The organism is Kluyvera huaxiensis (genome assembly GCF_040149365.1).
Classification (GTDB): domain Bacteria; phylum Pseudomonadota; class Gammaproteobacteria; order Enterobacterales; family Enterobacteriaceae; genus Kluyvera; species Kluyvera intermedia_A.
On the sequence record NZ_JBEFLV010000027.1, the window covers coordinates 1 to 51,444 of the forward strand.

The 51,444-nt window shown below is 50.6% G+C and carries 69 protein-coding genes; 54 read left to right on the forward strand and 15 right to left on the reverse strand.

From position 1 onward, the window contains the following. Positions 1-88 precede the first annotated feature (88 nt). Positions 89-283 carry a hypothetical protein gene (locus ABOC97_RS21050; RefSeq protein ID WP_349601495.1) on the reverse strand — a complete coding sequence of 65 codons (195 nt, stop codon included), beginning with the start codon at positions 281-283 and terminating at the stop codon, positions 89-91. A 365-nt stretch (positions 284-648) separates the two neighbouring features. Here ABOC97_RS21050 and ABOC97_RS21055 point away from each other — a divergent pair, with 365 nt between their 5' ends. Next, the gene (locus ABOC97_RS21055; RefSeq protein ID WP_035896104.1) at positions 649-873 is read left to right on the forward strand and encodes a hypothetical protein; all 225 of its coding nucleotides are present in this window, start codon (positions 649-651) and stop codon (positions 871-873) included. 83 nt (positions 874-956) lie between these two features. Here the strand turns inward: ABOC97_RS21055 and ABOC97_RS21060 are convergent, their stop codons facing one another. The 6 genes from ABOC97_RS21060 to ABOC97_RS21085 form a co-directional block, all read right to left on the reverse strand. Beyond that, entirely contained in the window at positions 957-2,084 is a 1,128-nt protein-coding gene (locus ABOC97_RS21060) for a phage integrase Arm DNA-binding domain-containing protein (RefSeq protein ID WP_349601497.1), read from the reverse strand. Beyond that, entirely contained in the window at positions 2,062-2,310 is a 249-nt protein-coding gene (locus ABOC97_RS21065; protein ID WP_349601499.1) for an excisionase, read from the reverse strand. Before ABOC97_RS21065 ends, ABOC97_RS21060 begins: the two co-directional genes overlap by 23 nt. Positions 2,311-2,361: 51 nt before the next feature. Beyond that, on the reverse strand, positions 2,362-4,821 hold the full coding sequence (locus ABOC97_RS21070) for a 3'-5' exonuclease (RefSeq protein WP_349601501.1): 2,460 nt from the start codon (positions 4,819-4,821) through the stop codon (positions 2,362-2,364). 141 nt (positions 4,822-4,962) lie between these two features. Further along, entirely contained in the window at positions 4,963-5,307 is a 345-nt protein-coding gene (locus tag ABOC97_RS21075) for an Rrf2 family transcriptional regulator (RefSeq protein WP_349601503.1), read from the reverse strand. Between the two features lie 41 nt (positions 5,308-5,348). Next, complete coding sequence (locus tag ABOC97_RS21080) at positions 5,349-5,534, reverse strand: hypothetical protein (RefSeq protein WP_052284084.1); 186 nt, start codon at positions 5,532-5,534, stop codon at positions 5,349-5,351. Between the two features lie 217 nt (positions 5,535-5,751). Further along, positions 5,752-6,141 carry a helix-turn-helix domain-containing protein gene (locus tag ABOC97_RS21085; RefSeq protein ID WP_349601505.1) on the reverse strand — a complete coding sequence of 130 codons (390 nt, stop codon included), beginning with the start codon at positions 6,139-6,141 and terminating at the stop codon, positions 5,752-5,754. A 102-nt stretch (positions 6,142-6,243) separates the two neighbouring features. On the opposite strand from ABOC97_RS21085, the gene ABOC97_RS21090 reads away from it, so the two are divergent. The 23 genes from ABOC97_RS21090 (at position 6,244) to ABOC97_RS21200 (ending at position 19,455) form a co-directional block, all read left to right on the forward strand. After that, entirely contained in the window at positions 6,244-6,459 is a 216-nt protein-coding gene (locus tag ABOC97_RS21090; RefSeq protein ID WP_349601507.1) for a helix-turn-helix transcriptional regulator, read from the forward strand. Between the two features lie 3 nt (positions 6,460-6,462). Next, complete coding sequence (locus ABOC97_RS21095; protein WP_349601509.1) at positions 6,463-7,017, forward strand: toxin YdaT family protein; 555 nt, start codon at positions 6,463-6,465, stop codon at positions 7,015-7,017. A 46-nt stretch (positions 7,018-7,063) separates the two neighbouring features. Then, on the forward strand, positions 7,064-8,080 hold the full coding sequence (locus ABOC97_RS21100; protein WP_349601511.1) for a DnaT-like ssDNA-binding domain-containing protein: 1,017 nt from the start codon (positions 7,064-7,066) through the stop codon (positions 8,078-8,080). Further along, on the forward strand, positions 7,992-8,537 hold the full coding sequence (locus ABOC97_RS21105; RefSeq protein ID WP_349601513.1) for a replication protein P: 546 nt from the start codon (positions 7,992-7,994) through the stop codon (positions 8,535-8,537). Before ABOC97_RS21100 ends, ABOC97_RS21105 begins: the two co-directional genes overlap by 89 nt. Before the next feature lie 14 nt (positions 8,538-8,551). Continuing rightward, positions 8,552-8,992 carry a PerC family transcriptional regulator gene (locus tag ABOC97_RS21110; protein WP_349601515.1) on the forward strand — a complete coding sequence of 147 codons (441 nt, stop codon included), beginning with the start codon at positions 8,552-8,554 and terminating at the stop codon, positions 8,990-8,992. A gap of 2 nt (positions 8,993-8,994) precedes the next feature. Then, positions 8,995-9,327 carry a DNA-binding protein gene (locus tag ABOC97_RS21115; protein ID WP_349601517.1) on the forward strand — a complete coding sequence of 111 codons (333 nt, stop codon included), beginning with the start codon at positions 8,995-8,997 and terminating at the stop codon, positions 9,325-9,327. Beyond that, the gene (locus ABOC97_RS21120; RefSeq protein ID WP_349601519.1) at positions 9,324-9,791 is read left to right on the forward strand and encodes a phage tail sheath protein; all 468 of its coding nucleotides are present in this window, start codon (positions 9,324-9,326) and stop codon (positions 9,789-9,791) included. The genes ABOC97_RS21115 and ABOC97_RS21120 overlap by 4 nt, the downstream gene beginning before the upstream one ends. After that, positions 9,788-10,102, forward strand: a complete 315-nt coding sequence (locus tag ABOC97_RS21125) for a hypothetical protein (protein ID WP_349601521.1) — start codon at positions 9,788-9,790, stop codon at positions 10,100-10,102. Before ABOC97_RS21120 ends, ABOC97_RS21125 begins: the two co-directional genes overlap by 4 nt. A gap of 2 nt (positions 10,103-10,104) precedes the next feature. Then, positions 10,105-10,641 (forward strand): hypothetical protein, encoded by a 537-nt coding sequence (locus ABOC97_RS21130; protein ID WP_459253835.1) that lies wholly within the window; start codon positions 10,105-10,107, stop codon positions 10,639-10,641. After that, positions 10,638-11,102 carry a hypothetical protein gene (locus ABOC97_RS21135; protein ID WP_349601525.1) on the forward strand — a complete coding sequence of 155 codons (465 nt, stop codon included), beginning with the start codon at positions 10,638-10,640 and terminating at the stop codon, positions 11,100-11,102. The genes ABOC97_RS21130 and ABOC97_RS21135 overlap by 4 nt, the downstream gene beginning before the upstream one ends. Then, positions 11,102-11,260: a hypothetical protein gene (locus tag ABOC97_RS21140; RefSeq protein ID WP_349601601.1), complete on the forward strand. Its 159-nt coding sequence runs from the start codon at positions 11,102-11,104 to the stop codon at positions 11,258-11,260. The genes ABOC97_RS21135 and ABOC97_RS21140 overlap by 1 nt, the downstream gene beginning before the upstream one ends. A 165-nt stretch (positions 11,261-11,425) precedes the next feature. Continuing rightward, on the forward strand, positions 11,426-13,222 hold the full coding sequence (locus ABOC97_RS21145) for an HsdM family class I SAM-dependent methyltransferase (protein WP_349601527.1): 1,797 nt from the start codon (positions 11,426-11,428) through the stop codon (positions 13,220-13,222). After that, positions 13,219-14,301, forward strand: a complete 1,083-nt coding sequence (locus ABOC97_RS21150; RefSeq protein WP_349601529.1) for a BsuBI/PstI family type II restriction endonuclease — start codon at positions 13,219-13,221, stop codon at positions 14,299-14,301. Before ABOC97_RS21145 ends, ABOC97_RS21150 begins: the two co-directional genes overlap by 4 nt. Before the next feature lie 271 nt (positions 14,302-14,572). Next, positions 14,573-14,806 (forward strand): DinI family protein, encoded by a 234-nt coding sequence (locus ABOC97_RS21155; RefSeq protein ID WP_112203896.1) that lies wholly within the window; start codon positions 14,573-14,575, stop codon positions 14,804-14,806. 37 nt (positions 14,807-14,843) lie between these two features. Continuing rightward, positions 14,844-15,101 carry a hypothetical protein gene (locus ABOC97_RS21160; protein WP_309300376.1) on the forward strand — a complete coding sequence of 86 codons (258 nt, stop codon included), beginning with the start codon at positions 14,844-14,846 and terminating at the stop codon, positions 15,099-15,101. Positions 15,102-15,228: 127 nt separating this feature from the next. Next, on the forward strand, positions 15,229-15,429 hold the full coding sequence (locus ABOC97_RS21165; protein WP_052284090.1) for a hypothetical protein: 201 nt from the start codon (positions 15,229-15,231) through the stop codon (positions 15,427-15,429). Beyond that, entirely contained in the window at positions 15,426-15,803 is a 378-nt protein-coding gene (locus ABOC97_RS21170) for a RusA family crossover junction endodeoxyribonuclease (RefSeq protein ID WP_172728739.1), read from the forward strand. Before ABOC97_RS21165 ends, ABOC97_RS21170 begins: the two co-directional genes overlap by 4 nt. Next, positions 15,788-16,837 (forward strand): DUF968 domain-containing protein, encoded by a 1,050-nt coding sequence (locus ABOC97_RS21175; RefSeq protein ID WP_349601532.1) that lies wholly within the window; start codon positions 15,788-15,790, stop codon positions 16,835-16,837. Before ABOC97_RS21170 ends, ABOC97_RS21175 begins: the two co-directional genes overlap by 16 nt. Positions 16,838-16,849: 12 nt before the next feature. Next, positions 16,850-17,449 carry a hypothetical protein gene (locus ABOC97_RS21180; protein ID WP_349601534.1) on the forward strand — a complete coding sequence of 200 codons (600 nt, stop codon included), beginning with the start codon at positions 16,850-16,852 and terminating at the stop codon, positions 17,447-17,449. Between the two features lie 95 nt (positions 17,450-17,544). After that, positions 17,545-17,970, forward strand: a complete 426-nt coding sequence (locus ABOC97_RS21185) for a hypothetical protein (RefSeq protein WP_349601535.1) — start codon at positions 17,545-17,547, stop codon at positions 17,968-17,970. 83 nt (positions 17,971-18,053) lie between these two features. Beyond that, entirely contained in the window at positions 18,054-18,356 is a 303-nt protein-coding gene (locus tag ABOC97_RS21190; RefSeq protein ID WP_349601537.1) for a hypothetical protein, read from the forward strand. Further along, positions 18,356-18,892, forward strand: a complete 537-nt coding sequence (locus tag ABOC97_RS21195) for a lysozyme (RefSeq protein ID WP_349601595.1) — start codon at positions 18,356-18,358, stop codon at positions 18,890-18,892. Before ABOC97_RS21190 ends, ABOC97_RS21195 begins: the two co-directional genes overlap by 1 nt. Further along, positions 18,889-19,455: a hypothetical protein gene (locus tag ABOC97_RS21200; protein WP_349601539.1), complete on the forward strand. Its 567-nt coding sequence runs from the start codon at positions 18,889-18,891 to the stop codon at positions 19,453-19,455. Before ABOC97_RS21195 ends, ABOC97_RS21200 begins: the two co-directional genes overlap by 4 nt. 9 nt (positions 19,456-19,464) lie before the next feature. On the opposite strand, the gene ABOC97_RS21205 is transcribed toward ABOC97_RS21200, so the two are convergent. Next, the gene (locus ABOC97_RS21205; RefSeq protein ID WP_218017079.1) at positions 19,465-19,638 is read right to left on the reverse strand and encodes a YnfU family zinc-binding protein; all 174 of its coding nucleotides are present in this window, start codon (positions 19,636-19,638) and stop codon (positions 19,465-19,467) included. A 112-nt stretch (positions 19,639-19,750) separates the two neighbouring features. Here ABOC97_RS21205 and ABOC97_RS21210 point away from each other — a divergent pair, with 112 nt between their 5' ends. The 27 genes from ABOC97_RS21210 to ABOC97_RS21340 all read left to right on the forward strand — a co-directional run bounded on the left by ABOC97_RS21210 (position 19,751) and on the right by ABOC97_RS21340 (position 43,411). After that, positions 19,751-19,912: a hypothetical protein gene (locus ABOC97_RS21210; RefSeq protein ID WP_349601603.1), complete on the forward strand. Its 162-nt coding sequence runs from the start codon at positions 19,751-19,753 to the stop codon at positions 19,910-19,912. Between the two features lie 387 nt (positions 19,913-20,299). Next, positions 20,300-20,497, forward strand: coding sequence for a hypothetical protein (locus ABOC97_RS21215; protein WP_349601541.1), 198 nt, complete (start codon positions 20,300-20,302; stop codon positions 20,495-20,497). A 103-nt stretch (positions 20,498-20,600) separates the two neighbouring features. Continuing rightward, entirely contained in the window at positions 20,601-20,945 is a 345-nt protein-coding gene (locus ABOC97_RS21220) for a DUF6694 family lipoprotein (protein WP_349601543.1), read from the forward strand. A 222-nt stretch (positions 20,946-21,167) separates the two neighbouring features. Continuing rightward, positions 21,168-21,671 carry a DUF1441 family protein gene (locus tag ABOC97_RS21225; protein ID WP_349601545.1) on the forward strand — a complete coding sequence of 168 codons (504 nt, stop codon included), beginning with the start codon at positions 21,168-21,170 and terminating at the stop codon, positions 21,669-21,671. Between the two features lie 3 nt (positions 21,672-21,674). Further along, complete coding sequence (locus ABOC97_RS21230; RefSeq protein ID WP_349601546.1) at positions 21,675-23,792, forward strand: phage terminase large subunit family protein; 2,118 nt, start codon at positions 21,675-21,677, stop codon at positions 23,790-23,792. Then, a complete protein-coding gene (locus tag ABOC97_RS21235) occupies positions 23,789-24,004 on the forward strand; it encodes a hypothetical protein (protein WP_349601548.1) in 216 nt (71 codons plus the stop codon). The genes ABOC97_RS21230 and ABOC97_RS21235 overlap by 4 nt, the downstream gene beginning before the upstream one ends. Before the next feature lie 8 nt (positions 24,005-24,012). Next, complete coding sequence (locus ABOC97_RS21240; protein WP_349601550.1) at positions 24,013-25,533, forward strand: phage portal protein; 1,521 nt, start codon at positions 24,013-24,015, stop codon at positions 25,531-25,533. After that, the gene (locus ABOC97_RS21245; RefSeq protein WP_459253833.1) at positions 25,481-27,577 is read left to right on the forward strand and encodes a ClpP-like prohead protease/major capsid protein fusion protein; all 2,097 of its coding nucleotides are present in this window, start codon (positions 25,481-25,483) and stop codon (positions 27,575-27,577) included. The genes ABOC97_RS21240 and ABOC97_RS21245 overlap by 53 nt, the downstream gene beginning before the upstream one ends. A gap of 70 nt (positions 27,578-27,647) precedes the next feature. After that, complete coding sequence (locus ABOC97_RS21250; protein ID WP_349601552.1) at positions 27,648-27,983, forward strand: DUF2190 family protein; 336 nt, start codon at positions 27,648-27,650, stop codon at positions 27,981-27,983. Then, entirely contained in the window at positions 27,983-28,339 is a 357-nt protein-coding gene (locus tag ABOC97_RS21255; RefSeq protein ID WP_349601554.1) for a head-tail joining protein, read from the forward strand. The genes ABOC97_RS21250 and ABOC97_RS21255 overlap by 1 nt, the downstream gene beginning before the upstream one ends. 1 nt (position 28,340) lies before the next feature. Next, positions 28,341-28,997: a hypothetical protein gene (locus ABOC97_RS21260; RefSeq protein WP_349601556.1), complete on the forward strand. Its 657-nt coding sequence runs from the start codon at positions 28,341-28,343 to the stop codon at positions 28,995-28,997. 8 nt (positions 28,998-29,005) lie between these two features. Next, entirely contained in the window at positions 29,006-29,560 is a 555-nt protein-coding gene (locus tag ABOC97_RS21265; protein WP_349601558.1) for a hypothetical protein, read from the forward strand. Beyond that, positions 29,553-30,170, forward strand: a complete 618-nt coding sequence (locus ABOC97_RS21270) for a phage baseplate assembly protein V (protein WP_349601560.1) — start codon at positions 29,553-29,555, stop codon at positions 30,168-30,170. Before ABOC97_RS21265 ends, ABOC97_RS21270 begins: the two co-directional genes overlap by 8 nt. Before the next feature lie 38 nt (positions 30,171-30,208). Then, positions 30,209-31,678: a phage tail sheath C-terminal domain-containing protein gene (locus ABOC97_RS21275; RefSeq protein ID WP_349601561.1), complete on the forward strand. Its 1,470-nt coding sequence runs from the start codon at positions 30,209-30,211 to the stop codon at positions 31,676-31,678. Beyond that, positions 31,675-32,181, forward strand: a complete 507-nt coding sequence (locus tag ABOC97_RS21280; protein WP_349601563.1) for a phage major tail tube protein — start codon at positions 31,675-31,677, stop codon at positions 32,179-32,181. The genes ABOC97_RS21275 and ABOC97_RS21280 overlap by 4 nt, the downstream gene beginning before the upstream one ends. 55 nt (positions 32,182-32,236) lie before the next feature. Next, positions 32,237-32,536: a phage tail assembly protein gene (locus ABOC97_RS21285; protein ID WP_349601565.1), complete on the forward strand. Its 300-nt coding sequence runs from the start codon at positions 32,237-32,239 to the stop codon at positions 32,534-32,536. A gap of 102 nt (positions 32,537-32,638) precedes the next feature. After that, complete coding sequence (locus ABOC97_RS21290; RefSeq protein ID WP_349601567.1) at positions 32,639-34,321, forward strand: AAA family ATPase; 1,683 nt, start codon at positions 32,639-32,641, stop codon at positions 34,319-34,321. Positions 34,322-34,326: 5 nt separating this feature from the next. Continuing rightward, on the forward strand, positions 34,327-34,788 hold the full coding sequence (locus ABOC97_RS21295; RefSeq protein ID WP_458285214.1) for a phage tail protein: 462 nt from the start codon (positions 34,327-34,329) through the stop codon (positions 34,786-34,788). Then, on the forward strand, positions 34,769-34,978 hold the full coding sequence (locus tag ABOC97_RS21300; protein WP_459253834.1) for a tail protein X: 210 nt from the start codon (positions 34,769-34,771) through the stop codon (positions 34,976-34,978). The genes ABOC97_RS21295 and ABOC97_RS21300 overlap by 20 nt, the downstream gene beginning before the upstream one ends. A gap of 1 nt (position 34,979) precedes the next feature. Then, positions 34,980-36,098 (forward strand): late control protein D, encoded by a 1,119-nt coding sequence (locus tag ABOC97_RS21305; RefSeq protein ID WP_349601572.1) that lies wholly within the window; start codon positions 34,980-34,982, stop codon positions 36,096-36,098. A 37-nt stretch (positions 36,099-36,135) separates the two neighbouring features. Next, positions 36,136-36,489: a GPW/gp25 family protein gene (locus ABOC97_RS21310; protein ID WP_349601574.1), complete on the forward strand. Its 354-nt coding sequence runs from the start codon at positions 36,136-36,138 to the stop codon at positions 36,487-36,489. Then, positions 36,473-37,393, forward strand: coding sequence for a baseplate assembly protein (locus ABOC97_RS21315; RefSeq protein WP_349601575.1), 921 nt, complete (start codon positions 36,473-36,475; stop codon positions 37,391-37,393). Before ABOC97_RS21310 ends, ABOC97_RS21315 begins: the two co-directional genes overlap by 17 nt. Next, positions 37,383-37,937 carry a phage tail protein I gene (locus tag ABOC97_RS21320; RefSeq protein ID WP_349601577.1) on the forward strand — a complete coding sequence of 185 codons (555 nt, stop codon included), beginning with the start codon at positions 37,383-37,385 and terminating at the stop codon, positions 37,935-37,937. The genes ABOC97_RS21315 and ABOC97_RS21320 overlap by 11 nt, the downstream gene beginning before the upstream one ends. A gap of 2 nt (positions 37,938-37,939) precedes the next feature. Beyond that, entirely contained in the window at positions 37,940-39,040 is a 1,101-nt protein-coding gene (locus ABOC97_RS21325; protein WP_349601579.1) for a phage tail-collar fiber domain-containing protein, read from the forward strand. A gap of 87 nt (positions 39,041-39,127) precedes the next feature. After that, positions 39,128-39,721 carry a tail fiber assembly protein gene (locus ABOC97_RS21330; RefSeq protein WP_349601581.1) on the forward strand — a complete coding sequence of 198 codons (594 nt, stop codon included), beginning with the start codon at positions 39,128-39,130 and terminating at the stop codon, positions 39,719-39,721. Between the two features lie 497 nt (positions 39,722-40,218). Continuing rightward, a complete protein-coding gene (locus ABOC97_RS21335) occupies positions 40,219-42,783 on the forward strand; it encodes an AAA family ATPase (protein WP_349601583.1) in 2,565 nt (854 codons plus the stop codon). Between the two features lie 397 nt (positions 42,784-43,180). Next, positions 43,181-43,411 (forward strand): hypothetical protein, encoded by a 231-nt coding sequence (locus tag ABOC97_RS21340; protein ID WP_349601599.1) that lies wholly within the window; start codon positions 43,181-43,183, stop codon positions 43,409-43,411. Positions 43,412-43,531: 120 nt separating this feature from the next. Here the strand turns inward: ABOC97_RS21340 and ABOC97_RS21345 are convergent, their stop codons facing one another. Beyond that, a complete protein-coding gene (locus tag ABOC97_RS21345; RefSeq protein ID WP_349601584.1) occupies positions 43,532-44,437 on the reverse strand; it encodes a diguanylate cyclase in 906 nt (301 codons plus the stop codon). 639 nt (positions 44,438-45,076) lie between these two features. On the opposite strand from ABOC97_RS21345, the gene ABOC97_RS21350 reads away from it, so the two are divergent. Then, positions 45,077-45,712, forward strand: a complete 636-nt coding sequence (locus tag ABOC97_RS21350; RefSeq protein WP_234503416.1) for a carbonic anhydrase — start codon at positions 45,077-45,079, stop codon at positions 45,710-45,712. Positions 45,713-45,788: 76 nt separating this feature from the next. Here the strand turns inward: ABOC97_RS21350 and ABOC97_RS21355 are convergent, their stop codons facing one another. The 4 genes from ABOC97_RS21355 to ABOC97_RS21370 form a co-directional block, all read right to left on the reverse strand. Further along, a complete protein-coding gene (locus ABOC97_RS21355; protein WP_349601587.1) occupies positions 45,789-46,115 on the reverse strand; it encodes a hypothetical protein in 327 nt (108 codons plus the stop codon). 299 nt (positions 46,116-46,414) lie between these two features. After that, the gene (locus ABOC97_RS21360; protein WP_061280311.1) at positions 46,415-46,597 is read right to left on the reverse strand and encodes a DUF1869 domain-containing protein; all 183 of its coding nucleotides are present in this window, start codon (positions 46,595-46,597) and stop codon (positions 46,415-46,417) included. 4 nt (positions 46,598-46,601) lie between these two features. After that, positions 46,602-46,955 (reverse strand): DUF1971 domain-containing protein, encoded by a 354-nt coding sequence (locus ABOC97_RS21365; RefSeq protein ID WP_234503418.1) that lies wholly within the window; start codon positions 46,953-46,955, stop codon positions 46,602-46,604. 30 nt (positions 46,956-46,985) lie between these two features. After that, positions 46,986-47,312, reverse strand: coding sequence for a DUF1971 domain-containing protein (locus ABOC97_RS21370; RefSeq protein ID WP_349601589.1), 327 nt, complete (start codon positions 47,310-47,312; stop codon positions 46,986-46,988). Between the two features lie 213 nt (positions 47,313-47,525). Here ABOC97_RS21370 and ABOC97_RS21375 point away from each other — a divergent pair, with 213 nt between their 5' ends. Together ABOC97_RS21375 and ABOC97_RS21380 are read left to right on the forward strand one after the other, a co-directional pair. Beyond that, positions 47,526-47,789, forward strand: coding sequence for a DUF2534 family protein (locus ABOC97_RS21375; RefSeq protein ID WP_234503421.1), 264 nt, complete (start codon positions 47,526-47,528; stop codon positions 47,787-47,789). A 194-nt stretch (positions 47,790-47,983) separates the two neighbouring features. Continuing rightward, positions 47,984-49,459, forward strand: coding sequence for a GGDEF domain-containing protein (locus tag ABOC97_RS21380; protein WP_349601591.1), 1,476 nt, complete (start codon positions 47,984-47,986; stop codon positions 49,457-49,459). A 99-nt stretch (positions 49,460-49,558) separates the two neighbouring features. Here ABOC97_RS21380 and ABOC97_RS21385 read toward each other — a convergent pair whose 3' ends face one another. Together ABOC97_RS21385 and ABOC97_RS21390 are read right to left on the reverse strand one after the other, a co-directional pair. Next, positions 49,559-49,663, reverse strand: a complete 105-nt coding sequence (locus tag ABOC97_RS21385; protein WP_100249921.1) for a YoaK family small membrane protein — start codon at positions 49,661-49,663, stop codon at positions 49,559-49,561. Positions 49,664-49,710: 47 nt separating this feature from the next. Next, positions 49,711-50,730 (reverse strand): sensor domain-containing diguanylate cyclase, encoded by a 1,020-nt coding sequence (locus tag ABOC97_RS21390; protein ID WP_349601593.1) that lies wholly within the window; start codon positions 50,728-50,730, stop codon positions 49,711-49,713. Positions 50,731-51,444 lie beyond the last annotated feature (714 nt).

The window sequence follows — 51,444 nt, forward strand, 5'->3', positions numbered from 1 at the left end:
GTGGAGCAGGAAGGACATCTGATGGAAATGGAAGCCACGCAAGCACCTTAAAATCACCATCATACACTAAATCAGTAAGTTGGCAGCATTACCCATTACCTTTAAGCATATAGATACCCGGTGACTGCTCATAACCGGAGTAAATTATTTTTTCATTATCGTAAATATAGCTTACTGTGATCAATCCTTCGCTAATCTGGACTTCACAAAGGTGATCGGTCCACGGCGCTTCGTCTTCATCATAATAAAGAGTATCCATCAGCGAGCGTTTATAAATCGGCACGATAATTTCCTTATGCTAAATTGGTTTTAAATAATTAATTGTAATCAATTTCTTATGATAACCTCATGGATATAAGCTATTCAATGTAAATATTGTTTTTTGTGCTGGTTAATAAATACTATCCCTAATGCAAATTACGTGGAAACCATTTAACTTATTTACTTCTCTCATGGGGGGAATTTTTAAACGCACACCCGATTTCAGTATCATTCGGCTGTTGTTGTAGCGGTTAACCGTTCAAACTCTGATAGTGGTGTTAGGTGTGATTTCAAATACGGTGCTTTACAACCAACGGTTTAGGTAATTTTGATAGCTTGCTCACGGTGAACGCCCTAAACTAGCGGGGTAAACATAAGGAGATAGCAATGTTAGAAGGGTACTTCGATCTCGACGGCGCCACCGGCGTTGATGCTGCTGAAAACCACAAGCGCTTACTGGCCGTTCAGGCTGCTCTGGAAATCTCCAAAGCGTCCGTTTCTGCCTCCACTGCAAACTCTGGGATCCGCTCCCAGATGGACCTGCGCAACGTTTCTCAGGAAGTTGCCGCACTGGCTGACGCCATCCAGGATGCGCTGGAAATCAGCGAGTAAATCCTCTTGCCGCCTCCGGGCGGCATTCATCTTTTTTAGCTCTTCTGCAAAACTCCTGCAAAACCCTTCTGCAAAACTGGCTATTAAATGACCAGCATTCTCCACTCTTTTCCCCTCGAGTCGTTATATCTGTCTGTCATTGCCTGGCTGGCATGTCCCATCAATATTTGCGTGTTAACTCCCTGTTCGCGATATAGCCGTTCTGATAATGAACGTTGTTCGTGAAAGGTCGGTGGGGTTCCATCTTTTGTCCAATCGTAGGCAACGGACTCTCTGGCTTTTCTAAAAGCAGCAGTCAAGGTTGTAGGTTTGACTTTACCACCTCTTACTGCAGTTCCTTTCGCATTGTGATGGTGCAGAATATAGGGACTTAATACGCTATCCCGGCACATTGTGATTACATCACCAATGCTGTAACCAATCCTGTCGCATTTTAATGCGAGAGGTAATGCAATTTTGGCCCCAGTTTTTTCTTGCTCGATAAGAAGATAATCATTCGATATGTCAGAAAATTTCATTTTGCATATGTCAGATATCCGTTGCCCAGTGACCAGAGCCAGCAGCATGCTTTTCTGTAGGTAGTAATTATCCTTTTCTGCAGCATCGTAAATAAGAGCCCATTCTTCAAAACTAAGCCGTTGCCGCGATATTTTTACATGCGGTTTTTTAGCTGATTCAGCAGGGTTGAATCCAGCAGGAACGTCGCCTAATTGTTGCGCTTCTTTAAACACGTCTATGATTACCTTTCTGAAAATTTGCCCCATGCGGTTATGACCTTGCTGCTTGTATTCATCAAGGATCATTACAATATCTTTCACTGTTACCTGATCAAGCGGCCGCATTCCAAGGTGCTGTTCAAAGACTTTAAGAGGAGATGATTTTTGTTTTAATGTATTAATTTTAATCTCTCCACGCTCGTAGCGTTCTTCCTGAATGGTTCTGTAGCGTGCAGCGAAATCGCTGACGCTAGACGAACCACCAATCTTCCTGATTAACTCATCTTTAATTTTTAGTGTCTGTCGCATCTGTTGTTCGGCAAGCCGGCTATTTGCTTCCATCGCGAGTTCCTTCGCCAACTTCTCATCAGAGCCCAGTCCATGAAACTTGCCAGTAACAGGATGCTTATAGCGCCAATAGACTTTATTGGTTCTCGAATCCATATAGGGTGATAGCCCTGGAATCGTGACGTTATACTTTCGCGGCCTGCCCATCTTCCAGAATTCTCCTTAGCAACGGGTGATCTTGTTTCTTGACCTCTGGTTGAGATGAGAAACCGACGAAACGCGCCGTAATTTCAACACGCCAGCTCTTACCGACTTTGCAAGCTGGTGGAGAGATCATGCCGTTCTTGGCGTATTTGTTTAGTGTTGATGGGCCGGGGATGGGATTACCGAACTCACGCTCAGCCCACTCTGATAGCAGTACAAGTCTTGCCATATTTCCTCCAGAGTATGGCCCACAAGAGGGCCATGTGCTGATATCGAAAAATCAGTTATTAATGAGTTGCTGCCAGATAGCAGAGACATACTTGACCTGATGACGCGCATCAGAGAGGGCATTGTGCATATCCCCATCAAATGGGATGTCGTAGCGCGGATTAATACCGATAGCTTTACCCAGTTCTGTCATGGTCCGCACGTCGCGATCATTCCGGAACTTCCACGGGCATTCGATATTGGCGCGGTCATAGGATGAACGCAGGATCACGTTGTCGAACGATGCGCCATTTCCCCAAACCTGCACATCAGAACCGGCGTCAGAGTTTTCGCTGATGAAATCAGAAAATAGCTCCAGCGCATCAGTTAGCGCCATTGTGTCGGTCATAGCGATCGCCGAACGAGCCTCAGGAGATTGTTTTAACCACCAGATAATTGTCCCGGCGTCAGGGACACCACCAAGGAGCATGGAGGATTCAAGAGAAACCACCGTATAAAACTCTGCCCCTGTATTGCCGGTGTTCGGGTTAAAGAACACTGCACCGATCGAAACAATAGGAGCGTTAGACTTATTTCCCATTGTTTCGAGGTCAACCATGAGGTGCCGGTAATCATCATTGTGATGACCGGTATCATTAATCATGGGATCTGTTTGACCACTATCTTCAACATTGCCTGCAGTTGAGTCAGTTGCTGTTTTGCTGATTGGCACTTCAGGAGCAATCGTGGCTTCATTACTGCGAGTTTCTTCCATCTGCACATTGCTGGTGGTCTCCAGATCTTTTGCTGTATCAGGTGTCGCTACGGTTGTAATTAAGTTATCGATGGAAAAGATCCCGTTACCGACATTGCAGACTTCAGTTGTTCTGGGTTTGGTGAGATCTTCATGAACCCATTCAGGATCATTCGGGTCGCTAATTCCCTCGACAAATTCACCGCGGCCGGCGGCGAGTCTTTTGCTCATATCGTCACGCAGAGAATCCTCAGTTGATGCATCAGTGCTTTCATCTTCTGGCGAAGGTAAATGCCGGGCCGCAGCGAGTAATTCAGTGCTAGGGCTAGCGTGGTCCGTTTCCGTCAGATTTTTGCTGATATAAGCAAGGTGCTCGCTCGGGAATAAATGGATCTCCGGGCGTGCCTGGCGAATCAGGGCAAATATTGCGGCGCGGGAATAGTCCAGGATGCCAGCGGATTTCCGCAGCAATTCAGACCAGGCGCTAAACGCTGGCATTGTTTGCTTGTTTTTTACGATGTCCTTACTACGCTGCAGGATCCCCCGGGGGAATGCGTAAATATCAAAATCCATCGGTAGTAATGCGGCCGCGATATCTAGGTCCAGAGTATCAAGAGAATGCTCTAACAAATCCCCGCGGTCTGTTTTGCCAACGCCGCCAGCGTTTGTCCCTGTATCCGTGGTTTTCATTGGGATCGGGCCACATGGTTTGCCTGTACGCCATGCTTTCACGAATACGCCGCGGTTAATATGCGGGGTAATCCACCAGTCACGGATGAAAGAGATTAGCTGGTTGAGCTCTGGTTTTTTATTTTCAGACGGCCAGATTGATTTGATCGCTTCACACAGGAAACTAAGGTTTGCGTCGTTCGCCTTATCCTTAAACTCACCGGCGTTCTCGGCGGCCAGAAGCAGATTCTGAACGTAGCTGTTATCGGTGTCTGTTTCGGCGTCAGCGATTTGTTTAATTAGGTCCGCGTCGGCGATGGTAACCAGTTCATGAGTTAAGTATTGCGCCAGCAAACGACGGCGGAATGACATGCTGGCAACCGATACCTGCATGTTTTCTGGCTCGGTTTGTGGCTCTTGCTTCCGTGACCAGGCTTCTACTACTGCAACGCGCTCATCTTCGGTGTCGCATGTTTCATAGTCCTGGACAAACAGGGCTATGTCCTGCCCGGTCATTTCATCAGTTTTTTCATGCCAGATTTCTGCCAACAGCTTAACCAGCAAGCTACGCGCCGCACAGGCGCAGCCTGACTCAATAAGTTTTGCCGCGAGTTTATCTGTCAGTTCTAAAACGTCCGGGGATGTTAGCGCAGCAGCTGCGACACACAGCGCATTGTGAGTACCATCTTTATTCTCGAGATATTCATTGATGGTGCTGACTTCTTCCTGTGATGGGTGCTGCTTGCCGTAGAGCAAGTGACAGGCCACCTGCTGAGCGGGGGAGAGCTCGCGAACAGAAAGGTAGTCGTTACTTTCGGTTGTGGATTTCACAACGATTTTTTGCCAGCAGTTGTTGTCATCGAGCTGGTAACGGTCGCACCAGGTGTCATCCAGTACGCTTTCTGCCGGTAGATCGTCCAGAACTGGAAAGTTTGTGCGGATAGGGAGCTGGTGGTCGGCAGCACGCCCGACGGTGATCCCTTCATCCTCAAGAATGTTCAGTATCTCGCGGTCTGCTCGCGAATCAGATTTTGCAGAAAACCAGCAAAAAATGCTTTTAGCCTCAGTGGCTTTCGCTTTTGCTTTAATCAGGTACGCATAGTTGTTCATTGCGTTCGGGCTCCTTCAGGTTGTAAGATACCCGGCAGCTGATGGCAGCCGCCTTGGTGGTGGTCATTGGTCAAAACTCGAAACCGGAACGCTTTGGTCGGCTTTCCGGGTGCTTAACCCGCCTTGCGCGGGTTTTGTGCTTTATGGGGCTGGGGAATCGCCCCTCAGCAGTTGCGACACGCGAACGCCGTCAAGCGCTCGCAGGATAGGCTCAAAGGTTTTATGGGCTGGCAGTTTAGATACCGCAGTGATTACGTCTGTAACAGTGATGTCTTCGCCTCTAGGGCTATAACCGCCACCGGGTCCGCGCTGCGAGATAACCAGGTTACCGTTGCGCAGCTTTTTGAAGATCTGCTCAAGGTATGAAGTGGACAGCTTTGATTCTTTGCTGATAGCCGTCAGGGACACCGGCGAACCATCGTACATTTTGTTCAGGGTAGCGACGGCCTGGACGGATGCCAGAACGCGTTTCATTCCAAATTCCATATTCACATCTCCGGCCGCGACGGCCATTGGTCAAAACTCGATTAGAAACTTTTTACTGGCTGTTGGTCGGCAGCCGGGTCGCCTTTCTGGGCGAGGAAGTAGCAGAGTCGGCGGATCCACACTTCGATTAAATTCAATTTCACGGCTTGTTGCCGAGCTGGTCGGGCTGCAAAACAACTCAGCTTCACGGCCTGCTGGCGTGCTGGTCTGCGTGCAAAATCAATCATGATTTCTCCTGTGTGCCTTTAACGTCTGGCTGACGGAACGGTGATACCTGCTGCGCGTTGATGGTTGTCATCTGAGATTTGCTTTCAATGACGACGTTTCGAAATAATACTCACATATCGTGAGATTGTCGTCAATACGTTTTGTGAAATGCATGGGCGTAAAAAAGCCAACCGGTTAGGCTTGGCTATTTTAGATAGGGGAAATGAGGTTTAGATCTTACGAGTCCGAAGGTTTAAATCTACCGCGTAAGTACTTATCAACATACTCGTCTATCTCTTTGAGTCGAGTCTCAAACAAGTCAATCATGCGATCTTGTTCAGCTTCGGGAAGTTGTTCAAAGAGGTTTAGCAGTTTTCTTTGTCTCTGCGGGAGTTGCTCTCCACAACTCTCTGCGTCACCAAACAGTATGTAACTCGGTGAAGTATCGAGGTTTCTCGCGAGCAGGATTGCATCATCGGCCCCAATGTTTCTGGTGCCAATTTCATAATTTGCTACGCGTGACGACGCTGACCAGCCGCATAGCTTTGCTAACTGAGACTGGCTCATCCCCTTCTTGGTCCGAAGGTTACGTAGTCTTTCGCCGATTGTTTCTGCAAGTGTCTTCATCAGTAAATTTTATCACGCTCGGTGAAACTAAGTTACTCACGTATTGTATTGACATGATATTCACGATATGTGAATAATGGCGACATAAACATGGAGAACAATATGAATCTGATTTCGAAATACCGAAAAAAAGGCGGCTTATCACAACAAATCCTTGCTCAAAGGATTGGCTGGGGACAATCAAGACTTGCTAATTACGAAGTTAATACTCGAACCCCAAGCCTTGCTGACTCTCGCTCTATCGTTGCTGCTCTTAATTCTTTGGGTGTTGTGTGCTGCCTTGATGACGTTTTTCCTCCATCTAAAAAAGAGGGCTGATAAATGCAACCTAGTACCTTCAATCATCTTATCGAACCGGTGAACCTAAAGCTGAAAACAAAAAATCAGTATTCGCCACGTCGCCGCGATGGCATGCAGTGCCAGAAAATTTATGCGGCAGTGCAGGAATGGGAATCCACGATCCCCGGCAAAGCACAGGATGTGGTGGCGCAGCTGGTGGCCGAACAGTGGGAAAAACAAAACGGTCGCGGCATCAGTGTTAACAAGCAAAACCTGTACCGCTACCTGAAAAACGAAAACAGTTCTGAGAAATACACCGGCTATGTCATCCAGCTTTCCACGGCGATTGCTGATGCGATGCCGATTGAAGTAGCCCGTAAGTACGGTTTAAAGCGCGGGTTAACGGAAACAGAGCTGGTGGCCAGTGCGATCAAAGAGTGTAGCGATGCTCACCAGGCGAAGTTGTTAGGCGCTCCGGTTCAGAAGCTTGAACGCGAGATAAGAGAGGCTGCAATCGCATTGTTTAACCTGCTTCCATCAGATCTGGCGGGACCACTACTGGCGAGCGTAGCCGCCGTAGCGCCACAGTGTTTTTAATCGAGTTTTGACCAATGAGTACCGTAAAGAATCGAGAGGAGGCCGCATGAGCATTGACGCAATGCGATGGGCCAAAAAGGTGAAGACCGGGAAATCATCTGCAAAGGCGGTATTAACCTGGCTTGCAGATATGTGTGGGGCGGATCTTTGTGCTTTTCCATCCATTCCAGCGCTAGCCGAAGCAACTGAACTGGATAAGAAAACCGTTCAGTCCAGCCTGCAATATTTAGTGTCCGTTGGGCTGATTCAGGATACCGGTGAACGTCGGGGCAGGACAAAACAAATTCCTGTGTACCGTCTCCTTGGTGTGGAAGAAAGCATTGGAGATTTAGAACACACCCGAAAACGGGAACATTACCAAAATCGGGATCGTTTAAATGCACCCAAAAACGGGGTTGTTACACCATCAAACGATACCGAAAACGGTTGTGTTTCCGGTATGAAAAACAACCAAACGATCCCGTTTTTTCCGTCAAACGATCCCAAAAACGGGATCCGGAATCTACCAAAGGAACCTAAAGATCTAAACCCCATACATAGAGAAATGGTCGGACCAGATACCCCGGATTATCCTGGACAGCCCGGAATTGCGTTTGGTGGTAGCCAGTCGTTTGGAAAATTCCAAATGTACCAGGGCTGGAAACCTTCCGGCGATTTCCAGCGGCAAGCGGTGCTTTGGGGGATGCCTGTTAAGCAAGGGCTAAACCTTCCGGCGGAGCTGAGTAGTTTCATTGCCTACTGGCAGGCTGAGGGGAAAGTTTTTCATCAAGTTCAGTGGGAGCAGAAGTTAGCCCGGCACCTAAACAGGGCAGTAGCCCAGTCAAAACCAGCACAAGGGGAAACAGGTCATGTGGGAACGCGAACTGAACCAGCAGCATCCAGAGCTGTTCAACAGATACGAGCAGCCCGTGAACAACGGCAACGCGCTGCAGAACACTCAGGCGAGCGAAACGGCCTGGCGTCTGTGGGAAGTCATGGGCGAGATATTTTCGAATCGCTGGATTCAGAAGAACGGGGAAGAACCGTCAGAACTCTGGATGGCCCAAATTGGAACGATGAGTGAAGCCCAGATTGCGCTGGTGTGTAGCCAGTGCATGGAGCGGTGTGCTTTGGGTCACACATGGCCGCCAGATCTTGCCGAGTTTGTTTCGTTGGTTTCTTCCAGCGGCGCCAACCCATTCAATCTGACCTCTGACGCCGTTCTTACAGAGTACAGACTCTGGCGAAACGAATCATACCGTTATTCGGGGAGCGACAAATACCCGTGGAAACAGGACGTGCTCTATCACATCTGCATTGAAATGCGCAGAACCGGAGTGGAAAGAAGTCTGACAGAAGGAGAGCTAAAAAAGCTGGCAGATAAGTTACTGACGAAGTGGACGAAGCATCTGGCTAACGGCTTTTCAATCCCGCCGATACGCCGCCAGTTAGCTGCGCCAAGTCACCCTTCGGGGCCAACGCCAGCGCAAATACTGATGGACGAGTACAAGCGCCGCAAAGCGGCAGGTTTAACCAAGTAAGCGAGTTTTGACCAATGACCAAAAAGACCAAAGACCGAGTAACACAGGCGCAGCTGGTGCTCGCCATTGTGGGCAGAACGCCTGATTGCGTCCTGCAGGATATTTGCGAAGCGCTGGATCTTCCGTCAAGCAGTGCGGGAAATCATCTGCGCCAGCTGTACTACGCAGGAAAGCTGGGGCGAATTAACAACGGCACTCAGTACGTTTACCGGGTACGTGCAGGCGTTGAGATCCCCGATGTTGAATTGCCAGATATGGCGCCGCGCTCTGCACCAGAAAACCTGCAGGAAGTTCAGGAGGCGATGGCAAAGGCCAAAGCGCTAGAGAGCAAAGGGCTCTGGCGGAGAGCTGCGACGGCTTACACCTCGATCATGGGGATGACTAGCACTTCAAACGAACTATGGGGCATTGCAAGGCTGCGCAACCGCTGCCTGCGTAATGCTCAAAGGTGCTAATCATGGCAAAGAAACTTCGGAAAAAAGGTAAGGACTGGTGCCGGGCTGAGTTGATGGTTGTGCGGCTGTGTAGCGGGAAAATGCGGGTTAAACAGATTGGTCTGCTGATAGGGCGAACTGATGCCGCAATCCGCACTAAGGCACGAGAAGCAGGCATAAATTTGCGTCTCTGCGGTCAGTTTCACCAGTCAGTTAAATACCTGGCCGCTGATGTTGCGCTAGCACGCGAACTGCACTCTGAAGGGATCGCACTTAGCGTAATTGCCGAAAAGCTGGAACTCCCAGCAGGCATGGTTAAGCAGTATGTGTATTTAGAACGGAGGGTTCAGGCATGAAACCAACATACGAAGAATTACAGCTGCAGCTGGCGGCGGCGGTCGCAGAGAACGGGCAAATGTTGCGCCTGTTGACTGACATTAGCGAAAACCACGACGAGTACGTGAATGCAGACGAATACCTGTATGCCGGTGTTCCGATGGATTACGTTTCTGAAATTAACGCATACGTATCTCGCGATGTTGATGCTGAAAATCCATTCAAGGCAACAGACGCGTACCTGGCTGAAGTTCGGGCGCTCGCCCGCCAGGAGGGTGCTCACTTTGTTGCTAATCGGATGTTGGCTGCGTGGGAAGCTGGATTCATTGAAGATACTGCGAAGAACGCTGCTGATATTGCCCGGATGATCCTGACGGCAACAGAGTTTATGGCCGATTCGCCGGAAGGTGATTTTGATCGCTCATTCGCCGATGGCGTACTCGAAGATATCGCCGCCCAGTTACGCCAAGGAGCTAAATCATGAACACTAAAATCGTAGCTATGCCAGTTGAGCGTGACCAATACGGTTATTGGACTCACCCACTTTACGATGAGTTTTGCGCTGGTCGTGAGCACATTCCATCTGCTGAATTCAATGACTGGATGAAAGCACAAGGACTGCAGTGGACCGTGGAATATCGTGATGAAGAAGATATCGACCCTGAAGTTGATGGGTACGATATCTCTACCTGGCAGCCTGAAGCGCCTGCTGGTGAAGGTTGGTTTGTCGGTTCCATCCATGACACTGAAGATGGCGCTGTGTGCATCTGGTTACGCCAAGGAGGTGCGCAATGAGCATCGCAGTCGAAAAAATGGATGTGCTGGCATTCACTGTCACTGGAGCAGAACGCCTCGACCCGGTTAGCGTGATGATTGAAAACTATGAACCAGGCAAAGGTCGAATCACTATCACCTGCTTCGGTAAGGCGTGGACCGGCGCCTGGTTTGCCATGGGCGGCGACACCGTGCAGAAATTCATGAAGCGCGTCAGCAACGAGTACCTTATCGGCTATTTTGATCCGCAACTGCAAATCACGGTTGATGATGACAATGATGCCAACCTGGTTTTCGTTAAGAGTGAGATTATCAAGCTGCGTCGTGAGCAGGAAATTGACGGCAATGAAGCCCGCTCAATGTGGGATGAAGCTGAAGATGCTGATGATGTGAAGGCGAGCTGCTGCAATTATCTCGTCGGTGACAAGCTGCTCAGCCTGCTGGGTGATGACCCATGGTACGCGAAGTGGCCTTCAGTGCTGAATCATCATTATCGCTATCTTGACCGGATTGTTGACGCAGTCCGTGAAGGCCTGAATGAACTGGAGCGTGCAGCATGACATTCAACTTAACAGACCCAGCTAACCAGTTAACTGACGAGCAGGTCGTAACGCTGCAGCTGCGCATTATGAGCGCGTTGTCATTCTACCGCCAGCGCCCGGAGAAGGAAGCCAGGAGAATGGCAGAGTTGCTTGAGCTTGCAGGTGCTGCTGCTAGTGAGCTTCAGGGGCGGCGTAAATCCGATGCATTGCCAGCAACTCAACCATCCAGAATGAGCGGCATCATGCCCGATTATGAAGGCGTCGCAATGACTCAGCGCGAGTGTTACATGGCTGGCAAGGAAGCTGGTCTGGCTGAGGCTCGCAAATCTCCGGTGATTCCTGACGGTTACGTACTGGTGCCAGTTGAGCCAACTTTGGGGATGTTGGACGAGTTCGATTCAATTATCGATTACGGCGCGGAAGACTCAAAGGATGCCTGGCGCAGATTGTTAACGGCAGCGCCGCAGGAGGTGAAGTGATGGACCCATTACTCGAGTGCGCCTGTAAACGCGTCATTGAGCTTGAGGGGCTGCTACTGGTGGAAGTACCTGAAACTTTCTGGCCTGCTGAAGTTGGCATGGTCTTATCACAGGTTAAAGTCGCCGGGGTACTCCCGGCTCATCACCAGCGCCGCTAGACCATTTGGAATGCACGACAAATCATCAATTGAACTCGTGTAGAGGAATTGATTGTCATAACGGGTTATGAGATCGATTAGGTGCGTGATATTCTTCGGGCCAATTTGTTATGCGCCACCATGAGATGTTATGGCCCGCATGTTTGATACACTAGGATTTCGCTTATGAACGTGCAACATTTTGATTTTTTTACAGATACTGAATTATCCAATCTGGAACGATATCAAACTTGTAAAGCCATGGCTAAAGGTTATGCGAACAGTTACAAAACCGAACAATCAAGATTAATGCAAGCGCGCTCATATTGTTCCAGTATTGTTGCTGCTTATTGGGATGTCTTGGCAAAAAAGCAAAAAAGTAACATTAAAATGAGAGCTGTTCCGCATACAGTTTACATGGAGGGGTTGCCATGTGATGCCCGTGAGCTTGCTGAACGAACCGGGGCACTTGTTGCCCGATTTCCTGCAGAGGATGCGGGCTATCTAATTGGCTCCATCTATACGGTTATGCTTCCTTCTGCTTACCGTTCTGAAATGGGGGCTTACTACACTCCACCTCCTTTGGTATCCCGATTGCTGGATTTAGCTGAAAAGTCTGGCGTTGATTTTTCGCATGCTAGTGTGATTGATCCGGCATGTGGTGGGGGGGCGTTTTTAGCCCCCGCAGCATTAAGAATGCTAAAAAAAGACAAGGGTTCTTCTCCTGAATGGATTTTTCGGAGAATTAGCAATCGATTAAAGGGAATAGAAATTGATCCGTTTGCAGCCTGGATGAGCTCGGTTTTGCTTGAGTCAGTGCTCATGCCATTATGTGTGAAAGCTAAGCGGAGGTTGCCAGAAGATACAATTATTGTTGGTGACGCACTTCATCATGATCATATCTCTGGTTATGATCTTGTAATAGGAAATCCGCCGTATGGACGCGTAACGCTTGATATACAAACGAGAGAGAAATATTCGCGTTCTCTTTTTGGACATGCGAATTTGTATGGTTTATTTACCGACTTAGCAGTTCGCATGGTTAAAGAGAATACAGGTGTTGTTGCATTTCTAACTCCCACATCATTTCTTGGTGGGCAGTATTTCACTGCACTGCGAACTCTTTTGACAGAGAAAACTACTCCGTTTGCTTTCGATTTTGTTACTGATCGAGATGGTGTATTTGATGATGTGCTTCAGGAAACAATGTTGACCGCATTTAGGGCTGGGGAACATAACATCCAGGCACAGGTGTCTTCTCTTGTTCCAAAGGGGTTGAATAAAGCGAAAATCGAGAGAATAGGTAACGTTGAGATAGAAAAAGGCGGCGCAACCTGGCTTTTGCCGCGTGTTAAAGATGATGCCCGCTTTCTCGACAAGTTGAAAACAATGCCTATGCGTTTAGCTGAACTTGGGTACTCAGTATCCACAGGCCAGTTAGTCTGGAATCGATTTAAGTCGCAGTTACGTACGACTAAAGGGAAGAATAGCTACCCATTAATTTGGGCAGAATCGATCACTTCAGAAGGTTTTCGCTTTAGTGCTGACAGAAAAAATCACGTACCTTATATCGATATAGCCCCTAGGCAGGATTTTCTAGTGACGGCATCGGAGTGCGTGCTTGTTCAACGTACAACCTCTAAAGAACAGGATAAAAGAATTTTAGCTGTGATACTGCCTCAGAATTTTATAGATGAAACAGGTGGTGTTGTGGTTGAAAACCATATTAATATTGTTTATTCAAACGGATTTTTCTCTGCGGTTAATCCCGAGACGATAGCTGTGTTGCTTAATTCACACGTTGTTGATCGGGCGTTCAGGTGTATAAGCGGTAGTGTGGCTGTCTCTGCTTATGAATTGAATTCTATTCCACTGCCTTCTCTGGAGCAGGTGATGGAAATTCAATCTTTACTCGATGCGGGTGTACACAGACAGATTATCGAGAGGACGATCGCAGGCTTCTATGGAGTGATGTTTGCATGAGCTTACCTGTTATTCCCCCATTGAACGTTATCATGGAAAGATTGCCATTAATTTTTCCTGAAGGTACTGAGAATCGCGGATATTTAATCCGAGAGATAGCAGCAAAGACCATTTTTGTTATGTTTTACGCAGGAGCTATTGAAGGTCTAGAACGATGGATCAGACCTAGCCAAGTCGTAAGTATGGGGGATTCACAGGCTGCCCTGACAGATACTGTTAGTCGAGATAGTTGGGTGAAAATGACTTTTTCGACAAAAAAGACGCGACCTGTTGATGCGTGGTATGCCGAAAACACGCGTGAGCCGATACGTGATGAAACGATCAAAAACGGCCTAATACCGTGTAATGCGATTGTTGAGCGTAAAGGGATACCAACTACCTCCTCGCACCCTCGTTATTGTTTAAATCAATCCTTTGCAGCTCTCTTTGATACTGGGTTGGAAAATGACGTTCTATTACATGCAATAAGTAACTGGCAAGAAAATCACTTGAACAAAGCTGCTCTTGCGAGGTTACGTTTATTGAAATCCGGGGCAGAGATTGCTGAGGATGCAGTAATTGTCACTTTTCCGAATGGCGAAAAAAGAACTTTAGCTCCGGGTCCTTCAAGTGTGATAGCAAAAGCCGTTATTGAGGTTTTTGCCCCAAACTTTCTAAAAAAACCAACTGTGCTTTGGTTGTCTGAGTCCGGGAATAAAGTTATAGCGCGAGATGAAGTATTAGCACAGGCATTAGGCCTGAATATTGATGCATCAAAAGCTCTTCCTGATATTATTTTGGTTGACTTAGGTGAAGATAGAACCGGTTCTGATATGCTCGTCGTCTTTACTGAAGTAGTAGCGACTGATGGTCCTATAAATAGAGAAAGGAAAATTACGCTTACCCGTTTGGCTATCGATGCTGGGTTTAGCGAGGGAAATCTTGCATTTCTTACGGCATTTATAGATCGTAGTGCTGCGCCTTTTCGGAAGGCAATTCCAGAATTAGCTTGGGGATCATACGCGTGGTTTGCTTCAGAACCTGATCATCTAATTGATCTCAGAGATGATTCGCCAGTGAAGATCAGCCAGAGACAGTAAGCAAAACCTAGTTAGGCAAACTGATACCAGGAGTATTCCCTGCTACTACCCCGTAGTATAATACGACGCGTCGAACCTGACGAATTACCCATAATCTGAGCCCTAAAACAACCCAAAAACACCAGAACCCGCCCCGGCGGGTTTTTTTGTTGGCGCCAGAAAACTCATTAGAAACAACATAGTAACCTTCGCAAAAAATGCCTTTATAGGATTGATAAATCTGCTGCATGGGTGTACTGTTTATTTGTACAGTATTTCGAGCGGAGGACGTATGAGAGTCGAAGTCACAATCGATAAAAAGAAAAAGTTACCTGATGGCGCAGTACCTGCACTGGAAGCCGAATTGCTACGCCGATTAAGCCAGAATTATGAAGACTGTAAGCTGATTGTCCGTCGTACCAGTACCGATGGCCTGAGTGTCACTGGTGGCGCTGATGGCGACAAAAAGCGAGTCGAGCAAATCCTGCAGGAAACGTGGGAAAGCGCGGACGACTGGTTTTATTAATTCGACGCCGAAACAGGGCAGTAGCGAGGGGTTTGTAGTGGATCTAAAACAGAATATGCCTGATCAGGGCTATGTCGTAATTCGATGCGATGATGGCGTTATTGTCGCCAGGCTTCCATCATTTCCTGTCAGCGAGCGCGCGCTGATGTACCGCCGCGGGGATGTGATTTCCTTCATGCCTTTGCAGCCAGATGAGATAGTAGGCACACCGTCGTTATTCGCTCAAATGCTTGAAATGGCAAAGTCCCGACCTGGTTACCTGATTCCATCCGGTTCTGCTAAACTCCCGTCATAGGTCTGAACAGCCTATACCTGCTGCGCCACGGAGACACCATGGCGCAAAACACACAAATCCCGATTTTTTCCCTGATGTGCAGCCACGTCAGCGGTTCTCTTTTGTCTTTTTTCTGCCGAGGTACGGTATGAAAAGAGACTGGTTCTATCAGGACAACCTGACCGAAGAACAGGCCGAAGAGCTGGTGGCCCGTTATCGTGCTAATAACATCACCGTAGAAAAAAGCCTCGATGTTGATCCCCGCTTTTGGGTTGTATCAGCATTCCTGCCTGTATCTGACCGCCACCAGCGTACACAGCGCTCTATGTGCTCGCGGGGGTGGAAATGAACGAGAAGGTTTACAACATCACCCCACTGGGCAAACCCCGAATGACGCGCGCCGATAAATGGAAAAAACGCCCGGAGGTTCTCCGGTACCGTGCTTTCTGTGACGAGGTGAGGCTGAACAAGGTCACGCTCCCGGAAAGCGGGTATCACGTTATCTTTGTGCTGCCGATGCCGCCGAGCTGGAGTAAGAAGAAACGAGCCTTAATGGATGGGAAACCCCACCAGCAAAAGCCTGATAAAGACAATTTAGAAAAGGCGCTGCTGGATGCCCTTTTTGGCGAGGATAGCCATATCTGGGATGGGCGCGTGACCAAAATCTGGGGCGAAACCGGAAAGATGATCATCCGGGAGGGGGAACCGTGCGAGCTCTCCTGATGCCAGAGATTGCCCGTCATATGGGTATTGTTCTGCTGAAGCCAGGCAAGGAGCTGATGGGCTTATTCAACGGCGGACGTATTCTGATTGAGCGGCAACCGGACTCCATGAAAGATTTGCCGTCGGGCAGAATAGCGGACGCCCGGCAACTGCTGGCGGAAGATCCGACACTAACGCCATTCTTTCTGGATGCGCGTGTTGTTCGAGTTGCTGGTGGCTTTGCGGCGCTGGAGGACTGGCTGGGCCGTAATGTTTCAAAATGCCAGTGGCCGCACAGCAACTACCACCACCGTGAGCTGGTGATGTTCAGGCATGAGCCGGGTTCAATTGTCGCGTGCTGGCATTGTGACAACGAGCTACGCAACCAGAGCGACAAAGTTCTGGATGAGCTGATCGCCAGAAACCTCGCTGATTGGGTGATTGAATGTGTTCGTATCAAAACCGGCTGCGCTGCGGACAGAATGCTTTCGCTGGCTGAGTTGTGCTGGTGGGCCGTATCAGAGGGGATAGGGGATGCCATAACCGAAAATATGGCGAGCCGTTCCCTTGGCCTGAAAGATGATCCTTTCCAGTCGGTCTACAAAGAAAGCGAGATTGTTCCGTCATACCCGGCAGCGGACATACTCGCCGAACGGATTAGTCTTGTTCCTGCCCGTCAGGCAGCTGCTGAACCACAACCGGAACCAAAAGCAGTAAAACCCGTTGTTCAGGTTCAGGTAGACCCAGAAGCCCCCGCCACATTATTCGCCCGGCCTAAGCGTATTCGCTGGATATCACCGCGCTTTATTGAATGGGTTAAAACCCAGCCGTGTGCGTGCTGTGGACAGTCGGCAGATGATGCCCACCATCTTATCGGATGGGGACAGGGCGGGATGGCAACCAAAGCCCACGACATTTTCATCCTACCGCTATGCCGGGTTCATCACCGCCGGTTACATGACAACCCCGCCGCATTCGAGCGCGAGTATGCGCCGCAGCCAGTATTAATCATTCAATTGCTGGACCGGGCCTATGCGCTCGGCGTTCTGGCGTAAAGGAGAATCATCATGACACCACGTCAACGCCGTCTGCACCAACAAGGGCTCGCCACTGTCGCCGCTGCGCCCCGAAAAAGCTGGTTAGGCCGTTTTACTCCGCTCACCAATATTCAGGGGGGATGGATTAAATCACTTTTATCAACCTGGGGAGAGGGCGTTAGAGGAGGAGCTGCTCCACGTATGCCGCGTGAGCATTCCTGCTGGAACGTAATCAGAAGAGGGCGATGGTCAGATAAAGCTCTGGAACGATTTACCGTTGCGCTTGAGCAGGCTAGAAGCGAGGGATTCAAAGGGGAGCAGGCCTTAAAGAGAGCGCATTGTATCATCTGGCCGCAAACCCCAAGCAGCGTCATTGATGAGGCGATAACCAATGACGACGTGGATTTTATTGAAGAGTCTGTACTGTCGGCTTTTGATATCAACGATCCCGTCTACATTGTCGGCCTGCAGTATTACACCACACGAAGAAAAATTGCTGATATCAGTAGAGAGCTACAGGTGATTGCCCCATGGCTGACTGATGGAGAGGCGCGGAAGCGAGTTCGCTGGTGCCTTGAGATTTTCCGGGCAAAGGTATTCCTCTCATCCCGTAAGCTGATGGAAGAGTGATTGTTTTTAGCTATTTGTGCTCTTTCTTTATTTTGTTATTGAAAGCTGGCCAGAAAATTAGATAATCCATTCATGCTTGGCAGAGCTGCGCCACGATGGCAGCGACGTTAAGCGACAATTTGAATATAGCGAAAGCCCCGCCAGTCGGGGCTTTTGTTTTGCGGCGATACGACAGGGGTATTCGCGGGATGCATTGCATCAGTACCCCTGTCACATCACCGCGTTTCGTTAAAGGGACGAAAATGATTGAGTACATAAAATCATTGCCCGGCAATATTCACGATCATTTCGCCGCAATGACTACGTTTATTTTTATTCTTTCCATCTGCAAAATTGCCCTCCCCTTTGTGGGATACTTAATCAATCGTGTTTTTGAATACAAAAGTTATAAGCGATTCAGCGAGGTCGATGGCATGAGCGATGAAAGAGCTAGAGAGATTGCTAGGGAAATCTGGAGACCAAAAACAAAGCTTCCTAAATGGTTTCTGAAAATAAAAAATAAGCTACTCAAAAAGCAATAATCCCCCTTTCTAAGAGCCGCATATCAGATGCGGCTTTTTTATTTCCCCAAACACAGCACCCGCGAATAGCGAGGTGAGAGACCATGAAAATGAATGACTCTGGGAACATCATCACGCAGTTCTTTGCGTGGGTAGGCACCATAGCTGCTGCATTGGGGTTTACCACTCAAGATATGATTTACATGTTCTTTGGTGCCGTAGGGTTGCTCATCTCTCTGGCATCCTTTGTCTACGGGCGCTTTGATGCCCATCGCAAGCGAAAAGAAGACGAGAAACGCACCCAAATGGTTAATGACTATTTGAACGGTGTGAGCGATCTGCCACATCAAGAACGACCTGCAGCCGCCAGTGTTGTTGTCGACGTTCTGCAAAAGGCTGGTGAATGATGGGTAACAAGGCAAAGTTTAGCGCAGTCATGTTGGCACTTCTCGCCGCAGGGGCGACGGCACCGGAATTGTTTGACCAGTTTATCAGTGAGAAAGAAGGTAATGCGCTGGTGGCCGTTGTCGATCCCGGTGGCATCTGGTCGCTATGTCACGGCGTTACCTTAATTGACGGTAAGCCTGTTGTGAAAGGTATGACCGCTACCGAGGCACAATGTAAGAAGATTAACGCCATTGAGCGTGACAAGGCGCTGGCGTGGGTTGACCGCAATATCAAGGTACCACTGACTGAACCGCAGAAGGTCGGCATTGCGTCGTTCTGCCCTTACAACATCGGGCCTGGCAAATGCTACCCGTCAACGTTCTATAAGCGCATGAACGCTGGCGATACGAAGGGCGCCTGTGAAGCTATCCGCTGGTGGATTAAAGACGGTGGCCGCGATTGCCGCCTGACCAAAGGCCAGAAGAATGGCTGCTATGGTCAGGTAGAACGACGGGACCAGGAAAGCGCGCTGACGTGCTGGGGGATAGACCAGTGAACAAAGGCCTTGTTGTTGCTGGGGTGGTAGCAGTCATTATCATCTCGGTGCTCTACGTACTGCTTACGTGCAGCAATGCCGCGTTGAACACATCCGAAAGTGACAACCGGGTACTGCGCAGCGACAACGCATTACAGGCGACGGTAATAACCACTCAGGCTTTCAACTTCAACCGGTTTAATCAGGTCGCAGAGAATACAAGCCAGTTGAACTCGCTGATAGATGCCGGTGCCGAGAAAATAGTAATCGAATACCGGGAGATTCTACAACGTGAAAAAACCTGTGATCTGCCTGTTCCTGCTGATGTCGCTGGTGGGTTGCTCAACTACGCGAACCGTTTACGTGCCAGCGCAATGCACGCCGATTCCGGGAACGTTGACGCAACCGGTGATAGCGCCACTACCGCCAGCACGCTGACATATTGTCAGGCTGTTCTATGGATTGCCCCTCTGTTATCGGCGATAGATAAGGCGAATAATCAGCTAAAAGGAATTCGGGAAATTGATAAAATCAGAGCTTCTCAGCTAAAGCCCGAGAATATACAGGCCTCAGTTTATAATTAAATCAATCGGTTACTTTATTGGTTTGCTCTCGGAGGGAAGATAAATGTTGCCGCAGTAGGGGCAGATTAGCGTTATGTTGTTTTTTATTCTCGACAGACTGTGTGTTGACTGGCGGGAGCAGTGAGGACAGGTACTTTTCATAGGTCGTAAAGTACGCATCTTAATATCTTTAAGTATCGACATGATGATTGTCCTAATGATTGGTTAATAACCATACATGATGTGATGGGAAATAGCTTCTTTTATAACCAGTCATATATCATGATTAAGTGTCTACGTGATGGCGAAGTTGATCGTGAGCAGCGCAGCCACTGGACCCGCAAAGGTTGAAGTTATCGATACCGGCTGCAACTGGGGGACGCCAATCTACCTTACCGACAACGACATAACTGTCATGGACAAACAGACCAAGCGTGATGTGCTGGCGCATAACAAATCGTGGCAGGCTAACTGCTAGAAGTAGCCATTCCAAAGCTCACCTGCCGGTGGGCTTGATAATGGATGCGTTACAGCGAATTTTTTCCATTTAAATAATGCTGTTGCAGTATCTTAAAGAAACTCCGCGATAGCATGAACATAGAGGCAATAATAATCATGCTTATTGCCGCTTGTGTCAGGCGTGACCCTTCGCAAATTTGATCGCCAAGTTGCTTACCTAACGTGATAGCTGCGTAAAAGGTTGCGAAGAAGTACCAGCCCCTGAACAGAGAAAATTTGAAAGGCATAAAAAATCACTCTTTGTGTGGTTTGACTTACTATCCGCCTGGTTCGAAAAATAATCAACATTCATCACAAAGGCTACCTGCTGGTGGCTTTTTTAATGGCTATAACCATAGGAACGAATATGACTGTGATCCTTACAGCTAAGCAGATTGAAGATCTGGCTGCCTTCGCGAAACAAGACGGACAACCTCAATACACCATCACTACCGGGACAATCCCGGAGTTTGAATCTGATGATGGCGAGATTATCCTCGAATACAAAGGGCTGCTCGCTTACTCAGATTCGCTTGATCACGGCGTATTGCAACTTGACGACTAACGGCATTACAGCAGGCATTCGCTGAGGGCCTGCGATAATGCTGTGTTGATACATTGTGATTATTGGTTAGACTCACCCTACCATTATGGATGAGGTCAACACTATGAGAATCAAATATGTAATCGCGTTAGCGCTATCGTTACTAGTTGCTGGCTGCGATAATGCGCCTAAATTTGATGGCTCCAGCCCTGAAGCGCTTCGTTATTCAGGTGAAAAAGTTATCGATTCACTCTCTGATGAAAAGAAAACTGAGCTTAAGGCTGCTATTAGCGATGCTTTAAGTTACTACGCCACACAGGCGATGCTCAGTAACGATACCGCTTATTCTCCAGAAAAGATGCGATTGACTGTGCTGAATGGGAAAACTGCAGATGAAGTTATTTCGGATGCCAAATCTTATCAGGAAAAGAAAGAAAAACTAATCAAAGAGTACAGACAAAAGAATTGACTACTAGGCCGCATTGGGCGGCCTTTTTATCATCCGACCATCGATAATGATTCTCATTTTCGAGGGTCCTCCTGGCGATTCTGAACACCGAGGGGGCGCGGACACGCGGAAAACGGCTGGTTTTTTGCATTTTATCGGCATCATCATCATTCCCTTAACTTACTGATCTTTCAGTCGTGATACTATTCGCGATGTCGAAATGATTAAAAATTGTTCACCATCATGGATAATGAACTGAAAAACCTCCGGCTGAATATCAACCAGCTTGCGGCGATCACCGATCTCCATCGTCAGACGGTCGCCAGCAGGCTAACCAACGTTGAACCAGCCCCCGGCAGTAATGCTCGTCTCAAACTGTATTCTGTGCTGGATATCCTCAAAGAGTTGCTCAGTAGAACGACCGCTTCGGAGCTGGTGGACGTAGATAATATGCTTCCTCCCGATCGCAAAGCCTGGTTTCAGTCTGAACGTGAGCGCCTTAAATTTCAGCAGGAAACAAGTGAGTTAATCCCCGCGGCGGAAGTCAGCCGCGAATTTTCCTCTATGGCTAAAGCCGTCGTTCAGGTGCTGGAAACGTTGCCTGATATCCTCGAGCGAGATTGCGCTATGACGCCATCTGCGGTGGTTAGAGTGCAAAAAGTTATTGATGATCTGCGGGACCAGATAGCCCTGAAGGTTGAGCAGGCTGACTCGCAGGAACAGGAGGAATTGACAGAAGAGGAGTAACGCATGCGACAGGCGACGGCGGCAGAAACCAGAAAGAATACCGCCGCCATTATCAGGGCGCCGCGTCGTATGCCTGTATCCGAAGCGGTACATAAATACATGCGTGTACCGGTTGGTGTGGGTAACTCCGTGGAATGGGACCCTAATCTGGCTCCCTATGTTGTTGAGCCGATGAACTGCCTGGCGTCCCGTGAATACGACGCGGTTGTGTTTGTTGGTCCGGCGCGTACGGGTAAGACGATTGGCCTGATCGATGGCTGGGTGGTTTACAACATCGTTTGTGATCCTTCGGATATGCTCATTGTGCAGATGACGGAAGAGAAAGCACGTGAGCACTCGAAAAAACGTCTGGCAAGAACTTTCCGCGCCAGTCCAGAGGTAGCACAAAGACTGAGCCCGTTCAGGAACGATAACAACGTCCACGACCGAACATTTCTGGCCGGGAACTACCTGAAAATTGGCTGGCCATCCATCAATATCATGTCGTCGTCCGACTTCAAATGCGTCGCGCTGACGGATTACGATCGCTTCCCTGAGAATATCGATGGCGAGGGCGACGGATTCTCACTGGCTTCAAAACGTACCACCACCTTTATGTCCGCCGGTATGACGCTGGTGGAGAGTTCACCCGGGCGCGATATCCGCGACAGCAAATGGCGCCGGAAGTCACCACATGAAGCCCCGCCGACGACAGGGATCCTTTCTCTGTATAACCGCGGCGACCGTCGGCGCTGGTACTGGCCGTGCCCGGATTGTGGTGAGTTTTTTCAACCGGAAATGAATGCAATGACCGGATACCGTGAGATTCCGGATCCAGTCAAAGCCAGCGAAGCAGCACATATTTTATGCCCGCATTGTGGCAATGCCATCACCGCCGACATGAAACGTGAGCTTAATGGTCGCGGTGTCTGGCTGCGTGAAGGGGAGCACATTGATCGTGATGGTGTAGTCTCCGGTGAAGCGCGCCGGTCCCGTATCGCGTCGTTCTGGATGGAAGGCCCGGCGGCGGCCTATCAGACCTGGGCGCAGCTGGTCTATAAACTGCTGACCGCTGAGCAGGAATATGAGGCCACCGGCAGTGAAGAAACCCTGAAGGCAGTCATTAATACCGACTGGGGGCTGCCTTATCTTCCCCGCGCAGCGACAGAACAACGTCGCTCAGATGTCCTGATGCAGCGGGCGGAGGATTACGGAAAACGTCTGGTGCCGCCGAAGGTGCGTTTTCTGCTGGCGGCGGTGGATGTCCAGGGCGGTAAAAATCGTCGCTTTGTGGTTCAGATCATTGGCTACGGGGAAAACGGCGAGCGCTGGTTGATTGACCGCTACAACATTCGACAGTCTCTGCGTTGTGATGAGCATGGCGAAACGGCTCCGGTTCATCCCGGAGCCTATCCCGAGGACTGGCAACTGCTGGTCAGCGATGTGCTGGAGAAAAGCTACCGCCTGCAGTCAGATCCAGAACGGCGAATGCCGGTGCTGGCGATGGCGGTCGATAGCGGTGGCGAAGAGGGGGTAACCGATAATGCTTATAAATTCTGGCGGCAGTGTCGCCGGGACGGCCTCGGCAAACGCGTCTACCTGATTAAAGGTGACAGCGCAAAGCGACAGAAAACCATCACCAAAACATTCCCTGATAACAGTGGCCGCGCGGATCGCCGTGCAGAAGTGCGCGGGGAAGTGCCGGTGTACCTCCTGCAGACCGATACCCTGAAAGATCAGCTCAGCAATAACCTGGCCCGTGAAACACCCGGGGCGGGATTTATCCATTTCCCAGACTGGCTGGGGGAATGGTTTTACGACGAGCTGACCTATGAGGAAAGAGGGACAGACGGCAAATGGCGTAAGCCCGGTAAAGGCAATAACGAGGCCTTTGACCTTTTCTGTTATGCGCAGGCAATTGCTGTTTTACGGGGGTACGAAAAGATCAGGGACTGGGAAAACCCGCCAGCGTGGGCGCAACCTCAGAACATGAATACAAATAATTTTGGAGGGGAAAGGCCCCGGGAGATAACCACCATGAATACCGTACACGCCAGCAAGAAAGCGCCTGAGCCGCCAGTACAAAACGGCGGTCTTTCCGGCGGTTGGCTTGGATCTTCAGGCAGTGGAGGATGGCTATGACAAAGGACGATGTATTCCAGACTCTGCAGGCTGTTCGTCAGGCTTACCGGGATTCTCTGGACGGTAAAAGCGTGTCATTTACCGGGGTCAATGGTCGGGCAATTACTAACCATGATCCTAAAGCGCTCCGTGATGAACTTGAATACTGGGAAAGACGCTGGCGCTTATTCACCCGCCGTGGTGGCACGCACAAACTCGCAAACTTTCTTTAAGGCATAGCATGGGAATATTTGAAAAGACACTGGGCGTCATTTCGCCCGGGTGGGCGGCGGCGCGCGCGCAGAACCGGCTCAGGCTAAGCGCCTATGAGGCGGCGCACCCGTCCCGCCTGCAGAAAGGCAAACGGGAATCCCGCTCCGCTGACTCCGCCGTTTTTGCCGCCGGTACTTCGCTACGCGAGCAGGCCCGCTGGCTGGATGAAAACCATGATCTGGTCATTGGTCTTTTCGACAAAATGGAGGATCGGGTGATTGGCGCACACGGGATCCACGTTGAACCGCAGCCGCTGGACATGAATGGCAATCTGCATTCAGATTTTGCCGGGCAATTGTCCGCGCTGTGGGCGGAGTGGTCGGTGCGCCCGGAAGTGACCGGGATGTTTACGCGTCCTGAGGCCGAACGGCTTTTGCTTCGCTCGGCGCTGCGTGACGGGGAAGTGTTTACGCAGATGGTCCGGGGAAATGTGGCTGGCCTGCAGCATTCTACGTCGGTGCCGTTTTCGCTTGAGCTGCTGGAGGCTGATTTTGTTCCATTTAATCTGAACAGCACCGCCGGTCAGCAGATCCGCCAGGGGATTATCGTTAATGCCTGGGGAAGACCGACGGGCTACCGGGTTTATAAAAACCATCCCGCCAGCTTTGCCGGATTGAGCGCTGATTTAAAAACCATTTCAGCTGACAGCATGTTGCATCTTGCGATGCGTAAACGGCTGCACCAGCTGCGTGGTATCAGTCTGATCCACGGTGTGATAACCCGCCTTTCTGACATTAAAGACTACGAAGAGAGTGAGCGCGTGGCGGCCCGCATTGCGGCTGCGCTGGGTTTCTATATCAAACGTGGGGACGCAGCGTCCCTTGATGGCGACTCGGATTATTCAACACCGGGTGGCCAGCGTTATTACGACATTGCACCGGGAATGATTTACGACGAACTGAAGCCCGGCGAGGACCTGGGCATGGTGGAGTCTAATCGCCCGAACGTTCACATGTACGAGTTCAGGAACGGGCAGATGCGTGCGGTGGCGGCAGGAACTCGCGGCAGCTATTCCAGCATTGCACGTGATTACAACGGCACCTACAGCTCGCAGCGGCAGGAGCTGGTGGAGAGTTTCGAAGGTTACAACGTCCTTCAGCAGTGGTTTGTGGGGCAGCAAAGCCGCCCTGTATACCGGAACTGGCTGGCGATGGCGCTGCTCAGCGGCATAACTATCCCGCCAGACGTAGATAAAAACTCGCTCTATAACGCCCTTTATCTGGGACCGGTTATGCCGTGGATTGACCCGGTGAAAGAGGCCGCCGCCTGGAAAGCGATTGTGCGTGGTGGGGCCGGGACTGAGGCAGAGTGGACGCGAGCCCGCGGCAAAAACCCGCAGGAGGTGAAACGCCAGCGGCTGCGTGAAACAGAATTTAACCGAGAAAACGGGCTGGTGTTCGACTCTGACGCCGCCAACGACAAAGGAGCAACGCCAGATGCAACGGCAAAAGATACTGACGATAAAAAACCGTCGGACGCTGATGATTAACCCTCAGGCCAGTCTGGCTGGGGTCGATGCTGCCAACGGTCAGTGCTGGTATGAAATCCGCGCGCAGGCTGCCGGACGGGTGGAGATTTTTCTCTATGACGTGATCGGCGGATGGGGCATTACCGCTCAGCAGTTTGTCACCGACTGCAAGGAGGCGGGTGTCTTTGAGGCGAGTGCGGTGGATCTTCATATCCATAGCCCGGGTGGTGATGTGATGCAGGGCTTTGCCATCTTCAATACCCTTTCCCGGCTCAAAGCGAAGGTGGATATCTGGGTGGACGGTGTGGCGGCGAGCATGGCCTCCATGATCGTTTGTCTGCCCGGCGCCACGGTGCATATGCCGGAGAACGCCTGGATCATGGTGCATAAACCGTGGGGCGGTATTGCCGGCGACTCTGACGAGATGCGCGACTATGCCGATTGGCTGGACCGTAATGAGGCGCTGATGCTCAGTGCTTATATGAACAAAACCGGGCTCGGGCAGGAGGAGCTGGAGGCGATGCTAAAAGCAGAAACCTGGTTTAACGGCGCGGAGGCGGTGGAAAAAGGGTTTGCCGACAGGCTTGAACCTGAACTGCAGGCGGCAGCCTGTGTGAATGAAAATAAACTGAAGGACTATCAGAATATGCCAGAACAAATTAAACATCTTATGACGCCGCGCGCCGAAGCCCCGATTAACCAGTCGCCAGCGCCACAAACTCCAGCACCACAGGCTCAGGCACCGCAACCCGCCCAGCAGCAGATGGGCAACATTGATATTACTGCCCTGGCGGCGCAACTTCAGCAGCAGATGCAGGCTGCTAATACCGAACGCACCACTGCAGTTTCCGCGGTGTTTGAGGCATTCCCGGCTTTCGCCACGCTGAAAGCGGAGTGCATCGGTGATATTTCCTGCTCCGCAGAGCAGGCCCGCAGTAAGCTGCTGAATGCGTTGGCGGCTGGGACGACGCCGAGTGCTGGACCGGGTGCGGTACATATTCATGCTGGTAACGGCAATCTCGTCGGGGACTCCATCCGTGCGGCCGTTATGACCCGCGCAGGCTATGCCCAGGCAGAGAAGAGTAACGCCTATAACGGTTATACCTTACGCGAACTGGCGCGCGCCTCGCTGGTGGACCGTGGCATCGGTATCTCCGGTGCTGGAACGGCGCAGGCGATGGTCGGTCTGGCGTTTACCCACAGCAGCAGTGATTTCGGCAATATCCTGATGGACGTGGCGCACAAGGCGGCGTTGTTGGGCTGGGATGAGGCCACAGAATCATTCGAACAGTGGACCCGTAAAGGTACGCTGACCGATTTCAAAACCGCGCACCGCGTCGGCCTGGAATCGCTGGCATCGCTGCGTAAGGTCCGCGCGGGGGCGGAATATAAATACGTCACTATCAAGGATCGCGGCGAGCCAATCGCGCTGGCGACCTACGGCGAACTCTTCAGCATTGACCGCCAGACCATCATCAACGATGACCTGGACATGCTGACTCGTATCCCACAGGCGATGGGGCTTGCAGCACGAGCAACCGTCGGCGATCTGGTGTGGGCAGTGCTGACCAGCAACCCGAAAATGTCGGACGGAAAACCATTGTTCCATGTCGATCACGGCAACCTTGTCTCCGCCGACCTGAGCATTGAAGGACTGGATACGGCGCGTAAGGCAATGCTATTACAAAAATCCGGAGACCGCCGTCTGAACATTCGTCCTGCGTTTATGCTGACGCCGGTAGCGATTGAATCCCGCGCGAATCAGTTGATCAAATCGGCAAGCGTACCGGGCGCGGATACGAACAGCGGTATCGTTAACCCGATCCAGAACTTTGTGACGGTGGCCTCTGAGGCTCGTCTGGATGATAGCAGCGCGACCGATTATTACCTGTCGGCAGCACAGGGTCGCGACACCATCGAGGTGGCCTATCTGGACGGTATCGATACGCCTTATCTGGAGCAGCAGCAGGGCTTCACCGTTGATGGCGCGGCCTTTAAGGTGCGCATTGATGCCGGTGTGGCACCGCTTGACTGGCGTGGGCTGGTTAAAGTCACCAAAAAATAATGACCGCCGCCTGGCGGTTTTTTTTATTACTGAGCGGCATGTGCTGCTCCTTGTATTTCTGGAGAGAAAAATGGCGAAAAATTATCAGCAGGACGGCAACACGCTGGATTTTCAGAATATCGGTGCGACCGATATTCATTCGGGGGATGCTGTGCTTTCAGGCGCGCTGGTGGGCGTAGCTCACGATGACATCCCGGTAGGGTTGTGGGGTGTGCTGCATACGACCGGAGTGTTTACCTTGCCAAAAGCGGCTGAGGCTGTGATTGTCGGCCAGAAGTTATATCTGGTTGACGGTAAGCTGAGCATCGAAGTCGGCACGGCTGAAGCACCTAATTCCCTTGCAGGTACAGCCTGGGCGGATGCTGCTGCCGATGTGGATCAGGTTCCCGTTCGACTGGGTTACTGATGAATCGCTTTCGTGAGCGCCTGATGAAAGCGGATGCCCGGATAAACCGGGCATTTGCCGAAGAGGTTCCAGCCATGTTGTCTATCGGTGATGAACAGCGCGCGGTGACGGTGATTTTTGAATCACCTGATGCGCCTGTCAGTGTGCCGGGGGGCAGTGAAATTCAGGACCACTCCCCGGCATTCAGCGCCATGACGACGGATATCACTGGGTTATCCAGGCACGATAGCGTGGTGATGAACCAGGTGGCGTACCGTGTTACGCACGTCGGTACCGATGAAGAAGGGCGGACACGCGTCACGCTGGCGTATGGTGAGCCGGGTAAACCTCAACCGGCAATCGATAAATGGAGCTGATATGGCCCGTGAATCGCGCCTCCGACGGGATTTACCCGTTGATATTGATGTGAATGCCATCTGGGGTATTGCAGAACAGATTGGTGCTACCCAGAAACAGTTCCGGGCTGCTTATACGCGAGCGCTCAGCCGAACGGCAGCCACGCTTCGAAAAAAGGCGATGGCTGACCTGAAGGATGGACTGGCACCACGGAGCATGAACCTTGTGCGCCGCCGTCTGCTGTCGTTCAGGTTAGACAGAGGTTCGCAGCTTGATAATTTCCGCCTTTGGTTTGGTCTGAACGCCATCAAGGTGAAGGATCTGAAAGGGCGTATTTCCGGACGGATCCGCCCTCGTCACTCGCGGCGGGATAAATCGACGGGGCGTTATATCAAAGCCACCAGGCAGACGCAGGAGGCGGGTTTTGCACCTAAAGGCAATCTGCTTTCCTCACAGACGTTCACCAACGGGGAGGTCGCCAGGTCGCGTCGTGATAAGCAGCGAACAGTCGTGATCCGCGATCCGCAAACGCGGCGAACCCGTGAGGCGGAAGTGGATATTTACGAGCCAATGCTGAACTACGTTGAGGACAACGCGTTTGCGGAGGCGATAGATATTTTTATGCATCACTTTGAAAGCGATATTCGCGGAAGAGTGAAGGCAAAAATTTCGGTATGAGGTGAAAAATGGCTGAGCCACTTCTGCTGGGGCAGTATCACGATGCGGTGATCTCGGCGCTGAAAAGAATTAACTGGGTACAGGACGCCGATGCTTATCCGGAAAAAAATGTGCCGCGTTTTTCCGGTCTGGTAACGCCCGCGGTGTATTTCACCATTAACAGCTGGGAGCAAGGTGGGGGCAACGAAGGCCAGCTTAATATCGGGCTGACCTGTGATCTGTTTGTGGTGGTGGATGCCGCCGGGGCTGGTGCCTCGGTCCCGGAGATCTTTGTGCGTACGGCGGCGGCAGACATTACCCAGTGGATTGATGGCCAGCAGTTTGACCTGGGTCATATTGAACCCGCGGTGTTTACCTCAGCGGAGCGTGATGAGTTCGATCCCCGTATGGACGATTACCTGGTCTGGCGTATTTCGTTCACCCAGGCGGCGGCGTTTGGCGTGGATCCGTTTGTCAGTCACGGCGTACCGCTCAGGCAGGCGTGGTTGGGTAAGGCGCCTGATGTTGGCCGGGCACATGTGGATGATTACCGACGGATCTGGGAGACAAAACCCGATGAGTGATATTGAGGGTGACCTGCAACGTCGGCTGGCGAATCTGGTGCGCCGTGGCGTTATTCACTCGGTACGGCATGACAAAGTGCCGAAATGCCGGGTTGACCTGGGTGATATCGTCACCGCCTGGCTCCCTTTGTGCCAGGGATTCTCGGGCGCCAACCGCTCTGACTCTAACCCTTATGCCGTTGGTGATGCGGTCACGGTGCTGTCAGAGGCGGGGGAATTAAACAACGGACGTGTGTTTCCTGGCTGGAATACCGGCGGGAGTCCGACTCCTGAAGGAAGTGAAAGCGAACATATCACCCGGTACAGCGATGGCACGGAAATCCGGTATGACCGGGAAGCTCATGCGTTGACGATCACCCTGGCTGCGGCGGGGACATACACCATTGTCGGCAAAGGGACGCTGGACGGCCCGGTGGAAATCACGGAAACCCTGAGCGTTAAGGGAAAAACGACGTTGGAAGCGGGGGCGCAGGTGACCGGTAGCGTCGAGGCGACGGAAGACATTTCCGATGGCACCGGCAGCATGAGCGGGATACGTGAAAAGTATAATCTTCATGATCACGACGGAGACAGTGGTGGGAAAACCGGGAAGCCAAATCAAACAATGTGACCTGCTACGGCAGGTTTTTTTACGCCTGGAGATAAAACATGGCTCAGTTACATGGTGTTGAAACAATTGAACTGACGTCGGGGACGGTGGCTGTCACGACGATCCAGACCGCAATTATCGGTTTGGTGGGGACGGCGCCGGATGCGTCGGTGGGCACAGCGGCCAGTGGCACGTCGGGAACCCCGATTCTGGATAACGTGGTGAATTTTGAGGCCACGCTGGTGGGTAGGGCTGGGAATGTGGTGCGGGTTGTGGCGCTGGCGGCGACCCTGGATGCTGAGAATCCCGCCGCTATTCCCACCGCTGTCGCCTGGGATGCAGCAGCGCTGACGCTGACTGTCACATTAGGTTGCGACGACAAAGGTGTGCTGACGGCGACCGCGGGTGATGTAGTAAATGCGGTCGGTGATGTAGCAGACAGTAAGGTCAGGGCCACCGGAGAGGGGATCGGCCTGGTTGTGCCGTTCAACCTGCAACTGGCGGGTGGTGAGGATGAGCCTTTTCCACTGAATACGCCGGTGGCGATTGTCGGAACCACAATGCTGTCACGGCTTGGCGACAAAGGCACGCTGAAACAGGCATTGACGGAAATTAACGATCAGCGAAATGCGCTGGTCGTGGTCGTTCGTGTTACTGAGGACGAAGATCCGGCGAAACAGCGCGCCGCGGTAACTGCGGGTATCAGTGCTTTATCTTCCAGCCGGTCAGTGACGACATACCAACCCCGGATCCTGATTGCTACGGGTTTCAGCGAGGACGATGCAGCAGGTAAAGCGCTGGAAACGATGGCAGGAAAACTTCGCGCGGTGGCATACGTAGATTGTGCTGCTGGCGCCACCCTGCAGGAGGTGGTGCAGCGTCGCCAGTCCTACGGGGCAAGGACTGAGCTGCTGCGTCCGCGTGTACAAATCAGTGATACAGACGGTCAGCTGGTTTATCGCCCTTACTCTGCTTCAGCGGCGGGTCTGCGCGCGCGTATCGACTACGAGAAGGGCTGGTGGTGGAGCAAATCGAACCAGGAAATTAAAAACATTCTCGGTGTAGAGCAAATCGATGAATTTATCCTCGGGGAGGAAAACTGCGACGCCAACCTGCTCAACATGCAGAACGTCTCTACCATCATTCGCCGCGCAGGCTTTAAGCACTGGGGCAACAGACTCTGCGCGACCGACCCGCAGTGGCGCTTTGAGTCGGTCCGCCGCTCGGCTGACGTCATCGAGGACAGCATTCAGGAGACCATGCTGGCGTATGTCGATCGTCCTCTGGATCGTGAAAATGCAGACGACATTATTGGCACCATTAACGCCTATATGCGTCAACTGGTGGGGCTTGGCGCAATCTTCGGCGGTCAGGCCTGGCTGGATGTCGAACTGAACACGGCGGAAACTCTGGCAGCTGGAGTGCTGTATATCAATTATGACTTTGGTCCAAAGTCACCGACTGAGCTAATCAGTCTGCGTGTCCGGGTGAATAACAACTATGCGCTTGAGGAGATGACGACAGAATGAGCGATAAAAACACACTACGCGTCTGGACCTTCTTCCGGGAGGGGATCCGAATTCAGGGGGCACATGAGTTTACGCCACCGGCGCTGGCCATTGTCAAAACAGACCTGCGCACCGGTGCCCAGGATGCGCCAACACCCGTTGATGATGGAATGGAGGCGCTGACCTGCCAGCTTAAATTTTACGGGCTGGATGCGGATATGCTGACCGCCTTCGGATTCGTCAGTGGGAGCCGCCCGCGCTTTACCGCCTATCAGGGGTATCTTGCAAACGGCACGGCACGGGGCACCATCGAGGAAATCGAAGGCTTCGTGCATACCGTCACGCCGGATGCGCGCGGTAAGGACAATATGTCAGAGAATGCCATCACGGTAGATATTGCAGTGAGCTATTACCGGCAGACTCTGGACGGCCGTGAACTGATTGCGGTCGACACCGAGCGTTTTGCACGCCGGGTGAATGGTATTGACGTTCTTGCAGGACTGGCGGCGAAGGTCCGCCTGTAAATCCCTTTCATTCTCTCTACGGCCTGCGGGCCGTTTTTTGTTTCTGGAGACAATCATGAGCTTTCCTGGTGAAACCCGCATTATCACTCTTCATTCTCCAGTCGCGCTGGACAGCGGTGTCACGCTTGACACTATCACCATGCGCGAGCCGCTGGTGCGTGACCGTATTGCCCACTCGAAGGACCGTGGCAATGAAGAAGAAAAAGAAGCGCGCATGATTGCGCAGCTCTGCAACCTTGAAGAAAAGGATATCTGGCAACTGACGGCAGCAGACTACGCCCGCCTGCTGGATACCTTTAATGTTTTTATGCTCCCGCCCGGGGAGCGTCCGAAAGAGGACTCCTCCGGGCAGTAAGGTTTCTCGGCCGCCGGCTGCATTTTCCGCTCGGGGATTACCTTGATATGCCTTTCAGTACGTTCTCCGATTTTCTTTTTGATGAACTTGAGGTGGTAAACCGTGGCAGGAGCAAGCCAGAATCTTAAGGCCGTCATTACGTTTGGCGGCAATATTGACAGTTCGTGGAATCGTTCCGCCGGGAGCCTGCAAAAGAGCCTGAAGGATGTCGGTAAACAGTCAGAAAAACTGACCAAAGACCAGACGAAACTGGCGGCGGAAATTAAGCGTGCGAAGATCGCCGGTGAGAGTCTCGGTGATCTGAAACGCCGTTACACCGATGTGTCCCGGGAGATCCGTAAAACGGAAAACGAGCAGCAAAAGCTCAATGCCCAGATGCAGAAGGCGCAACGGATGGCGGCTTTTAAAGGCGCTGGGAAAGGGTTGTTCCGTCGGGGCCTGGGGATCGCCGGTCAGTTGGGCGGCATGATGTCACCGGGGCTTGCTATTGGTGGTGGCGGAATGATCGCGACGGCCATGGGCTCACTTATTGCACCTGTGGCGACGAATGCCGAAACCGCCAGACAGACCGGCGTGGCGAGAAGTTATGGCGTTGATGTGGGTACATTTAACGCCTGGGATACGCTGGCGAAACAATACGATATGAACGGGGAGAACATTGGCGATCTCTTTGAAGAGTATCTGCATAAAGCCGGGGAGTACAAACAGAACGGCAAGCAGGGCTCACTGCAGGATGCATTTGAGACCTTGGGATTTAAAGCGGGTGACTTTGCCGGGCTGAGCAATATGGCGCAGTTTGACAAGATTGTTGAGCGCGCGCTGAGCCTGAAAGACGATTCCAAATCCTCATTTGCACTGGATTCTCTTTTCGGTGGTGAGGCCAGCAAGCTACTGATGCTTATCAAGCAGTCCGGGAGAAGTTACCGCGATCTGATGGACGAGCAGCGCCGCTACAACATGGTGACCAAAGAGGGCGCGAATGGCGCGGTGGAAGGTAACCGGGCCATTATCAATTTGCGTACGGTTATGTCCTCTGCCATTGCCGAAATCTCCGGTCAGCTTGGCAATGAGCTGGCCCCCGATATCCGCCGTTTGACCGATGACCTGGCCGAATGGTTTAAGGGCGGGGGTATCAGTAAAGTCGTTAACTTTCTGCGTAATGAGCTTTATCCCGGTGTGCTGACCTTCGGGCAGGGTGTGGTATTTGTCGGAAAAATTGTTTATGCCCTGGCGAAAAAACTCTCGTGGATGTTGCCCGATGAGCGAGGTGAGCAAAAGGATGTGCTGAAATCACTGGCGATGACCGGTTCCGTCGATATTGCCAGAATGACCGCGAGGCGTAACGGGCAGGGTGATTGGTTCGACCAGCAATTGCAACAACATCCCGACCTTCCTGACCGGGTCAAACAGTCATACACCACCACACGCGGCTATTTTAGTGATGATAACGAGGCTTTCGATAAGTCACTGAATGAGTACCTGACTCCGGAAACCGGAGGGTTTGATTGGACCAGTGCCTTTAAGAACAATATGCAGGGCTCCAGTGAAGGTTCGTCTGGAACCGGTGGTTACTGGGATAGCCTTCTGCAACGTCTGGACACTGCCGATAAGCAAACGGAACAGCGACCCGTCACCGACAATCGTAAGTTTGATTACCACTTTGAAATTAACGGGGCTCCTGGACAGAGTGAGCAATCTATCGCTGATGCTGTGGTGGGGGTCACGAAAACAAGCCCGGCATTTACTGGTAATAACAGCATGTTCGATGGAGGCGATATCTGGTGAGTGAAATTATTCCTCTTATCGAAGACTCCGGGAGGGCGCAATCTGCGGCCACGCGTGGTGCGCAGGATGCGCGTGTCATGATGATGCTGGGTGACTTCGCTTTCTCTATAGACACCACGGCATACAGTCAGCTCACACGTGAGGCCAGCTGGCGCTGGAGTGAGCAGGAGCGTATCGGCAAACAGGATCTGCTTCAGTACACAGGTAAACCGGGCCGCACCGTGAGACTCGAGGGCGAGACCCATGCTTTTTTCCGAAAAGGTGTGGATGCTGTTAACGATCTCTATGACCTTGCTGACCAGAAAAAGCCTCAACAGTTGGTTAGCGGGGCCGGGGATGTGATGGGCTGGTGGGTGATTATCGACTTCTCTGATACGTCCACCCGGTTTCTGCCGGGGGGCGGCCACCGTAATAAAAACTGGACGATGACGCTGAAACATTATGCCGATGATATATCAAACCCATGACGGGGATGTACTGGATGCAATCTGCGCCACGCGTTACGGTACGGAAAATCTGTCCTCAATTTTGACGCAGGTTCTGGAGTTTAATCCGGGACTGGCGGCGCTGGGCGCTGTATATCCGGCGGGCTTGTTCATTACCTTACCGGATATTACCCCGCCTGTGGCTGAGTCTCCTTTTAGCCTCTGGGAGTAACATGACTGAGCAAATCACAACGCCTGAGTATGCGCCAGCGTTCAGCGTCAGTGCTGAAGGGCGTGATATTACCCGCGCGCTGCGGGAGTGCCTTGCTGAACTGGTGTTGACCGATAACGGTGGCGCCACGGCAAAAGCCGATGAATTAAAAATTACGTTATCGTCAGAAACCCTTGCACTGCCACCTAAGGGGGCGCGTCTGCAGCTGGCACTGGGGTTTAATGACAATCTGATCGACAAAGGCTGGTTTGTTGTATCAGGTGTGGGCAGTGGTGGTCCGCCACGACGGGTGGAGATTTATGCCACTGCAGCACCGATGAATGCACAGAAGCAACCCGGCGATGTAACCAGCCATAAAACGCGAAGCTGGGATGATCTTCGCCTCGCGGATTTGATTAAAACGGTGGCGGCAGATAATGGGTTGATGCCGAAAGTGGCTGCAGAGCTGGCTGATATTCACCTCGACCACGTGGACCAGGTTGCTGAGTCAGATGCCAATCTCTTGTCGCGTCTGGCCAGAACCTATAATGCCGTCAGCAAACCCGCGGGTGGATACTGGTTATTTCTGAAACAGGGGGCTATGTCTACACCGTCAGGCAGGCCGGTCGGTGGAATAGTTATTACACCTGAAGAGGTTTCAAACTGGTCCTATAGTGAAGGCGAGCGCGGGAGCTCAACAGGGAAAACGACAGGTAAGGAAGGTAAAGAGAAAGGAAAAATTGGGGTGCGTTATTATGATGAAGCCGACGGTCGAACCAAAATGAGCACGGTTGATCATGATGGGCCATCACTGACGAACCCATACACGCAGCCAGCAAAAGCCACAGCAGACCAGCACGCGAAATCCCGAAAAACACAAGCGCAACGCAACGAGCAGAAAATGTCACTCAGTGGACCCTGCCGGCCTAAGCATATTTCGCTGACTGCTGAATCGGGCGTTACAACGTCGGGCTTTGGCTCCCGTGAGGATCGTGACTGGAATGTGGAGTCGTTGACGTTTTCACTGACGTCAGCAGGGCTGAGTTATGCCTACAACCTGGTTGTGGATATCCGTAAAACAGCGAAATCATCGAAAAAATCCAGCAATAAAGACAAATCTGGGCCGAATTATTTCGGCTAAACCTACCGCTTTCAGCCAACAACAAACGGAATAAATCATGAATGGTGTTAATAACCGGACCGGCAAACGCCTGTCTGGCGCTGCGCATTTACGCCAGTCAGTCAGCGATATTCTGACAACCCCGATCGGAAGCCGTGTACTTGTCAGGGATTACGGTAGCGATCTGTTTTCGCTGGTGGATAACCCCCAGGATGATCTGACCCGTTTGCGTATTATTGCCGCGACGGCAACGGCGCTGGCCAGATGGGAACCGCGTCTGAAGGTGAACCGGATCGTGGTTTCCTTTCTGGAAAACGGATCCGGTGTTGAGGTCGATATTGAGGGTGTGAATACAGAAAACGGGCTGTCCGTCAGCACTGGAGGAATACAGATTTATGACAAGCAGCTATGACGTAATTAACCTTTCTGAACTGGCTGTGCCGGATGCCATTGTGATGCCGGATGCCGCAGATATTTTTTCGCGCTGGCTCGCGCGGTTGTGTGAACTTGACCCGGAGTTTGATGCTCTGGTGGAGTCGGATCCGACCTACAAACAGGGAGAGGTGAATGCTTACCAGTTGACGCTGGCCTTTCAGCGCGTCAATGACGCAGTACGCGCAGTGTTTCTTGCCAGCGCAAAAGGGGCTGATTTGGACCAACTTGGCGCGGCCTTTAATGTTCAGCGGTTTGTTATCACCCCAGCTGATCCCGACGCTGTACCGCCGGTTGATGCTGTGCTGGAGGATGATAACGCTTTTCGTGAACGTATTCAGCTTTCCTGGGCGCAGCTCAATACCGCCGGCGCACGCAATGCGTACCGTTTTCACGCTAAATCAGCGGATGAGGATGTGCTTGATGCTGATGCCTATGGCCCGGAAACCCACGGAAAGCTAGGGGAAGTTGATGTGTATGTGCTATCCCGAACCGGAGATGGGACTGCATCGGAGGTATTGCTTAAAGCGGTAAATAGCCGGTTGAGTGCTGATGAAATCCGTCCGTTGACCGACTTTGTTTCGGTGAAAAGCGCCTTGATTGCCAGCTATGAGGTGACAGCAGAACTGGATATCCCCGAAGGTCCAGATGCGCAAACGGTGCTGACCAATGCCACTGATGTGTTGCGTGCATACACGCTTCTTTCGCATCGAATCAAAGCGCTGGTACCACTATCAGCGGTCTATGCCGCACTACAGCAATCCGGCGTAACAAGGGTAAGGCTTCTGTCGCCAATTGCGGATCTGGAAGCGGTGGCGGGCACTGCACCATGGTGCACCGCGATAAACGTGACCCGCTCAGAGGAAATCAGTGATGCCGAATAAATTTCGTTCCCTGTTGCCGCCTGGTGCGATTCATGCAGAGAGGGCGCAGGAACAGGCTGGGGTAGAGCAAATTCTGTCACTGGATACGGACATGGTAAGGAAAGCCAAAAATGCCGATACCTGTCCGGCACATCTGCTGCCGTGGCTTGCCTGGGAGAACGCCGTCGATTTCTGGGAGGACAGCTGGACTGAGGAACAAAAGCGTAAAGTCATAAAGGATGCCGCGTATGTACACCAGCATCGAGGGACGGCGGGAGCCGTCCGGCGGTCATTATTGGCGGTGGATTTACCCACTACCGTGATCGAATGGTGGGAAGATGAGCCGAAAAAAGACCCCTACACATTTCGGATTGAAGTTTATAGCCAACAGGCCATTGATTCCGCGCTTTATGACCGAATACGCAGGCAGGTGGAAAAAGCCAAGAATCTGCGTAGCCACCTGAATTCTATTGACGTGATTGCCGATCTGGGGTCAAAGGGAGCGTATTACATCGGTGGCGCTGCGACTGCTTACATTGATGTTGTGATTAATGCCGGAGAATAGTAATGGCTGAAAAGTATTACAGTATCCTGACCAACCGAGGAAAGGAACTTGAAGCCGCGGCTGCGGCGAACGGTACCAGTATTATTATCAAAGATTTCGTGGCAGGTGATGGTGGTGGGCGTGCGGTGACACCTGACCCTGCGAAGACTAAGCTGGTGAACGAAGTTTATCGTGCCGCTATCTCATCTCTGAATCTATCTACTGAGCAAGCTTCCCAGTTTATTGCTCACCTGGTTATTCCTGCTGATGTGGGTGGCTTTACGGTACGGGAGGTGGGACTGCTGACTGATGCGGGTGAGCTTTATTCTGTAGCAAACTGTGCCTCGATAGAAAAGCCCGCTAGCGGCATAAGCATCAATTTGCAATTTCGTCTGGCTGTCTCCGAAACATCAAATATCGAGTTAAAGGTCGCCACCGGGGATGGACTATTTCTCCGGCAGGATGCGAACCTGAGTGATGTAGATGATAAAAAGAAATCCCGGGATAATCTGGGGCTGGGAGAATTGGCTACTCTCGGACTCAATGATACGTATCCTGTTGGCGCTCCTATTCCGTGGCCATCCGACATTCTACCTTCTGGAGGGTTATTTGCATTTATGCAGGGGCAGGTGTTTGACACTAAAATATACACCAAATTAGCCGTTCCCTATCCTTCAGGCATTATTCCAGATTTTCGAGATCGAGTTATCAAGGGCAAACCAGCCAGCGGACGTGAAGTTCTCTCATATGAAGAGGATGGTATCAAAGCTCACGGGCACGGCGCGAAAATAAAAGAAACTGATCTGGGCACGAAATTAACAGCTGAGTTTGATTATGGAACAAAATCAAGCACTGAGGATGGGGTACATACCCACGCACTGACACAGTCGGTACCGACAACAGCTTGGAATAACAAGGCTATTTCTGGCGGTAGTGTCGGGGTGTGGTATGGCGGGGTAGAAACAAATGCAGCTGGTTTACATGCGCATGCAACCAACATAGGTCCTCACGCCCATGCTGTGGAAATTGGGCTGCATGGGCATGAAATTATCATTGAAGAGAGTGGTAACTCGGAAAATACGGTTAAAAACATTGCATGCAATTATATCGTGAGGCTTGCGTAGTTATATTTTAACCAATCACTTATATTTAGATTTCTCTATGATATCACCTATATGTTCCTGAATGCTCGAAATAAGAGAATCAACAAAATGAAATTTAAAATGTCAAATAAGGCTCAGTCTGTAAAAATTTATAATCTTAGAAGTGATACACGGGAATTTATTGGAAAGAGCGATTGTTATATTCCAGCTCATACAGGACTTCCTGCTAATTGTTCGCTTACTCCTCCGCCAGAGATTCCAGGTGGCAACGTGGCTGTCTACGATGTGGAACAAGATAGCTGGAGGCTTGTTGAAGATCATCGTGGCAGCATTGTATACAGTACCAAAACAGGGGAATCGCAGGTCATCACTGCGCTGGGTCCTTTACCGTTTGACACTGTATCAACAGGCCCAACTGAGCAGTATATGAAATGGGATGGAAGTGAGTGGGTACATGATGCAGAAGCGGAAAAGGCGGCGTTTCAGGCTAAAGCTGAGTCGCAGCGCCAGTATCTACTGAGCGTAGCCAATAGCACAGTCGCTGATTGGCGTACTGAGCTGCAGCTCGAGGTTATCACTGACGATGATAGGGCCAGTTTGATCAAATGGATGGCGTATATCAAAGATCTAAAAGTGATGGATTTAGGTGAAATATTTGATGAGGCTGGCTATGGCGCAATTGACTGGCCGCAGACACCGTAATTGAAACCCTGTGTCATGGGGGAGTAGCACATAGCTGTTGAGGGCTGCTCCTTTCGAATAATTCTACGCTCTGTCTGTGTCCGCTATGAGCGAGAAGCGGACGGCTTAGGTTTTATGAAACTGATCAAGGCTAGTATCATAGTGATGAAGTCATTCGGATAATTTTAATCTCACCTTTATGCATCACTTCCAGTCGCCAAAAGGAAAGGTACTTATGCCTAACCTGCAAACCTGTTGTGAAATACCCGCGGGCATCCACTTCCCGGACTTTCTAGGTAGCGATCGGGCTTCATTTTCAGGAGATGCGGGAGCGTGAACACTTTGCTGTGGATTACGGATACGCTATTGCCAATTTTTGTTGATCAATTGTTGCTCATCTCAAGTGGCTGATGCACTATCAGACAATTCTCAATGCCACTAGAGCGTGGTGGCAATGTGCAGGGAGGCGCATTCAGTTTCGCTTCCTTTATCGTCATGAATGAAGGAGGGTAGTAGTAATGGATGTTAAGGCCGATATCATAGCGTGGCTGTTAAAGCAGCAGGACTGGTTTCAGGATCTCGCGGAAAGACTCATTCAACAGGGCGACTTGACAGATAATGACCTTCAGCAGGTTATTGCCTTACTCAAGACCCCCTATGGACGAACAAAAACGACACACCGTACTTTCCCAGGCCTGGCATCTGCAGAGCAGGGAGCTGGAACGTTCAGGTTAAGCCGGATTGAAGCTGTAAAGGGTATTGAGAACCTTGCTCCACGTTTACCACTCGATTTCGGTTCAGGGAATCTGACTGTTATTTACGGCCATAACGGGTCCGGTAAATCCAGCTATACGCGCGTGCTCAAACGCATATCCGGAAAGCCCAGAGCTGCTCAGCTCAAATCTAATGTCTTTAATCCCCTACCACCTGAGCGAAGTTGCCACATTAAATGGGAGGCGAATGGAAGCGCAGCTGAAGCGGACTGGTCACCTGACAGTCCTCCGATCGATGCCCTGAAAGGCATTGATATCTTCGATACGGATGAAGCCCTGCATTATCTCACCCAAGAGAATGCCGCTACCTATATACCGGGTGTGGTGGGGCTTTTTGAAAAACTAGCTCAGTACCTGAAACTGGTACGCGATAAGCTAAGTGATGAACAGTCTCAGCTAGTCAGCAAACTTCCCGGGCTACCCGCTGTTTATCAGCGTTGTCGCATTGCCACCACCTATGGTGCGCTAAGTACAGCAACTACCGAAAATATAGCGGTGATGACGAGCTGGTCTGAGACGGATGAGCAGGCGCTGAGTGCCTTGAATGAGCGTCTGAGCGTTCAAGATCCGGCTGAGAGCGCCCGCAACAAGCTTGCGGTTCAAACATCTGTTAATCAGATCATCTCTAAACTTGAGCAGACGGCACAGGCTTTTAGCCAGTCGAATATCGACTGTCTTCGGGTGTTACGTGCTGATGCTATTAACAAGCGCAGAGTTGCGCTTGATAGTGAACGAATAAAAGATGGCTTACTGGAGGGCGTAGGTTCACCGGTATGGCGTGCCATGTGGGAAGCTGCTCGCGACTATTCTAGGATGCCCTATCCAGACAAGGCTTTTCCGGTAACAGATGAGGCCCGTTGTGTTTTATGCCATCAGGATCTATCAGCAGATACTCAGCAGCGTTTGAACAATCTTGAGGCTTTCGTGCAATCACGTCTTGAGATCGATGCTGCCACATCTGAGCGTCTGTATGCTCAGGCAATCGGCGCGATTACTATTCCGCCCTCAATGGCCGAAATTGCTACTCTTTGTGCAGGCGCTGCGATTCAGGAAGAATGGAATAAATACCTAACGGGAATCTGGAGTGCCGCATCCCTCAGCCGCCAGGCGCTCACCGAGCATGAAGCTACCCAGACTGCAGTTCCTCTGGCTGATTTGACCGAAGCTATCACGAACTTACGTTCTTACCGCGACCGGCTTCAGGGAGAAGCCGATCAGTTTCAGAGAGATGCAACAGAATTTGACAGGGCCAAAGCTTTGCAGGATAAAAACGAAGCAGAAGCTCGACGGTGGTTATCTGGTCAGGCCGAGGCTATCAAAGCCGAAGTTGAACGCTTAAAAAAAAGAAGTGAATTTGATGCATGGATATCACTTGCAGCTTCCCGTGCATTATCAACTAAATCTGCTGATATTACCCAGAAAGTCGTCACTGAAGCCTATGCCGCCAGATTCAATCGCGAGCTGAATGTTCTTGGTGCCCCTGGCTTGCAGGTTGAGCTTGTAAAAATAAGGACAGCAAATGCGAAAGTTTTGCATCAACTACAGCTTAAAGGAGCGCAACGGGACAAGTTGCACAATGTTCTGAGTGAAGGAGAACGCAGGATTATCTCACTGGCTGCATTTTTAGCCGATGTCACTGACCGGCCTGGATCTGCTCCCTTCATTTTTGATGATCCTATTTCATCTCTGGACCACGAATTTGAGTGGCAAGTTGCTAAACGCCTCGTTGAACTCGCTAAATCGCGTCAGGTGATTATTTTAACGCACAGACTTTCCCTTTACGGGGTAATTGAAGATTTGGCAAAAAAAGAGGGAGACCCATGGAAAAAGCAGCACCATAAATCGATATGCATTGAATCATTTGATGGAGCAGCCGGTCATCCTGCGGATCAGGAGGTCTGGAATGCGAATACCAAAACAGCGAATAACATTCTCCTGACTAGGCTGGACTCAGCCTACAAAGCTGGACAAGAACATGGCGCAATGGCTTACCGTGGGCTGGCTCAGGGCGTTTGCAGTGATTTTCGTAAACTCATTGAACGCTCTGTCGAGGAAGACTTGTTTAACGGGGTAGTTATACGTCATAGAAGAGGAATCCAGACTGACGGAAGGCTTCCGTATGTACAGGATATAACGGCAGAAGACTGTAAATTGATTGAAAGTCTCATGACTAAATACAGCTGTTATGAGCACAGCCAGTCGACGGAAATGCCTGCTTTTATACCCGAGTATAAGGAGCTGCAAGCAGATATCAGCACGTTGAAAGAATGGCGTGATCAGATCAAAACAAGACGCACCCCTATGAAATAACCCCTCACTGAACCCAGAAACTTTATTATCTTAGTAAAAAGCTTCTGGGTTCAGTAGAAAGTATCATTCCCGTGCATGGGGGAATCTCATCGGTAAATCCGAATGGTATGCTTGATGAGGCCTTTCTGGCTTGGCTAAGTTGGGGGGCAGTACGGTAGCTGGAGGATAGTGTCAGTGAATATCGGGGTGTTCTTAAGTACCTTCCCTATATCGATGCAGAGCATAATAGTGGCCACGTCCGCTTCTGGCACAAAGCGACGTGGCCGCGAAAATATCGTTCTGCAAAACTATTTTTATTTCTATGAAAATCAGATAGTTAAAATCACGAAAAATGAACCCATTCTGAGAGTGAAAATGGATATTTTGTTTTTATAAAACAGATGGATAGAGGATTTTTCTGGTTGTACTAGAAGGGTACTTCGATCTCGACGGCGCCACCGGCGTTGATGCTGCTGAAAACCACAAGCGCTTACTGGCCGTTCAGGCTGCTCTGGAAATCTCCAAAGCGTCCGTTTCTGCCTCTACTGCAAACTCGGGGATCCGCTCCCAGATGGACCTGCGCAACGTTTCTCAGGAAGTTGCCGCACTGGCTGACGCCATCCAGGATGCGCTGGAAATCAGCGAGTAAATCCTCTTGCCGCCTCCGGGCGGCATTCACCTTTTTTAGGTCTTCTGCAAAACGATTAATAGATGATGCTGGGTTTGAGTCGGGTCGGGATAGCTTTCTGTGACTAGCTTAGGTATAAATTCACAGTGGTAAAATCTGGCACGAATCCTTATCCACTCGCTTTATCACGCAACAGTTACGCCCATTGTTTTTGCCGTAGTACATGGCTTCGTCGGCTCGGCTAATTATTTCATGCAGTCCTTCATGTTCTTGCACTTCCGTCAATCCGCCGGTTACGGTGACTTTTACTGATTGCCCAGAAATCTGAAAATCCTGGTCAGCCAGGCTGCACCGTATTCTCTCCGCTGCGGATTGTGCTGCAAGCGTGGTAGTCGTTTCCAACAGGATAATAAACTCTTCACCGCCAAATCGATAAAGACGCTCGGTATTGCGAGTTGCGGAATTTAAACGCTGTGTAACTTGTTGCAGTACGTGGTCCCCAGCATTATGTCCCCAGGTGTCATTGATGGATTTAAATCGATCTATATCCATTATCAACACATACAGGCTGTTGCTGTTTCTCTGACAGCGTGCGAGAAAACCAGGAAACTCCTGATAAAGCAGATGGCGTAATGGTAACCCTGTTAAAGCATCATGCTGATTACGGTAAGCGAAAAGATACGATTTATACGAATCGATACTGTCAATAAATGCCTGCTGCCGTTCATGGTATTGGCTGACCAGTTCCCTTGTTGCTGTCCGGGCCATCACGGCCTGAGCTAGATCTCGTGCAATATCGTGCATGGCCCGATGATGACGTTCGATCTCCATCACCATATTCAGGTCAAGGGTATCTCCATGTGTGCGTTGCATTAACCACTTACTAAAATGACATTGCAGATGCGAATCGCTGTCCATGATGTCACATCCAGCAATACCGCCAAACAGGTTCAGACAAAGTAAATCACCAGCCCAAAGGTAATGTTCTTTGATTGCGCTATTTAGTGCAGCAAGTGAGTGGTCAATACCGGTAACATTAATTGGCATAAATTCATTTCCGCATGGCAATATAGGTCGACTAGATTGAGTAACATTTAAAGAGTAAGCGTATTTTGCTAATGGCGGTACAATCATTAATATTATTTACATTGTTTGAATTATCTGACAGTTAATGGAAGTGCCTTTTCCGGAATGGCGGAAGTTAATATTCCGATATGGAGGCTATTCCAGTGAAAAATGTTCTTCTCTTGATGAGTTAATTTGTTTCTCACAACAGTCATTACATTTATTTATCAATCCCTGGCGCACTCCGGGGATTTTTCATCTCAAGTTCCGGGAATAACTCCTTACTTATTTTTTGACATAATACCCCCCCTAAAAAATGCCTTTATAGGATAGATAAATCCACTGAACAAGTATGCTGAGCGCATATACAGCATTTCATGCCTTGGTCCTGATTCGTTTAATTATTCAGCGCTTAGACATGCCATAGCGAGGCGGGTAGTGGTTCCAGAACATGCCTGAACAGTGCAGAGTAGGGGAGCAACAATCCCCGTCGCCCACTTTGTGGCGAACAGGTAACAAATGCGTTAATGAGATTGAACTCTTTCCCTTCTGCGTTCAGGTGGTACACTGAAAATGTGATTTCCATCATGACCTGCGTAAAAACGAGAAAGAGATACTGCTATGCAACATATCATTGAAGGGTTCCTCAACTTTCAGAAAGAAGTTTTTCCTAAACGTAAGGAACTCTTCCGCAGCCTGGCCTCTAGCCAGAATCCAAAAGCACTTTTCATCTCCTGTTCAGACAGTCGTTTAGTGCCTGAACTGGTGACTCAACAAGAGCCAGGGCAACTGTTTGTTATCCGCAATGCCGGTAATATCGTTCCTTCCTTTGGCCCGGAGCCGGGCGGGGTTTCTGCGACCATCGAGTACGCGGTAGTGGCGTTAGGTGTGACGGATATTGTTATCTGCGGGCACTCTAACTGCGGCGCGATGAAAGCCATCGCCACCTGTCAGTGCCTGGAGCCGATGCCTGCGGTTTCTCATTGGTTACGTTATTCCGATGCCGCAAAAGCGGTCGTTGAGAAAAAAACGTTTGATAACGAGACTGACAAAGTGAACGCGATGGTGGAAGAGAACGTCATTGCGCAGCTGAATAACATCAAAACTCACCCGTCGGTTGCTGTAGGGTTGCGTGATGGCGCGATTCGTCTGCACGGTTGGGTATATGACATTGAAAGCGGAGCCATTCGCGCGCTGGAGAAAGATACGAAGAAATTTGTCTCTCTTGCGGACAATCCTCAAGTCTTCTTCGAGTAAATAGTCGGTCAGTACACAAGCCGTCTGAGCTAAACGTCCCGCAGTCTGCGACGGTTTAGTCGGGCGGTTTTTTTGTCTATTTTGCGCAGCGATAAGCTGTGCCGCTGGCTTTGGTTATTCCAGTAACGGGAATATAGCTCTGGCTGGTGACGACCAGCGTGTCGGCCCCGGCCTTTTTCCCTTGCTCTTGTAAATCGTAAACAACCTGTTTACGGGCAGAGAAATAACCCATCCCAAAGGTCCACGCATTACGTTCAGCCTTTACATCCTGTATACGCTGACACAGGCTAAGCGTTGGGTCAGCCACTTCGACAATCTTAACGCCATTAGCTTGCTCAGACTGGCTTGCACAACCGCACACCGTGAGTATGAAACCGAGGTTCAACCATACTGATTTTCTCATCCCGTTTCCTCATCGCAACTACCGTTAACGCGCTCGGCGCACCAGCGTCAGTTTGGCCCGCCGGGGCGTACGCTGGGGCGATTCGTTGATGATGACATATAAAAAAGGACGCCAGGCCATGGGGTTATCTCGCGTTGAGTGTGTAGTAAACCTGGCAAAATACGACCGGCGAAACGCTCCTGCAAAAGTATTAATGTGCATGAGTGGGATAGGTTATTCGGATGAATAACGCGGGTAACTAACTGAGATATACAATAAAAACGGGAGCAATTAGCCCCCGTTATTTTCAGCTCGATGGGCTACCAGCCACAAACGTCATGTTCGTTTTCGGTATCGTAGGCGCGAACGGTATTGATCAGATCTTTGACCACATCAGCCGCAACATCAGGGACCAGCAGTTCCATCGGTGTCTCGGTTTCATAATCAACAGAAATGCCGTTGCTGTTGTTGGTGACGGTCACCGTGTAGGTTGCCTTACCCATCTTCTTACCCCTTATGCGAATTCACGACTTTGCCCAGGCCTTTACCCTCAAGCGTGGCATCCGGGTCGGCAAAGAAATCGATATTAAAGTAGGTATCTTCCGTCAGCAGTTCGATGCGATGCCATTTTTGTGGTGGGGAAATACCAAAACTACCGGCTTCAATAACCAGTTCGACATCTGGTTCGGTGGCATCACCGTCAGGGAATCCGAAATAACGCACGGCACCCTGCATCACGGATAGGCGGCCATATACGTGGGCCTTGGTATTGTGGTGAGTGAAGAGGGCTTTCGGCGCGGTATCTTTATTCCAGAACGGGGTCGAACGCGAATGAACAAAATTCTCAGGAATACGTAACATAGATGGCTCCTTACTGCATGACCCTAAGGTCTATAGCGATTTCAGCACATCAGCTTCGACAAAGAAGTCGATGTTAAATACGGTATCGTCGGTCATTGTTTCGATGTAATGCCATTTTTCCGGCGGAAAAACGCCAAAGTGACCGGCTTCGATAATCAACTCACTTTCCGGTTCAGGGGCTGTTTCAGAGGCAAAGCCAAGATAGCGGATGGCCCCTTGATGAACGGAAAGCCGTGGATAAACGCCCTGGCGCGTCCCTTTATCCAGGTGACGCTGGAAAATACCGGCAGGTGCGGTCTCTTTGTTCCAGAATGGTGTGGAACGGGTATGAATACAACTTTGCGGAATGCGTAGCATGTTTCCCCCCTATACGTTGAAAGTATTAAAACATAAATTCCGGCGGCTGTTTATCAGAAAATGCATTTTATATGCAACTTAAAGGTGAGGTTAAATACTTGATCTATCAACGCCGGTTTTTGTGAACATTAAGCAACAAAAAGCATTCAATTTATGCTTCATTAATGTTACAAATACAGCAAAATATCGTGAGATTCGCGTCGGGAGGATGCAATGATTCTGGAAAAACTGCGTACGCCGAATGGCAAAAAATTCGTGCTATGTGCGATGGTGATTTTTGCTATCGCCGTGGTGATAGTGGGGCGCGCTACCTTTGGCGGTGTGGTCCGTGAGTATAACTTGCCGTATTCGCAATGGACGACGAGCATGTTTGTGCTGCAGGGCGCTATGGTCATGGTCTACAGCACCATTTTTACCGTTCTCTTTTCCATTCCGCTGGGTTTTTTACTCTTAGGTTCTGATAACACGCATAAATGAAACCATCCAGGCGAGCATCCTGCTCGCCTTCCGGAAATCCTATTGCCATTGCGGCAAAGACCTGACACGATCAAATTCCTGCCTGCGAAAATTATCGTCCATAATGATCACGATACGTAATCAAAACGAAACGTGACGCGAGTTGACTGCGTGGGTGGCATTAAAGGTATTTTGGCCATCTGTTCGGGGTGTCGGTGAGAATTATTCAGGATAGTTTACGCAAGAAACAGTCGTTGCTGGCATCGGCAGTAGTGACCTGTCTGCTTATCTGCCTCGCGATCTTTTTCCTTTATCAGCGCGCGCTGTCGCAGGTCAACGAAGGTATCCACGAACTGCAAAACCAGATGATGACCATGTTTACCGACAATGAGCTGATGGCTGAGGCGGCAGGCGTGCGTTATCAGCAGGTTAGTCGTCATTTTCTCTGCGGTGAGGCCGACGTGTTCCATCCCCGGGGCGATGACTGGGGAATCAATGCCGTGCCCGGTGCTTTGGATGACAATCATGGCGCATTGGTGGCAAAGAAGCCGGAGCGCAGTGCGCGTTGTCTCTACGTGACGGCGGAATATATCCGCGAGAAAGTTCGTGCCTTAAATCCTGAACAGCACGAGACTCACCGCTATATTATTGATAGCAACGGGCATTGGTTCTACTGGTTTAACGCTGCGGATTCTGTACCGTTCACCTTCAATTCATCGCAGATGGCAAGCAACCCTCGCGCCTTCTTCGCCGAACCTGAAATGTTTTATGACCGGGTGCTGCAAAAAAGCATCCGTAAAAAATCTATTAGCGTCACCAATTTCTACGAAGATAAAATCACCGGCGATAAAGCCTACAGCGTGGTCAGCTATATCTACGACCTCTCCGAGGGAGACCCGAGTAACCATATTATTGGCTATCTGGCCTACGATCTTTCGCGTTCAGAAATACTGCGTATGCTGCAGATTGCGTTTAACCATCAGGTGCCAAAGGGGCTGATCCTGGGTTTACAGAGTCGGCAAACGGGCGATGTCATGTGCATCGTCAATAACTGTCGCTGGTTAGAACGCTACCGCATTCACGAAGTATCATCGCGCTACGAGATTAAATATGCGCTACCTACATGGTTATTTATTCTCCATGACGCTAACGCATTAGCCATTCTGGCCATGGCCCCAGCGCTGCTAATTCTGCTGTTCTTCTTGATTCGCTATCACCTGAATCACGCCGATCTGCGTTTTTATCGCGATCCGCTAACCGGCTGTTTTACGCGCAATATTTTTACGCTGATCCAACAACGTTCGCTGCCGTTTATGACGGTGATTCTTTTTGACTGCAATAAATTCAAACAGATTAACGATAACTATGGTCACAAAGCGGGAGACCGTGCATTACAGGCTATTGCGCAATGTATGCTCAACGACATTCGTGCAAGCGGTGATTGGGTGATTCGCAGCGGCGGCGATGAGTTTATCGTGCTGCTAAGCCGCACGGATATTGCACATGCGCATATGGTGGCAGAGCGGATTGCCGCCAGTATTGCGGTCTTCCCGTTTAGCCCGGATGAACAGCCGGTGCCGTTGTCGGTATCGTGGGGCGTTGCGCCGTGCGTGGGTACGCTGGATGCGGCAATCCAACAGGCTGATGCGCAGATGTATCAGATGAAGGAAAAGCGTGGGGAAAGAAGATAAGCCGACGCTAAGACGGCTTATTTCAGGCTTACCACCAACCGAACTCAACGCCAACAACGGTGATGATGGCGATGATAAGCATAATAATCGTGGTCTTTCTCATTGTGCTCCTCCCGGTAGCGCGTAGCCGCCAATAAAGAACCAGCCCAGAAAAATCACCGCGATAAAAAAGATAACGATGGGGAAGGCGATACCCAGTCTCATTGCGACATCCTGATTTCTATTCCTGTATGGCAGGTATGATACTGTAATTAGCCCAACCTCTGGGCGCTAATTTCCGTGCGATGGCGAAATTTCTTGTCCTGATACATTGCGCTATCGGCAGCGCGTAGGGCGCTATCCGGATTCATTTCGTTCGGATCGATAACGACGGTGCCGATACTGGCTCCTGGATAATGGATTAGCGTATCACCGAGCAAATAATCGCCAATCAACAACTGACGTAGCGTTTCGGTAAACAGCTCCAGCTGTGCCGTGGTGCGGGACAGCGTCGCGACCATAAACTCGTCACCGCCCAGCCTGCCAAGCTGATCGTCGACTGAAATGCCCAGCTTCAAGCGCTGCCCAACCTGTTGTAAAAAGGCATCTCCCGCCTGGTGTCCGTAGAGATCGTTTATTTTCTTGAAGTTATCGAGGTCAATAAACGCCAGCAGCACCCCGTGATTCAGGTGCCGTGCCAGTGAGAACAGCATTTCCAGATTATCAAAGACCGCCCGGCGATTAGGAAGCCCGGTCAGCGCATCGGTGTAGGAGTGGTAAATCAAGGCGGCGTTAGCCTCCTGAAGCTGGGAGACAAGCGACTCTTTCTCGATGTAGCGCGCGATAATACTCGCAAACAGCTGGAGTACATGCTCGCTGTTAAAACTCAGCGGCTTCTGCGCGGTGCTGGTGGCGCACAATGTTCCATACAACGAACCATCGGTTAGATGTATCGGCGTGCTAAGAAAGGTGGTTATCCCCAGCGCCTTCGCGGCGTCACAGTCGCTCCACTGTTCAGGGACGTGATCGCTGTAGAAACAACGATCGTCCATCGCCCGTTTGCACAGGGTGTCGCCCCACGGCACGGATAAATTTTCCGGGATGACCATATCACCGCTATTACGTGAATAGACAATGTGCTGCAGCTGGGCCTGAGTATCAATTTTCGTCAGATACGTTGATTCCATATTGGTAACCAACTCGAGCATTTCAAGCAGTTGGCGAACGAGACTCTCTAACGACTGTTCCGTAGCAAGTGTTTGCGATACCCGGGCAAGAATTATATCTGACATGAAAACGACGGTCCCCGACGAAGGTGTGAGTGATAGTATATGATCCTGGACGAAATCGGATTATCTAAATTTTATACATTATGTATCGAGAAGGTAAGCACCTTGTCATCAAAAGGTGTCTTATTGCAGAATATCGATTGTGTGCTACAGCTAAAAAAGCGCCATTGGGGCGTTAGCTACCCTTTGCTACGTGGGCTTTCAGCGGTGTAATACGGATTAGAGCATCACTTAAGGCCACTGAAAGACACTATTAATTACCCAGGTGTTGACACGGTGTGGACGTTTTCAGGCATCACGTGTCCCTTTAACGGATTGAGTGATATTGCGTCCTGCGGGTCCCCCCGCCAAGCCTGCCCGCTTTATGGGGCGGTTTTAATGCAGGTACACGAACACGCTTGAGGCGCGCCAGCACTCGCTCATGCATAGCTAGAAAAGCAGAAATTTAAGGGCAAACCGCATAAAAATGCTGACTAAAGATATGTGGATATCCCTGTAAAATGCGCCACTCAATTTTAGAAAGCCTCCGGCATACTGGCGGAGATTGCTCTGCGTATGAACTGATTCACCTGGCACCAGAACAACGACGCCCTAAAATCAATCGAATATGGCGGGGTCATCTAAGGGAAGGTGCGAACAAGTTCCTGATATGAGATCATCATATTCATCCGGAGCGCATCCCAGAGGGACATCATGAGCCATCAACTCACCTTCGCC

What these genes read in the sequence shown, in the direction of transcription:
- ABOC97_RS21110 (WP_349601515.1), top strand. Translation starts at nt 8,552, where the DNA reads ATGACCAAAAAGACCAAAGACCGAGTAACACAGGCGCAGCTGGTGCTC.
- ABOC97_RS21375 (WP_234503421.1), top strand. Translation starts at nt 47,526, where the DNA reads ATGATTCTGGAAAAACTGCGTACGCCGAATGGCAAAAAATTCGTGCTA.
- ABOC97_RS21060 (WP_349601497.1), bottom strand. Translation starts at nt 2,084, where the DNA reads ATGGGCAGGCCGCGAAAGTATAACGTCACGATTCCAGGGCTATCACCC.
- ABOC97_RS21100 (WP_349601511.1), top strand. Translation starts at nt 7,064, where the DNA reads ATGAGCATTGACGCAATGCGATGGGCCAAAAAGGTGAAGACCGGGAAA.
- ABOC97_RS21215 (WP_349601541.1), top strand. Translation starts at nt 20,300, where the DNA reads ATGACTGTGATCCTTACAGCTAAGCAGATTGAAGATCTGGCTGCCTTC.
- ABOC97_RS21180 (WP_349601534.1), top strand. Translation starts at nt 16,850, where the DNA reads ATGACACCACGTCAACGCCGTCTGCACCAACAAGGGCTCGCCACTGTC.
- ABOC97_RS21220 (WP_349601543.1), top strand. Translation starts at nt 20,601, where the DNA reads ATGAGAATCAAATATGTAATCGCGTTAGCGCTATCGTTACTAGTTGCT.
- ABOC97_RS21260 (WP_349601556.1), top strand. Translation starts at nt 28,341, where the DNA reads ATGGCCCGTGAATCGCGCCTCCGACGGGATTTACCCGTTGATATTGAT.
- ABOC97_RS21320 (WP_349601577.1), top strand. Translation starts at nt 37,383, where the DNA reads ATGCCGAATAAATTTCGTTCCCTGTTGCCGCCTGGTGCGATTCATGCA.
- ABOC97_RS21310 (WP_349601574.1), top strand. Translation starts at nt 36,136, where the DNA reads ATGAATGGTGTTAATAACCGGACCGGCAAACGCCTGTCTGGCGCTGCG.
- ABOC97_RS21255 (WP_349601554.1), top strand. Translation starts at nt 27,983, where the DNA reads ATGAATCGCTTTCGTGAGCGCCTGATGAAAGCGGATGCCCGGATAAAC.
- ABOC97_RS21280 (WP_349601563.1), top strand. Translation starts at nt 31,675, where the DNA reads ATGAGCGATAAAAACACACTACGCGTCTGGACCTTCTTCCGGGAGGGG.
- ABOC97_RS21345 (WP_349601584.1), bottom strand. Translation starts at nt 44,437, where the DNA reads ATGCCAATTAATGTTACCGGTATTGACCACTCACTTGCTGCACTAAAT.
- ABOC97_RS21360 (WP_061280311.1), bottom strand. Translation starts at nt 46,597, where the DNA reads ATGGGTAAGGCAACCTACACGGTGACCGTCACCAACAACAGCAACGGC.
- ABOC97_RS21245 (WP_459253833.1), top strand. Translation starts at nt 25,481, where the DNA reads ATGCAACGGCAAAAGATACTGACGATAAAAAACCGTCGGACGCTGATG.
- ABOC97_RS21070 (WP_349601501.1), bottom strand. Translation starts at nt 4,821, where the DNA reads ATGAACAACTATGCGTACCTGATTAAAGCAAAAGCGAAAGCCACTGAG.
- ABOC97_RS21190 (WP_349601537.1), top strand. Translation starts at nt 18,054, where the DNA reads ATGAAAATGAATGACTCTGGGAACATCATCACGCAGTTCTTTGCGTGG.
- ABOC97_RS21155 (WP_112203896.1), top strand. Translation starts at nt 14,573, where the DNA reads ATGAGAGTCGAAGTCACAATCGATAAAAAGAAAAAGTTACCTGATGGC.
- ABOC97_RS21385 (WP_100249921.1), bottom strand. Translation starts at nt 49,663, where the DNA reads ATGAGACTGGGTATCGCCTTCCCCATCGTTATCTTTTTTATCGCGGTG.
- ABOC97_RS21090 (WP_349601507.1), top strand. Translation starts at nt 6,244, where the DNA reads ATGAATCTGATTTCGAAATACCGAAAAAAAGGCGGCTTATCACAACAA.
- ABOC97_RS21230 (WP_349601546.1), top strand. Translation starts at nt 21,675, where the DNA reads ATGCGACAGGCGACGGCGGCAGAAACCAGAAAGAATACCGCCGCCATT.
- ABOC97_RS21365 (WP_234503418.1), bottom strand. Translation starts at nt 46,955, where the DNA reads ATGTTACGTATTCCTGAGAATTTTGTTCATTCGCGTTCGACCCCGTTC.
- ABOC97_RS21075 (WP_349601503.1), bottom strand. Translation starts at nt 5,307, where the DNA reads ATGGAATTTGGAATGAAACGCGTTCTGGCATCCGTCCAGGCCGTCGCT.
- ABOC97_RS21370 (WP_349601589.1), bottom strand. Translation starts at nt 47,312, where the DNA reads ATGCTACGCATTCCGCAAAGTTGTATTCATACCCGTTCCACACCATTC.
- ABOC97_RS21305 (WP_349601572.1), top strand. Translation starts at nt 34,980, where the DNA reads ATGACTGAGCAAATCACAACGCCTGAGTATGCGCCAGCGTTCAGCGTC.
- ABOC97_RS21325 (WP_349601579.1), top strand. Translation starts at nt 37,940, where the DNA reads ATGGCTGAAAAGTATTACAGTATCCTGACCAACCGAGGAAAGGAACTT.
- ABOC97_RS21390 (WP_349601593.1), bottom strand. Translation starts at nt 50,730, where the DNA reads ATGTCAGATATAATTCTTGCCCGGGTATCGCAAACACTTGCTACGGAA.
- ABOC97_RS21315 (WP_349601575.1), top strand. Translation starts at nt 36,473, where the DNA reads ATGACAAGCAGCTATGACGTAATTAACCTTTCTGAACTGGCTGTGCCG.
- ABOC97_RS21265 (WP_349601558.1), top strand. Translation starts at nt 29,006, where the DNA reads ATGGCTGAGCCACTTCTGCTGGGGCAGTATCACGATGCGGTGATCTCG.
- ABOC97_RS21115 (WP_349601517.1), top strand. Translation starts at nt 8,995, where the DNA reads ATGGCAAAGAAACTTCGGAAAAAAGGTAAGGACTGGTGCCGGGCTGAG.
- ABOC97_RS21330 (WP_349601581.1), top strand. Translation starts at nt 39,128, where the DNA reads ATGAAATTTAAAATGTCAAATAAGGCTCAGTCTGTAAAAATTTATAAT.
- ABOC97_RS21125 (WP_349601521.1), top strand. Translation starts at nt 9,788, where the DNA reads ATGAACACTAAAATCGTAGCTATGCCAGTTGAGCGTGACCAATACGGT.
- ABOC97_RS21145 (WP_349601527.1), top strand. Translation starts at nt 11,426, where the DNA reads ATGAACGTGCAACATTTTGATTTTTTTACAGATACTGAATTATCCAAT.
- ABOC97_RS21080 (WP_052284084.1), bottom strand. Translation starts at nt 5,534, where the DNA reads ATGATTGATTTTGCACGCAGACCAGCACGCCAGCAGGCCGTGAAGCTG.
- ABOC97_RS21235 (WP_349601548.1), top strand. Translation starts at nt 23,789, where the DNA reads ATGACAAAGGACGATGTATTCCAGACTCTGCAGGCTGTTCGTCAGGCT.
- ABOC97_RS21140 (WP_349601601.1), top strand. Translation starts at nt 11,102, where the DNA reads ATGGACCCATTACTCGAGTGCGCCTGTAAACGCGTCATTGAGCTTGAG.
- ABOC97_RS21225 (WP_349601545.1), top strand. Translation starts at nt 21,168, where the DNA reads ATGGATAATGAACTGAAAAACCTCCGGCTGAATATCAACCAGCTTGCG.
- ABOC97_RS21250 (WP_349601552.1), top strand. Translation starts at nt 27,648, where the DNA reads ATGGCGAAAAATTATCAGCAGGACGGCAACACGCTGGATTTTCAGAAT.
- ABOC97_RS21105 (WP_349601513.1), top strand. Translation starts at nt 7,992, where the DNA reads ATGGGCGAGATATTTTCGAATCGCTGGATTCAGAAGAACGGGGAAGAA.
- ABOC97_RS21085 (WP_349601505.1), bottom strand. Translation starts at nt 6,141, where the DNA reads ATGAAGACACTTGCAGAAACAATCGGCGAAAGACTACGTAACCTTCGG.
- ABOC97_RS21135 (WP_349601525.1), top strand. Translation starts at nt 10,638, where the DNA reads ATGACATTCAACTTAACAGACCCAGCTAACCAGTTAACTGACGAGCAG.
- ABOC97_RS21170 (WP_172728739.1), top strand. Translation starts at nt 15,426, where the DNA reads ATGAACGAGAAGGTTTACAACATCACCCCACTGGGCAAACCCCGAATG.
- ABOC97_RS21150 (WP_349601529.1), top strand. Translation starts at nt 13,219, where the DNA reads ATGAGCTTACCTGTTATTCCCCCATTGAACGTTATCATGGAAAGATTG.
- ABOC97_RS21185 (WP_349601535.1), top strand. Translation starts at nt 17,545, where the DNA reads ATGGCAGCGACGTTAAGCGACAATTTGAATATAGCGAAAGCCCCGCCA.
- ABOC97_RS21205 (WP_218017079.1), bottom strand. Translation starts at nt 19,638, where the DNA reads ATGTCGATACTTAAAGATATTAAGATGCGTACTTTACGACCTATGAAA.
- ABOC97_RS21335 (WP_349601583.1), top strand. Translation starts at nt 40,219, where the DNA reads ATGGATGTTAAGGCCGATATCATAGCGTGGCTGTTAAAGCAGCAGGAC.
- ABOC97_RS21055 (WP_035896104.1), top strand. Translation starts at nt 649, where the DNA reads ATGTTAGAAGGGTACTTCGATCTCGACGGCGCCACCGGCGTTGATGCT.
- ABOC97_RS21120 (WP_349601519.1), top strand. Translation starts at nt 9,324, where the DNA reads ATGAAACCAACATACGAAGAATTACAGCTGCAGCTGGCGGCGGCGGTC.
- ABOC97_RS21300 (WP_459253834.1), top strand. Translation starts at nt 34,769, where the DNA reads ATGATATATCAAACCCATGACGGGGATGTACTGGATGCAATCTGCGCC.
- ABOC97_RS21275 (WP_349601561.1), top strand. Translation starts at nt 30,209, where the DNA reads ATGGCTCAGTTACATGGTGTTGAAACAATTGAACTGACGTCGGGGACG.
- ABOC97_RS21240 (WP_349601550.1), top strand. Translation starts at nt 24,013, where the DNA reads ATGGGAATATTTGAAAAGACACTGGGCGTCATTTCGCCCGGGTGGGCG.
- ABOC97_RS21095 (WP_349601509.1), top strand. Translation starts at nt 6,463, where the DNA reads ATGCAACCTAGTACCTTCAATCATCTTATCGAACCGGTGAACCTAAAG.
- ABOC97_RS21270 (WP_349601560.1), top strand. Translation starts at nt 29,553, where the DNA reads ATGAGTGATATTGAGGGTGACCTGCAACGTCGGCTGGCGAATCTGGTG.
- ABOC97_RS21065 (WP_349601499.1), bottom strand. Translation starts at nt 2,310, where the DNA reads ATGGCAAGACTTGTACTGCTATCAGAGTGGGCTGAGCGTGAGTTCGGT.
- ABOC97_RS21195 (WP_349601595.1), top strand. Translation starts at nt 18,356, where the DNA reads ATGGGTAACAAGGCAAAGTTTAGCGCAGTCATGTTGGCACTTCTCGCC.
- ABOC97_RS21355 (WP_349601587.1), bottom strand. Translation starts at nt 46,115, where the DNA reads ATGAGAAAATCAGTATGGTTGAACCTCGGTTTCATACTCACGGTGTGC.
- ABOC97_RS21350 (WP_234503416.1), top strand. Translation starts at nt 45,077, where the DNA reads ATGCAACATATCATTGAAGGGTTCCTCAACTTTCAGAAAGAAGTTTTT.
- ABOC97_RS21285 (WP_349601565.1), top strand. Translation starts at nt 32,237, where the DNA reads ATGAGCTTTCCTGGTGAAACCCGCATTATCACTCTTCATTCTCCAGTC.
- ABOC97_RS21165 (WP_052284090.1), top strand. Translation starts at nt 15,229, where the DNA reads ATGAAAAGAGACTGGTTCTATCAGGACAACCTGACCGAAGAACAGGCC.